This is a genomic window from Candidatus Dormiibacterota bacterium (genome assembly GCA_035635555.1).
GTDB lineage: Bacteria > Acidobacteriota > Polarisedimenticolia > Gp22-AA2 > Gp22-AA2 > Gp22-AA3.
Window position 1 is genome coordinate 1 of the sequence record DASQAT010000009.1, and the last position, 41548, is coordinate 41548.

General features: G+C 68.9%; 45 protein-coding genes and 1 tRNA gene. 23 read left to right on the forward strand and 23 right to left on the reverse strand.

Annotated features, from left to right (window positions below):
- The 4 genes from VEW47_02485 to dxs form a co-directional block, all read right to left on the reverse strand.
- On the reverse strand, positions 1–564 hold a 564-nt coding region (locus tag VEW47_02485), incomplete at its 3' end, for an FAD-binding oxidoreductase (protein HYS04036.1).
- On the reverse strand, positions 548–1084 hold the full coding sequence (locus VEW47_02490; GenBank protein ID HYS04037.1) for a molybdenum cofactor biosynthesis protein B: 537 nt from the start codon (positions 1082–1084) through the stop codon (positions 548–550). The genes VEW47_02490 and VEW47_02485, both read right to left, overlap by 17 nt.
- 34 nt (positions 1085–1118) lie before the next feature.
- A complete protein-coding gene (locus VEW47_02495) occupies positions 1119–2633 on the reverse strand; it encodes a leucyl aminopeptidase (GenBank protein HYS04038.1) in 1515 nt (504 codons plus the stop codon).
- Positions 2630–4585, reverse strand: a complete 1956-nt coding sequence (gene dxs / locus VEW47_02500) for a 1-deoxy-D-xylulose-5-phosphate synthase (protein HYS04039.1) — start codon at positions 4583–4585, stop codon at positions 2630–2632. Before dxs ends, VEW47_02495 begins: the two co-directional genes overlap by 4 nt.
- A 182-nt stretch (positions 4586–4767) precedes the next feature.
- Between dxs and VEW47_02505 the strand changes: the two genes are divergently transcribed.
- The gene (locus tag VEW47_02505; GenBank protein HYS04040.1) at positions 4768–5448 is read left to right on the forward strand and encodes a rhomboid family intramembrane serine protease; all 681 of its coding nucleotides are present in this window, start codon (positions 4768–4770) and stop codon (positions 5446–5448) included.
- Here the strand turns inward: VEW47_02505 and VEW47_02510 are convergent.
- The 4 genes from VEW47_02510 to VEW47_02525 form a co-directional block, all read right to left on the reverse strand.
- Positions 5445–6098 (reverse strand): AAA family ATPase, encoded by a 654-nt coding sequence (locus tag VEW47_02510; protein HYS04041.1) that lies wholly within the window; start codon positions 6096–6098, stop codon positions 5445–5447. The two genes, VEW47_02505 and VEW47_02510, sit on opposite strands and share 4 nt — an antisense overlap.
- On the reverse strand, positions 6016–6834 hold the full coding sequence (locus tag VEW47_02515) for a hypothetical protein (protein ID HYS04042.1): 819 nt from the start codon (positions 6832–6834) through the stop codon (positions 6016–6018). Before VEW47_02515 ends, VEW47_02510 begins: the two co-directional genes overlap by 83 nt.
- A gap of 154 nt (positions 6835–6988) precedes the next feature.
- Positions 6989–8023, reverse strand: coding sequence for a hypothetical protein (locus VEW47_02520; protein ID HYS04043.1), 1035 nt, complete (start codon positions 8021–8023; stop codon positions 6989–6991).
- Complete coding sequence (locus VEW47_02525; GenBank protein HYS04044.1) at positions 8016–8261, reverse strand: hypothetical protein; 246 nt, start codon at positions 8259–8261, stop codon at positions 8016–8018. Before VEW47_02525 ends, VEW47_02520 begins: the two co-directional genes overlap by 8 nt.
- 183 nt (positions 8262–8444) lie before the next feature.
- Here VEW47_02525 and VEW47_02530 point away from each other — a divergent pair, with 183 nt between their 5' ends.
- On the forward strand, positions 8445–10715 hold the full coding sequence (locus tag VEW47_02530) for a tetratricopeptide repeat protein (GenBank protein ID HYS04045.1): 2271 nt from the start codon (positions 8445–8447) through the stop codon (positions 10713–10715).
- Between the two features lie 15 nt (positions 10716–10730).
- Here the strand turns inward: VEW47_02530 and VEW47_02535 are convergent, their stop codons facing one another.
- From VEW47_02535 to VEW47_02555, 5 genes are read right to left on the reverse strand one after another with little or no spacing between them, the layout of a single operon-like run.
- The gene (locus VEW47_02535; protein ID HYS04046.1) at positions 10731–11588 is read right to left on the reverse strand and encodes a hypothetical protein; all 858 of its coding nucleotides are present in this window, start codon (positions 11586–11588) and stop codon (positions 10731–10733) included.
- On the reverse strand, positions 11578–12423 hold the full coding sequence (locus VEW47_02540) for a hypothetical protein (protein ID HYS04047.1): 846 nt from the start codon (positions 12421–12423) through the stop codon (positions 11578–11580). The genes VEW47_02535 and VEW47_02540 overlap by 11 nt, the downstream gene beginning before the upstream one ends.
- On the reverse strand, positions 12420–13022 hold the full coding sequence (locus VEW47_02545; GenBank protein HYS04048.1) for an RNA polymerase sigma factor: 603 nt from the start codon (positions 13020–13022) through the stop codon (positions 12420–12422). The genes VEW47_02540 and VEW47_02545 overlap by 4 nt, the downstream gene beginning before the upstream one ends.
- A gap of 44 nt (positions 13023–13066) precedes the next feature.
- Entirely contained in the window at positions 13067–13789 is a 723-nt protein-coding gene (locus VEW47_02550; protein ID HYS04049.1) for a response regulator, read from the reverse strand.
- Positions 13786–13965 carry a hypothetical protein gene (locus VEW47_02555; protein HYS04050.1) on the reverse strand — a complete coding sequence of 60 codons (180 nt, stop codon included), beginning with the start codon at positions 13963–13965 and terminating at the stop codon, positions 13786–13788. The genes VEW47_02550 and VEW47_02555 overlap by 4 nt, the downstream gene beginning before the upstream one ends.
- 30 nt (positions 13966–13995) lie before the next feature.
- On the opposite strand from VEW47_02555, the gene VEW47_02560 reads away from it, so the two are divergent.
- Positions 13996–15237, forward strand: coding sequence for an NAD(P)/FAD-dependent oxidoreductase (locus tag VEW47_02560; GenBank protein HYS04051.1), 1242 nt, complete (start codon positions 13996–13998; stop codon positions 15235–15237).
- Here the strand turns inward: VEW47_02560 and VEW47_02565 are convergent.
- From VEW47_02565 to VEW47_02580, 4 genes are all read right to left on the reverse strand, one after another.
- Positions 15218–15463, reverse strand: coding sequence for a hypothetical protein (locus VEW47_02565; protein HYS04052.1), 246 nt, complete (start codon positions 15461–15463; stop codon positions 15218–15220). The genes VEW47_02560 and VEW47_02565 overlap by 20 nt on opposite strands.
- A gap of 16 nt (positions 15464–15479) precedes the next feature.
- Positions 15480–15884, reverse strand: coding sequence for a polymer-forming cytoskeletal protein (locus tag VEW47_02570; protein ID HYS04053.1), 405 nt, complete (start codon positions 15882–15884; stop codon positions 15480–15482).
- Between the two features lie 52 nt (positions 15885–15936).
- Positions 15937–16530, reverse strand: coding sequence for a YigZ family protein (locus VEW47_02575; protein HYS04054.1), 594 nt, complete (start codon positions 16528–16530; stop codon positions 15937–15939).
- A gap of 125 nt (positions 16531–16655) precedes the next feature.
- Positions 16656–17126 carry a prepilin-type N-terminal cleavage/methylation domain-containing protein gene (locus tag VEW47_02580; protein HYS04055.1) on the reverse strand — a complete coding sequence of 157 codons (471 nt, stop codon included), beginning with the start codon at positions 17124–17126 and terminating at the stop codon, positions 16656–16658.
- A 282-nt stretch (positions 17127–17408) separates the two neighbouring features.
- Here VEW47_02580 and VEW47_02585 point away from each other — a divergent pair.
- The 8 genes from VEW47_02585 to VEW47_02620 all read left to right on the forward strand — a co-directional run bounded on the left by VEW47_02585 (position 17409) and on the right by VEW47_02620 (position 23428).
- Positions 17409–17483, forward strand: a tRNA-Thr gene (locus VEW47_02585).
- Positions 17484–17536: 53 nt separating this feature from the next.
- Positions 17537–19492 (forward strand): bifunctional homocysteine S-methyltransferase/methylenetetrahydrofolate reductase, encoded by a 1956-nt coding sequence (locus VEW47_02590; protein ID HYS04056.1) that lies wholly within the window; start codon positions 17537–17539, stop codon positions 19490–19492.
- Positions 19489–20649: a protein kinase gene (locus tag VEW47_02595; protein ID HYS04057.1), complete on the forward strand. Its 1161-nt coding sequence runs from the start codon at positions 19489–19491 to the stop codon at positions 20647–20649. The genes VEW47_02590 and VEW47_02595 overlap by 4 nt, the downstream gene beginning before the upstream one ends.
- Before the next feature lie 125 nt (positions 20650–20774).
- Positions 20775–21230: an SRPBCC family protein gene (locus VEW47_02600; GenBank protein HYS04058.1), complete on the forward strand. Its 456-nt coding sequence runs from the start codon at positions 20775–20777 to the stop codon at positions 21228–21230.
- The gene (locus VEW47_02605; GenBank protein ID HYS04059.1) at positions 21217–21561 is read left to right on the forward strand and encodes a metalloregulator ArsR/SmtB family transcription factor; all 345 of its coding nucleotides are present in this window, start codon (positions 21217–21219) and stop codon (positions 21559–21561) included. The genes VEW47_02600 and VEW47_02605 overlap by 14 nt, the downstream gene beginning before the upstream one ends.
- A 207-nt stretch (positions 21562–21768) precedes the next feature.
- Positions 21769–22521 (forward strand): SDR family oxidoreductase, encoded by a 753-nt coding sequence (locus VEW47_02610; protein HYS04060.1) that lies wholly within the window; start codon positions 21769–21771, stop codon positions 22519–22521.
- Positions 22522–22531: 10 nt separating this feature from the next.
- Positions 22532–23050, forward strand: coding sequence for a glycine/sarcosine/betaine reductase selenoprotein B family protein (locus VEW47_02615; GenBank protein ID HYS04061.1), 519 nt, complete (start codon positions 22532–22534; stop codon positions 23048–23050).
- A gap of 54 nt (positions 23051–23104) precedes the next feature.
- Positions 23105–23428 carry a hypothetical protein gene (locus VEW47_02620; GenBank protein ID HYS04062.1) on the forward strand — a complete coding sequence of 108 codons (324 nt, stop codon included), beginning with the start codon at positions 23105–23107 and terminating at the stop codon, positions 23426–23428.
- Here VEW47_02620 and VEW47_02625 read toward each other — a convergent pair.
- Positions 23410–24336, reverse strand: coding sequence for a hypothetical protein (locus VEW47_02625; protein HYS04063.1), 927 nt, complete (start codon positions 24334–24336; stop codon positions 23410–23412). The genes VEW47_02620 and VEW47_02625 overlap by 19 nt on opposite strands.
- 101 nt (positions 24337–24437) lie before the next feature.
- Here VEW47_02625 and VEW47_02630 point away from each other — a divergent pair, with 101 nt between their 5' ends.
- Positions 24438–24854: a GFA family protein gene (locus VEW47_02630; protein HYS04064.1), complete on the forward strand. Its 417-nt coding sequence runs from the start codon at positions 24438–24440 to the stop codon at positions 24852–24854.
- A 22-nt stretch (positions 24855–24876) separates the two neighbouring features.
- Here VEW47_02630 and VEW47_02635 read toward each other — a convergent pair whose 3' ends face one another.
- The 5 genes from VEW47_02635 to VEW47_02655 all read right to left on the reverse strand — a co-directional run bounded on the left by VEW47_02635 (position 24877) and on the right by VEW47_02655 (position 31089).
- The gene (locus VEW47_02635; protein ID HYS04065.1) at positions 24877–25110 is read right to left on the reverse strand and encodes a hypothetical protein; all 234 of its coding nucleotides are present in this window, start codon (positions 25108–25110) and stop codon (positions 24877–24879) included.
- A gap of 159 nt (positions 25111–25269) precedes the next feature.
- Positions 25270–26286: an alcohol dehydrogenase gene (locus VEW47_02640; protein ID HYS04066.1), complete on the reverse strand. Its 1017-nt coding sequence runs from the start codon at positions 26284–26286 to the stop codon at positions 25270–25272.
- A gap of 76 nt (positions 26287–26362) precedes the next feature.
- Positions 26363–27241, reverse strand: coding sequence for a 2Fe-2S iron-sulfur cluster-binding protein (locus tag VEW47_02645; protein ID HYS04067.1), 879 nt, complete (start codon positions 27239–27241; stop codon positions 26363–26365).
- Complete coding sequence (locus tag VEW47_02650; protein ID HYS04068.1) at positions 27238–29118, reverse strand: NAD(P)H-dependent oxidoreductase subunit E; 1881 nt, start codon at positions 29116–29118, stop codon at positions 27238–27240. The genes VEW47_02645 and VEW47_02650 overlap by 4 nt, the downstream gene beginning before the upstream one ends.
- Positions 29119–31089 (reverse strand): molybdopterin-dependent oxidoreductase, encoded by a 1971-nt coding sequence (locus tag VEW47_02655; protein ID HYS04069.1) that lies wholly within the window; start codon positions 31087–31089, stop codon positions 29119–29121.
- Positions 31090–31186: 97 nt separating this feature from the next.
- Between VEW47_02655 and VEW47_02660 the strand changes: the two genes are divergently transcribed.
- From VEW47_02660 to VEW47_02710, 11 genes are all read left to right on the forward strand, one after another.
- Complete coding sequence (locus tag VEW47_02660) at positions 31187–31957, forward strand: hypothetical protein (protein ID HYS04070.1); 771 nt, start codon at positions 31187–31189, stop codon at positions 31955–31957.
- 151 nt (positions 31958–32108) lie between these two features.
- Entirely contained in the window at positions 32109–33392 is a 1284-nt protein-coding gene (locus VEW47_02665) for a helix-turn-helix domain-containing protein (protein ID HYS04071.1), read from the forward strand.
- A complete protein-coding gene (locus VEW47_02670) occupies positions 33379–34500 on the forward strand; it encodes a hypothetical protein (GenBank protein HYS04072.1) in 1122 nt (373 codons plus the stop codon). Before VEW47_02665 ends, VEW47_02670 begins: the two co-directional genes overlap by 14 nt.
- Entirely contained in the window at positions 34500–35450 is a 951-nt protein-coding gene (locus tag VEW47_02675; GenBank protein HYS04073.1) for a tetratricopeptide repeat protein, read from the forward strand. Before VEW47_02670 ends, VEW47_02675 begins: the two co-directional genes overlap by 1 nt.
- Positions 35451–35478: 28 nt before the next feature.
- Positions 35479–36261, forward strand: a complete 783-nt coding sequence (locus tag VEW47_02680) for a Stp1/IreP family PP2C-type Ser/Thr phosphatase (GenBank protein HYS04074.1) — start codon at positions 35479–35481, stop codon at positions 36259–36261.
- 7 nt (positions 36262–36268) lie between these two features.
- Positions 36269–37411: a glycosyltransferase family 4 protein gene (locus VEW47_02685; protein ID HYS04075.1), complete on the forward strand. Its 1143-nt coding sequence runs from the start codon at positions 36269–36271 to the stop codon at positions 37409–37411.
- Positions 37408–38322, forward strand: a complete 915-nt coding sequence (locus VEW47_02690) for a DUF1259 domain-containing protein (protein HYS04076.1) — start codon at positions 37408–37410, stop codon at positions 38320–38322. The genes VEW47_02685 and VEW47_02690 overlap by 4 nt, the downstream gene beginning before the upstream one ends.
- 118 nt (positions 38323–38440) lie before the next feature.
- Positions 38441–38887 (forward strand): peroxiredoxin, encoded by a 447-nt coding sequence (locus VEW47_02695; protein HYS04077.1) that lies wholly within the window; start codon positions 38441–38443, stop codon positions 38885–38887.
- Positions 38888–38903: 16 nt separating this feature from the next.
- Positions 38904–40058, forward strand: coding sequence for an efflux RND transporter periplasmic adaptor subunit (locus VEW47_02700; GenBank protein ID HYS04078.1), 1155 nt, complete (start codon positions 38904–38906; stop codon positions 40056–40058).
- Positions 40059–40084: 26 nt separating this feature from the next.
- On the forward strand, positions 40085–40801 hold the full coding sequence (locus VEW47_02705) for an ABC transporter ATP-binding protein (GenBank protein ID HYS04079.1): 717 nt from the start codon (positions 40085–40087) through the stop codon (positions 40799–40801).
- A gap of 4 nt (positions 40802–40805) precedes the next feature.
- A partial coding sequence (locus VEW47_02710; GenBank protein HYS04080.1) for an ABC transporter permease occupies positions 40806–41548 on the forward strand: 743 nt, incomplete at its 3' end.

The following is a 41548-nucleotide window of genomic DNA, read 5'->3' on the forward strand; positions in this document are numbered from 1 at the left end:
GTCGATCACCGCGCCGTCGGCAATCGCCGCGCGCACCGACACGGTGTTCTCCCTGGTGGCGCCGTGCCTGATCGTGTGCGAGCCGCCCGCGTTGTTCGCCAGCATCCCGCCGAGAGTGCACCAGGCGGACGAGGAGGGGTCCGGGGCGAAGCGCATCCCGTGGCGTCTCAGCGTCCGGTTGAGGCGCGCCTGGACGACTCCGGGCTGGACGCGCACCGTGCCGCGCGCCGCATCGATGTCCGTGATCCGCTGGAAGTGCTTCGAGAAGTCGAGGACGATGCCCCGGCCCAGCGTCTGGCCGGCCAGACCCGAGCCTCCCCCGCGCGCCGTCACGGAAATGCGGTTCCGGCGGGCGTACTCCAGGACGGCCAGGACGTCGTCCTCGTGTCGGGGCACGACGGCGCCGAGAGGCATCACCTGGTAGATGCACGCCGCCGTGCTGTACAGGGTGCGGTGCACGGAGTCGAAGAGGACCTCGCCTTCGACCCTGCGGCGCAGGTCCTCCGCGACCCCGGCGGCCTCGAGCGCCGGCCGCGGCCGTTCCGCATCAACGAGCGTGGACATTTCGAGACCGGCGCGTTTCCTTCCCGACCAGGCCGGCGACGTGCGGGAGCTCCGGCAGGATCAGCTTCGTCATCGCCAGGCGCACGGCGGCTTCCGATCCCGGCATCGAGAACAGCACCATTCCGCGATAGGTGCCGGCCACCGCGCGGCTCAGCATCGCCGCCGACCCGATCTCGCGATAGCTCAGGGCCCTGAAGATCTCGCCGAAGCCGTCGAGCCGCTTGTCGAGAAGACCCGAGACCGCCTCGAAGGTCGAGTCCCGGACGCCGACGCCGGTGCCGCCGGTCAGGAGGACGACCCGCGCCCGCGCACGTTTCGCCAGCGCCCGGAGGTGCGAGACGATGCGGCGCGGATCGTCTTTCAGAATCCGGTAATCGACGACCGCGTGGCCCGCACCGCGCAGCGTCCGGAGGATGAGCGCGCCGCTCGCATCGGTCGATTCATGGCGCGTGTCGCTGACGGTAAGAACGGCGCAGGGCACGGAGGCCGGGCCTTGCAGGCGGTGCTCGCGGTGGCCCATCGTCTCCTCGAAGGCATCGCACCGGGAAGAGCGGTCAGTCCGCGAGCCCCAGGAGATAGCGGGTCAAGGTGCGCACGCCGACACCCGACCCGCCCTTCTTCATGTACGAGTACTCCTTGTCCCCGAAGGCCGGGCCGGCGATGTCCAGGTGCGCCCAGCGCAGCCCGCGTCGCACGAATTGACTCAGGAAGAGCCCCGCCGTGATGGCGCCGCCCCAGCGGATCCCCGTGTTCTTGATATCGGCGATGTCGCTCTTGATGTGCTCCAGGTACTCCTCGTAGAGCGGCAGCGGCCACATCGGCTCGCCGGCCCTGGAGGCGGCGGCCAGGATGTCGTCGACCATGCCCCGATCGTTCCCGAGGACCCCGGCCGCCATCGGACCGAGCGCCACGACGCAGGCCCCCGTCAGGGTGGCCAGGTCGATCGCCTCCTCGAGGTCGGGCAGGGTCGATGCGTACGACAGGGCGTCGGCAAGGACCAGCCGTCCCTCGGCGTCTGTGTTGCGCACCTCGACCGTCTTGCCGTTCATGATCTTGAGGATGTCGCCCGGCCGGAGGGCGCCTCCCCCCGGCATGTTCTCCGCCATCCCCATGAGGCCGATCACCTCGGTCCGCGGCGCCAGCTCGGGCAGGATCTTGAGCGTCGCGAGCACCGTCGCGGAGCCGGCCATGTCGCACTTCATCGTTTCCATCCCTTCCGAGGTCTTGAGGGACAGCCCGCCCGAATCGAACGTCAGGCCCTTGCCGATGAGGGCGATCTTGCGGACCGCCCTCTCTTCCGGTTTGTACTCGAGCTGGATCAGGCGCGGCGCCCTCTTCGAGCCCTGCCCGACGCCGAGGATCCCTCCCATCCCCAGGCGGCGCATCTCCTCCGGTTCGAAGACCTTGATGCCGATCTTCGACTCGTCGGCCACCTGTCTGGCGATCTCCGCCATTTTTTCGGGGAACAGCTCGCCGGCCGGCTCGTTCACCAGATCGCGGGCGAAGTTGGTGGCGCTCGACGTCGTCTCGCCGAACGAGATCCCGTCGGACACCTCCCGGAGCGGCCCGTCCCCCGCGGCCACCTGCACCTCGCGCAGGTATTTGTGCCCGGTGCGCGCCTCGGACCGGTACCGATCGAACCGGTAGGTCCCCAGCAGGATCCCTTCGCACAGGGCCACCGCCGCCTCGCGCGCCGGGAACGGCGAGGCGCCGGCCTGCAAAAGGGGAAGCGCGACGCTCGCGGCGCCCAGCCGGTCGCACTCCAGGAACGCGTCCCCGAGGTAGCGCCGGTAGCGCAGCAGGGTCAGATCGTCCTTCGCCCCGAGGCCGAGCAGGACGTATCTCCTGCACCTCAGTCCATCTCCCGGTGGGGCGTGCCAGAGGAGGTGGCGGCCGGCCGCGCCTTCGAAGTGATCCTCCTTGGCGACTTCCAGGAGACGCTGCGCCAGGGAGCGATCGACCGGGCCCGGGAGAACCGCGTCCCCCTTGAACTTGTAGACGATGCCGATGTCGGCGGTGAGGCCCGCGAGATCGCCCTTCCTGGATTCGATGCGCGGCGGGCCGCTCACGCCCGTCCCTTCACGAAGGCCCGGACACGCGGGACCAGCGCCTGGGCGGAGAGACCCACTTCGTCGAGGAGCTGGGGCATCGAACCGTGCATGACGAACCGATCGGGCAGGCCGACGTGGTGCAGCGCCCCCGGGGTCACGCCCGACTCGTGGAGCTGCTCGTGCACTCCGTCGCCGAAGCCGCCGCGAAGCGTATTCTCTTCGAGGGTCACCAGGACCGGGTAGCGCGCCGCGACGTCTCTCAGGAGCGCGCCGTCGAGCGGCTTGACGAACCGGCAGTTCACGACCGCGACGTCGAGATCCTCCTCCAAAAGCTTCTGCCGCACGGTCTCGGCCGTCTCCACCATCGAGCCGACCGCCAGGAGACAGGCGTCGCGACCTTCGTGCAGCACCTCCCAGGTCCCGATCGGGATGGTCCTGAAGGGACGCTCGGGCGTAAACCGGCGGCTGGGGCGCTTGGGGTAGCGGATGGCGAACGGGTACACCTCCTGGTCGACAGCCGTCTTCAGGAGATCGCACAGCTCGTCGCCGTCCTTGGGAGCGGCGATCACGAAGTTCGGCACGGCGCGCAGGTAGGTCAGGTCGAACACGCCGTGGTGCGTCGGGCCGTCGGCCCCGACCAGGCCGGCGCGATCCAGGCAGAACGTGACCGGGAGGGACTGCACCCCGACGTCGTGGATGATCTGGTCGTAGGCGCGCTGCAGGAAGGTGGAGTAGATCGCCGCGACCGGCCGCATCCCCGAGATCGCCAGACCCGCGGCGAAGGTCACGCCGTACGCCTCCGCGATGCCGACGTCGAAGAAGCGCGACGGGTGCTTCTCTCCGAATTTCACCAGACCGGTGCCGTCGGCCATCGCCGCCGTGATCGCGACGACCCTGTCGTTGTCCGTGGCCAGCCGCGACATCGCCTCGCCGAACACCTTGCCGTAATCGGGGGCGGCCGCCTTGCCCGAGGCGGCCAGCGTCCCGGATGCCGGATCGAAGGCGGTGACGCCGTGGTAGACGCACGAGTTGGCCTCGGCGTAAGGCAGCCCCTTGCCTTTCTTCGTGATGACGTGCAGGAGACGCGGCCCCTTGACCGCCTTCAGGTTCGTCAGCACCGAGATCAACTCTTGAAGATTGTGCCCGTCCATCGGCCCGTAATACTGGAACCCCAGCGCCTGGAACAATCCTCCGGGCACCACCACTTCCTTGAGCGATCGCTCCATGCGCTTCGCCAGCTCACCGGCGGGGACGCCGAGCGGCACTTTCTTGAGGATGTCGCGCACTTCCTCTTTGAGCCGGTTGTAGTACTTGCTCGAGGTGATGCTCGTCAGGTAGGTGGAGATCGCCCCGACGTTCGGCGAGATCGACATCTCGTTGTCGTTCAGGATCACGAGGATGTCCCGCTTCGAGTGTCCGGCGTTGTTGAGCCCCTCGTAGGCCAGACCTCCCGTCATGGCGCCGTCCCCGGTCACCGTGACGACGTGGTGATCCTCGCCGGCGCTGTCGCGTGCCACGACCATTCCCATGGCCGCCGCGATCGACGTGCTGGCGTGCGCCACGCCGAACGCGTCGTACGGCGACTCGGTCGGGCTGACGAAGCCGGACAGCCCCTTGTACTGCCTGATGGTCGGAAGCCTGTCCCGACGGCCGGTGAGGACCTTGTGACCGTACGCCTGATGACCGACGTCCCAGACTATCTTGTCGCGCGGGGCCTCGAAACAGTAGTGCAGGGCGATGGTGAGCTCGATCGCTCCCAGGCTGGGGGCGAGATGCCCGCCGGTCTTGGAGACGACCTCCACGACGTACTCCCGCAGCTCGGCGGCGAGCCGCTCGAGCTCCGGGAGGCTCAGCTTCTTGAGGTCGGCGGGCGAATTGACGAAGGGCAGGATCGCCCCCGACCTGGCCTCTTCCTTCTGCACGCCGCGCACGGCCGGAACGCTCATCTTGTCTGTCAGGGCTTCAGACATCGCGCTCCTCGCTCTCGGGTAGGTCGGCAAATCTCAGGGAAGTCGCTGTCACTGCAGTCACATGGCCGGTAATCATAGACCCCGGGACCGGGCCGGTCAAGAACCGGCTCCCCGGGAGGCCGGAGCGGTCGTGGGCGTCCCGCGGCCCTGTGCTATAGTGCGCGGCCCGGCGGAGCCTCCGCGTGATCCCCCTCAAGGACGACAACCCGACACGCAGCGTTCCCTTCGTGACGGTCGTCCTCATTCTCGCAAACACCGCCGTGTTCGTCTACCAGCTGCTGCTCCCGCCGGAGGCTTCCAAGAGCCTGATCGCCGGGCTGGGACTCACACCCGCCCTGCTGACCGAGGCGCTCCTGCACGATCCGGGGCGGCTCGGCCGCGCCGGCGTGACGCTGCTGACGGCGATGTTCCTGCACGGCGGTATCCTGCACGTCGCGCTGAACATGCTGTATCTGTGGATCTTCGGGAACAACATCGAGGACGTCATGGGTCACGGCCGCTTCGTTCTCTTCTATCTAGGGTGCGGCCTGATCGCCTCACTCACGCAGGTGGCGGCGGCGCCGCACTCGAAGATCCCGATGATCGGCGCGAGCGGGGCCATCTCGGGCGTCCTGGGGGCCTACCTCGTGATGTTCCCGGTGGCGCGCGTCCTGACGCTCGTCTTCCTCGTCTTCTTCGTTCGTGTCGTCTCGTTCCCTGCGGTCATCGTGCTGGGCTTCTGGTTTCTCCTGCAGCTCGTCAATGCCGGACAGATGAGCGCGGGCGGCGGCGTGGCGGTGCTGGCGCACATCGGAGGATTCGTGACCGGGCTCGTCCTCATCCCGGCGTTCCGTCGCAGACGCCCGCGGCAGAGCCTCTTCTAGACCGAAGCAGTCTCGAGCCCGTGGGCGCGCAGCGCCCGCCGCACCTTCCGCCGCAGGTCGGCGATCGTGCCGTCGTTGTCGATCAGGACGTCGGCCAGGGCCAGCGTCGCCAGGAGCTGCTGTCCGGCCGGCGTGGTGGAGTTCTCGCGTTCTTCCTTGCGCGCGAACTCGTCCAGGGTCGCGCCGTCCCCCAGCCGGCCGCGCAGGAGAGAGCGCTCGAAACGCAGCGCCTGGGGCGCGTCGATTCCCAGGAGAAGGAAGCGCGGAAGCCGCCTCAGGACCTCGACCTCCCCCGGGTTGCGGATCGAGTCGACCACAGCGCGCCCCTTCAGGCGCGGGAGCACGCCCAGCGCCAGAGCACCGGGACCGTGCTCCGACCGCAGGTCGACACCGACGCGGATGAGGTTATCGCGGCTGTGATCCAGTCCGCGGCGGGTCGCTTCCTCGCGCACGGCATCGGACAAGGAATGGACATCGAACCCTGACGCGGCGAGGAATGTCGCGACCTCTCCCTTGCCCGAGGCATTGGGACCGGTGAGGCCCACGACCAGAATGGGGAGCGGCTGCTTAGCGCGCGCTGCCGGGTGTGTTGCCCGATGAGTCGCCCTCTTCGGGCGCAGGGGCGTCCGACGGCTCTTCATTGGAATCATCGGGCGGGGCGGGCGCCGCCTCGGGATCGACCGCGGGGGCGGGAGGCGGATCGGCTGGCGGCGGCTGCGTCACCTGCGGCTGCGGAGCGACCGGAGGAGTCTGTGGAGCCGGTGTGGTCCGTCCCGCGTCGACCATCCCCGGTCTTCCGCCGCGACCACCCCCCCCGTTGATGCCGCGGCCGAACCTGCGTCCCGCGGCCAGACTCTGACGCGCTGCCATTCCGAGCATGGGACCACCCGGTCTGCCGCCGGGGCCCGCGGTGGCCTGGGGATAGGGGCGCTGAATCGGGCCGGCGCCGCTGTTCCCGCCGATGTCGAGGGGCTTGATGTGCGCAAGGTTGTCATTCGGACCGCCCGCAGGCCGGCCGCCGATTCCCGGTCCCGCCGCCATCGAGGGATCGGTTGGAAGCCCCGACGCGACCGCGGGCGGAGCGGCGGCGGGGGCGGGCCCGGCCGCCACGATCGGAGCGACGGCAGCCGGCGCGGGCGCACTCTGCGCCGGAATGGCCTGGGGTGCCGTGATCGCGAAATCCTCTATCTTGGAGATCTGGTCGGTCGGGACCCCGACCTTGCCGCCACCCTCCATCTCCAGGATGGTGAACTTCTCCCCCTTCTCGACGCTCTTGACCATGATCGCCTTGCCGTTGACGAAGTAGACGACCTGGTCGGCGAACGACAGGGGGACTGTGGCGCACAGAAGCACGATCGCGAAGGGAAGGAGTCTACGGGATGACATAATCGACTCTCCGTAACGGCCCACCCAGAACCCGGTTTTTAGAGACCCCATCATTGTCCTCCGGATCCCGCGCGAAGTAAACCCCCGGTGGGAAGAAACTTCGGCCCACGGAAGTCTACGGTGAGGGTACGCCCGGCGCAATGAAAATCGTCGCCTACGATGCGGTGACCGAGACGCCTTCGGGCACAAAATGACACTCGAGGATCGTGGCCCCCCGCTCCCGGGCGCTCTGGGCGACCCTCTCCCGCATGCCATCCCTCGCCCAGAGGACCACGCACCCTCCCCCGCCGGCCCCGCACACCTTCCCGGCTATCGCCCCGGCGGAGCGCGCCGCCTCGATCAGACGATCGATCGACTCGTTCGTCACAGTCGGCGACATCCGCTTGCGCGCTTCCCACTCCCGCCCCAGCGCCTCCCCCGCGGCGTCCCAGTCGGCCGCCAGGAGGGCCCGGCGCATGGCGTGGGTGGCTTCGATGATCCGATCGAGCGCCAGCCGCGCATCCGCGTCGCCGTCGAGGTGCCTCTTCAGCATGTCCCAGTTCGAGACGCCGGAGGCCCTCGACACGCCGGTGAACACCAGGACGGTCCTCTGCCCCAGTGCCGCGCCGTCCACGGCCAGGCGCTCCACCCGGGTCCCCTCGACGGTGTAGTGGAGGGCGAGCGTGCCGCCGTGGCGGGCCGGGTGGTAGTCCTGCTCCCCCGTCGGGATCCTCAGCACCTGCGTCTCGATGGAGCGGGTGAGCTGCAGCAGCGCGTCGCCGCCGAGACCGCGGGAGGTATGGCGATCGAGGGCGGCGGCCAGGGCGATGCCGAGCGTCGACGAGCCTCCGAGGCCGGACCCGGCGGGGGCCCGGCAGTCGGTCGTGATCCGGCATGACGCCTCGCGCGCCTGCGCCTGCTCGAGGAAATGGGAGGCGAGACGCATCGGGAACTCGAGCTCGGATGGCGCCTCTTTCAGCGCCGCGCGCAGGTGCGCCACGGAGGCGAACCGCGCCCTCCGGTCACGGTCGATGGAGACCAGCTCGACCGACCCGTCGCGGGTGGATTCGACCGTGGCGCGGGCATAGAGATCGATGGCGGTATTGACGGTGAGCGGATCGTCGTGCAGCAGGTACAGCGGCCACAGATCGACGGTGCCGCCCCCGAGGTCGATGCGAGTCGGGGCGCGCGCCTCGACCCGCTCAGGCATCGAGACGCCCCGTCTTCGACCGGTGACCGGCCAGGATGGTCTGCGCCTCGCTCTCCGCTTCGAGAGGCACGAGGACGCGCGTCTCACCGAGGCCGTCCACCGTGAACGGATACAGGAGATGGCTGATGTCGGTCGCGAGGCCGACGGGGATGCCGTAGAGCTCCAGGATGCCCTTGACGAGCTGGGCTTCGAGGTCGCTCCAGGTTCGGTACACGACGACGGACACGGTTTCGTCCACGGCTCGGACCATCATAGACGCGCCCGTGGAAAACGGTCAACGGGAGAGGCGCCAATCCCGCTCCTCCCTCCCGCGGTTGATGATCCGGAAACGCTGTGTTAGCATGCGACGTTCTGCGCCCGCCGCTCTCGGCTCGTCCTTGCCCAGAGCGGCTTTCGATTGGATCCCCGGCGTCATGTCCGCATGCTGAAGTCCTTGGACAGGCCATTCTTCGAGCGCGCCGGGGTGTGGCTCCTGGCGGCCGCTCTCTTGCTGGTCCCCCTCGCGTACAGCTCCAGCCTCGCCGACCCGTTCGCCTTCGTGAAGCGGTCGCTGATGCTGCTGGTCGCACTTCTGCTCTGGGGGCTGGCCTTCCTCGCGCCGGCCCCCGAAGATCGGCCGCGGCTGGTCGCGCCGGTGCGGACCCTTCTCCTCGTCTTCCTCGTCTCGGCCGCGGCGGCCTGTGTCGTCGCCGCCAACCGTGGTCTGGCCCTCTGGGGCCTGCTCGACCTGACGGTAGGGCTCGGCCTCTTCCTCGGGACGGTGCGCTTCGTGCGCGACGTCCGGAGCGTGTCTCTTCTTCTGCGCACCACGCTGCTCGCCGCGTCCATCGTGGCGCTTGCGTCGCTGCTTCAAGTATTCATACCCGCCTCGGCCGGCGGGTGGCTGAACGACATCCTCCCGCCGAATCGTGGCGGATCGACGCTGGGCGATCCGGGTCTGGCGTGCCAGTTCCTGATCCTGGCTCTGCCGCTCGGGATCGGCGCGGCGGCGCTGTCCGCGAGCGCCTGGCGCCAGGCCTGCGGCGGCCTGCTCGGGCTCGTCGCTTCGGCGCTCCTGTTCATCGGCAGGCCCGAGGGCTGGTGGCTGGCGGCCGCCGCCCTGCTGCTCGTCGTCGTGGGCCGCATCGTCCAGGCCGCGGGACACGGCGGCCGCTGGACAGATCTGGCCCCCGATCTGGGCGGGGCCGGTTTGCGCGCCCTCCTGATCGCGGGGATCGTCGTTCTGGTCGTTGTCTCGGTATCCCGCCTGGCCTTCCTGTATCCGTCGGCGAAGCCGCTCGAGCCGCTCCAGGGCACGTCCCTTCTGTCCCCGACGACCGGCAACCCGGCCGCCGACAGGGCCGCGGCCGTCCGCGACACCTTCGTACTCATCCTGCATCATCCTCTCGGGGCAGGGCCGGGCGGATTCCGGCATGCCTTCCTGGAGGTCGCCTGGACGGCCTCGCCGAACTCTCCCTTTTCTCTCAGCCACCAGGCGATCCATCCGGGGAACGCATTCCTGGAGATGACGGCCGAGACCGGTCTCCTGGGCGGTCTGGCGTTCGCGCTCCTCGTCCTCGTGCTGCTTCTCCAGGCCCTCCTCGCCGCGGCCCGGGCGGAGCCACCCTGGGACAACGTCGGCGTGGCGGCCCTCGCCGGGCTCGGGGCACTGGCGGGGATCGCCTTCCTGGGGGCGCCTTACCAGGAGGCCACCCCGTCGATTCTCTTCTGGGTGCTCGCCGGGATCGTGCAGGTCTCACTCCGAAGCGCCGGCGCCGTGCCGCGTCCTCTCGGTCTGCTGGTTCCGCGCGAGCGTGCGGCCGGCGCGGGGCGCGGCAGGCGTCTCGCCGCCGCGGCCGGTCTCGCCTGGATCGCGGCCGCCGCGGTGCTCGGATTCTTCGTGGTCGATCGCGCCCGCGCCTCGATGGCGACGCTGGAGGGGCAGGGGGCGTTCTACGCGGGACGGTACGCGGCGGCGCTGCAGGCCTTCGGGCGCGCTCCCGTCCTGCGCTCGCCCGACCACCTGCCGCGCGTGCTGGCGGGCAGCGCCAGCCTGCGTCTGGGTCTCTACGATCAGTCCGTGCGCGAGTTCGGCGAGACCCTCAGGCGCTCACCTCATTTCATCGCGGCGTACCTCGGAAGGGCGGCGGCCGAGGAGGCCCAGGGACACTGGGACCTCGCGGACTCGGACTACCGGGCGGCCCTCAAGATCTGGCCGGACAACGCCGACATCTACCTGGCGCTCGCGAACCTCGACACCACGCGCGGACGCGTGGACGCCGCGCTCGACGACTACCGCCAGGTCATGGAGCTCAATCCGAACCAGGCGGACACTTATTTCCGGATGGGAGAGCTGTTCCTGCGTCGGGACCAGATCGACGAGGCGATCGAGGCGTTTCGCGTCTGCGCAATGAAGAACCCGAAGTATCCCCGCGTGCTCCTGAGGCTCGGCGACGCCTTCTTCCAGAAGGGGCTGCAGGAGATGGCGCTGCGCTACTTCCAGGCGGCGGCCAACGCCGACGGCAAGGACATCCAGGCGCGGCTGCGCATCGCCAACACGCAGCACGCCCTCGGCAAGATGTGCGAGGCCCAGGACGCCCTCGAGGCGGCCCGCGACCTCGAAACCGACACGGCGCGGCGCGACGGGATCCTCGACCTGATCAAGAAGATCGAGCCCGAGTGCAGGAAGGAGCGCGGGCCGCAGAAGCGGTGATCGCCGGCCTCCGCCTCATTCGATCCAGATCTCGATGTGGCAGCTGTCGTCGTCCACTTCCAGCAGCTTGCCCGCGCCCGCCGTCTCGATCGCTTCGAAAATGTGGTCGAGATTGATCCCCTTCTGCCGCGCCACGTTCTGCATCTCCTTCTTCTGGTCCTCGTTGACGGCGTCGATGAGCATGCGCGCGAAGGCGACCGGCAGATTGACCTTGAGCTCGTAACGCTTCTCCTCCTTGTTGTAGACGGTCATCCGGATGAGGCTCGGGGTCGCACCCCTCGCGCCCGGTCGCTCCGTCTCCGTCGAGGGCACCTGCTTCGGATCGATCTTCAGGATGGCGATCAGGATTTCGTTGCGGATGTCGGTGTCGGTCTGGGTGTCGTACGCCTTTTTCAGGACCGGGAGCGACCGGCGGCGGAGGTCCTCGTCGGACGTGTCTCCGGCCTGGATCGCGGCGAGCGTCGAGACGTAGCGCGAGCCGTTCCCGAGTCCCTCTTTCAGCACGGCGGAACAGTCACGTCTCGAGGGTGAGCGCGGCTCGCAGGCGGCGGAGAAAAGGGCCGCCCAGGCCTGCTCCACCATCACCTTCTCGCCGGTGTGCCCCGCGATGAACTCCCTGAAGGCCTTGACGCCGTCGGCCTCGCGCCCCGGGATCCGGCTCAGGGCGCGCGCCCGGTAGAAGCCCGCCTGGGTCGTCGAGTGTCCCGACGGATACCTCGCGAGGATCTCCTCGCAGCCGCGCAGCACCGCCGTCCAGTCCTGATCGAACACGTCCACCTTCACCTGACGGAACAGCTCGTCCTCGCCGGCGGCCGCCCCCAGGAACGTGAGCGCCAGCACGAGCGCGAGACCGCGGGCGACGTCAGACGACATCCGCCCTCCCCTCCATCTCGCGCGTGACCAGGTCGATGCGCAGAAGGATCTGCCGCGTCTCGATCTGCTCGCGCAGGTCGTGGATCTGGCGCGCCGAGGCGCAGTCGTCGAGCGCCGCCACCTGCATCAGGACCGACTCGAGCTGGCGCACCAGCGTGGACAGCCGCTGGTCCTCGAGCGACCCGAGACCGCCTTCGTAGAGGTTCATCCTCCTGAGCAGCTGCCGCGACTTCTCCTTCTCGAGAGTGATGTCATATTGGCCGCCGGCCTTGCGGCACGGGGCGGCCGGCCCGACCAGGTTGACCAGAACGGCGCGGCTGTCCGTCAGATAGCGGGCAGCCCCCCGGCGCGCCAGCCGGTCCTGCATCGCGTGGGCCGACTCCAGCAGGGAAACGAGCGGCGGCCCTCCGACGCCGGAGTCGGGCGATGCCGGCGCTCCCCCAGGCACGCCTCCCGGCCGCAGCCCCGTGTTCCACAGGAGGACCGCGACGAGGGCGGCCGCCGCCAAGAGCGCGAAGCGAGCCGGGACGGGGACTGCCACCCACCCCGCAGCCACGGCGGTTGCGGGCCGGGCGGCCTCGGCGGCGCGCGCCCGGGCGACGGCGGCACGCGCGAACTCGCGCCAGTCGACCTCGGTCTCGCGGGGAAAGACCGTCTCCGGGGTCGCCGCGTCCAGACACCCGCGGAACTCGTCCCACTCCAGCCCGCAGAATCGGCAGGAGTCGAGATGGCGCAGGAGGCCGGCCTCGTCCGCAGGGACGAGCGCCCCGTAGTAGAGGAGGCTCATCCGGACGCGGGCGGCGCGGCAGGCGCGCGGGGGCCGGCGCGGGCTCACGACGACTCACCTTTCGGCGACCGGAACGCCGGATCGGTGCGCGCCAGGTGGTCGCGGATCGCCGCGGCGGCGCGGTGCAGGGACGACTTGACGGTCCCCAGGGCGCAGCCGAGAGCCTTGGCTATCTCCTCGAGACGCATCTCTCCGAAGTGGCGCAGCATGAAGATCTCCCGCTGTCTCGGCGGCAGCGTGTCGATCGCCCCCTGCAGCACGCTCCGGAGCTCGCGACGCTCCTGGCGCGTCTGGGCGGATTCCTCCGACGAGGACAGAGGGAGCGGTCCCCGTCCCGGCCGCGTTTCCTGCGCCTCGTCGAGGGACTGCTCCGGGCGGACCCGCCGGTGCCGGATCTGGTCGATGCACCGGTTGGCGAGGATGCGCGACGCCCAGGTGAACGGATGGGCGCTGGGACGATAGCTCTGGCGGGCCAGGTAGATTTTCACGAACGCCTCCTGCACCGCGTCGAGGGCCTCCTCGTGGTTGTGGAGGTAACCGCAGGCCAGCCGATACAGACGTCTCTGATAGCGCTCGACGAGAGTCTCGAAGGCGCCGGGTGATCCACGCCGCACCTGTTCCATGAGGGTGAAGTCATCAGCCTCCACACCCCCCTCCGCACAGGATCAAACGGCCGCGGGCGTCCCGGGGTTTACCGCTTCCGGCGCGCCGCGATGAAGTTTTCGATGACCCGGAGGACCTCCGCGGGTGGGTCCACGAAGCGGATGCCGATCCCGGGCAGGAGATGGCTCCCCGGTTGCGGCCGCAGAGACCGCCGGACCTCCCCCTCGGCCGCGACGGGCGCCGGTTTCTCCAGGCGTCCCTCGAGCCGGCGTGACGGCAGGTGGATCACCATCTGCAGCCGGGTCCCGCGGACGAACGGCCGCGGGCTCTTGAGGAACAGGCCGTGCGTGCTCAGATCGCGAGTGTAGGCGGTGTAGGAGGCCGATCTCACCTTGAATTCGACCCGGCAGGACACCGGGATGCGTCCCTCGCGGCGCTCCAGGAGCGGCACGAAGCGTCGCACCTTCTCGAGGAAGGAGGCCGACTCGAGCGGCTTGATCAGGACATCATCGCAGCCGGCGCGCACGCACTCCTCGCGGCGGGACTCGGAGGCGACGAGCACGATCGGAATCCGCCCGAGGAGCGGGTCGGCCTTGAGGAACCGGCAGGCCGCGATGCCGTCCATCTCCGGCATCTCCGCGTCCAGGAAGACGAGGTCGGGTGGATCCTGACGGCACAGGTTCAGCGCCTCGACACCGGTGCGCGCAGTCTGGATCCTGCAGGTGGTCCGCTTCAGGTAGTTCCTCTGCAGGTCGATGAACGGCAGGACGTCGTCCACCAGGAGGATGCGGACGATGCGCTCGTCACTCACCGCCCCCTCGCCGAGCAGCGCTCCAGCACGTACCCGGCGAGGAACATCAGACTGCCGAGGAGCAGCCAGGCGAGCTCGGAGTTCATGTTGTCCTCCCCGAAGCCGTAGACCAGCAATGCCACGCCCAGGGTCAGCATCGCCGCGATCTCGAGGATCTTGCCGACTACGTACGTCACGCCCGCCACTATAGCGGAAGGTGCGTTCCGGTGCTGCCATCCGTTACCATGAGCGCGGGGACTCCGGGGGAGGCTGAAGTGGGGGACCACAAGGGGAAGCGAGTCGCCGTGATCGGAGGCGGCCCCGGCGGCGCGCAGTGCGCCCGGCGTCTGGCGGAGGCCGGCGTCGATGTGACCGTGTTCGAGCCGCGGGTGCGTTTCGAGAAGGCCTGCGGCGGCGGCATCCCGGCCCGGGGCCTGGAGCGCTACCCGTTTCTCCTCGACACCGGACTGGCCGGGAAGGCGGTTCGCGAATGCCTGGTCGTCGCGCCGTCCGGGCGCGAGGCACGGTTCCCCCTGGAGCACCCTCTTTACGTCTTCAGCCGCGGTGCCCTGCACTCCTTCATGCTGTCGCGCGCCGCCACCGCCGGCGCGCGCGTCGTCCGGGCGCGTGTCGTGTCGTTTCGGAACGACCGGGGTGCGTGGGACGTGCGCGCGGCCGCGGCGGGCGGAGGCGAGGCGGACCCCTTCGGCCCGTTTGATTTCATCGTCGCGGCGGACGGCGCCGCGGGGGCGGCCCGCCGGCGCCTCCTCCTCTCCACCTCCGGCGCCGACGTGTCGCAGGGGATCGGCTATTACCTGCCGGACGTCTCCGAGGAATTCGTCACCCTCAAGTTCTACGATCGTCTGCACGGCTACCTCTGGGTCTTCCCGCGGCCGGATCACTCGTCGGCGGGGATCTGCGCCACGCTCGGCGCGCTGCCTGTTTCCGGGCTCAGGGGACTGATGGACGATTTCCTGAAGAGTCGCTATCCGGCCGCGGCCGTCGAGGCCGCCGAGCGCTACGCCGCCCTCATCCCCGGGGCGCCGCAGGACCCGGGCAGCGAGCGGCTGCAGGGGGATGGATGGGCGCTGATCGGCGACGCCGCGCGTCTGGTCGACCCGCTCACGCGCGAGGGAATCTATTACGCGATGATCTCGGGCGATCTCCTGGCGGAGGCGCTGTGCCGCGGACAGCCGGAGCAGTACACAGACGCCTGGGCCGATCAGGGGGCCCGGGAGCTGTCCTGGGCGGCGGCGCACGGAAACGGCTTCTTCGACGCGCGCTTCATCGAGCGACTGGTGTTCCTCGCCGCCGCCAGCCCCGCCATCGCGCGCGTCCTGTCCGACGTCATCTCCGGGCGGCAGACGTACAGGACCCTGAAACGCCGCCTGTTGCTCAACGTCCCCCTGGTCGCGGCGCAACTCGTCCGCCGCGCGGTGACGGCGCCCCTCAGGCGTCGTGACAGTTGAAGCACTGGTTCTGGGCCGGCGGGTGGTTCGGTCCGCGCGGGCTCTTCTTGCCCGGACCGTGGCATTCGAGGCAGTCGGCCGGCTGCCGGGATGTCCGGTGATCGGCGTCGGCCGGGAGCCGGGGCGGATGGTGCAGGATGGTGTAGACGACGAGGAGGACGGCCAGCGTCCCGCCAACTACAAGAAAGATGATGAGAGGCGCCCGCCGGGATGTCGTGGACGTCACTGCGGACGGTCCGCCCTCATCCGCGGTCGACCCGCCGCGCGCGCGTGTTGGTCGAGATCTTCTCGGTGGCCATGACCTTCCCCTGCAGGAACGCCTCCTCGGCGATGGCCACGATCGAGGCGCGGATGTCGCCCCGCATCCGGCCCGTCGGCCGGAGCTCGAACTTCCGCGCCACCACGACCCGCCCGTCGATCGACCCTTCCACGATCAGGTTCTCCGCGGTGATGTCGCCGCGCACGGAGCCGTGCGGCTCGATGACGACCGACCCCGAGGTCACGACGTTCCCCTCGATGTGGCCGCGCAGCCGGATGTTCTCCTCGGAGACGATTTCACCGACGAGCGTGACGTCCCGATCGATCAGCGTGAGACCGTCGGTCTCCGGCAGTTCCTGCTCTGTCCTTGTGTCCTTGAAGAGGGGCAATCGCTTCCCCCGCGGGAGTGCGATGATATCAGCCGGTGCCGCCTGGATCAAATCAGCCTTGCGGCCGGTCGATCTCCTCCAGGCGGGCCTGGCCGCGGGCGATCTCCTGCAGGTCTTCCGTGAGACGGTCGCGCGCCCCGGCCGGCACGCTGGCGCGCAGCACACTTCTCTCCGCGTCGTCGTAGGATGACGAGTCCACGCGCCCCCCATGCCGGGCCAGAACGTGCCGCGCCTCGCCATCGAGACGGAGCGGCACGCTGATGAGCAGACGGCTCATCGGCACCGCCTCGACCCTCGGGGCGTCCTGGAGGACCCGGGTCGCGGCGGCGCGATAGGCGCGCGCCAGGCCGCCCTTGCCGAGCCTGGTGCCGCCGAAGTAACGGGTCACGACGACCACCAGGTTGCCGAGCCCGGCGCTGTGGATCGCCTGCAGGACGGGGGGTCCCGCGGTCCCTTTCGGCTCGCCCGCGTCGTGGGATCGCTCCAACCGCTCGCCCGGACGCCCCGCCACCGACATGCCCCAGCAGTGATGGGTCGCATCCGGGAACTCCGACCGCACCGTTTCGATCGCCAGGTCCGCCTCCTCCTCGTCGCGCGCCGGCACCGCCGTGGCGATGAAGCGCGAGCCCTTCTCACGCGTCTCCACGCGCAGCGTCCGCGCCAGGGTGGGGAAGGAAGCGGCCAGCCGGACCTCCCGCGAGAACGGATTCGTTGGAAGCGCGAGTCTAACGAGGCGGGTTGCTTCGGGTCAACGCGGCGGGCCCGGATTGGCTACGACTGCGTCCCCTCGGGCCACTGGTAGAACTGTCCGTGCGAGAAGACCATGTCGCAGTTGAAGTCGGTGGTCTGCCCGCCCGGACGCGAGCTGAGGAGGCCATCCTTGCCATAGCTTGCGAGCGTGTAGTCCGACCCGGTCGAAGTCGTGGATGCGTCCCAGCCGTTGCTCCACCCGTCGGCATCCGGCGGCATCCTGATGAAGTACGGATCGACGATCAGCTTCAGCGCGGCCCAGCTCGGTATCGCCTGCGGGTAGACGGCGGTGTCGGTCGCATACGCCTCGACGGCGGTGCCGATCGTCCGGAGGTCCGACATGGACTTCTTCTGCTTGCTCTTGTCGATCGCGTTGAGAAGATTCGGAAGCGCGACCGCGGAGATGATCCCGATGATCGCGACGACGATCAGGAGCTCGATCAGCGTGAAGCCCTTTCCTCCTGAGTGCCTGGATCCGCGAAGCGTCATCATCGGCGCGCTCCCCCTTCGCGCTCTCAAAGGGCAAGGACGGTGCCAGATCGGCCGGTCCCGGCCCCCCTGGATGCAACTGTCGACATAACATAACGTTGGCCGCGCCGGTCGCAAGCGGCGGCCTCAATTTCGTTGTGCCAAAAAGTGGCGATTCCGCCCCCCGCCTGCCGTTCAGCGTCAGCGCGGCCCTCGCGATCGCGTCACTTGCATCGAAACCGCCGCCCGCTTAAACTACGGACTCTTCACGCGATCGTGAGATTGTCATGCGTCGATCTCCCGGGCGCCGACGTAGCTCAGTGGTAGAGCAACTGATTCGTAATCAGTAGGTCGCCGGTTCAACCCCGGCCGTCGGCTCCATCCCCTTCCGCGGCGACCCGCCGGCCGGCGGCCGAAGGACAGGCTTTCAGCCGATGCCTCTCACCGACACCTCCTTCTCCGAGATGCTGGCGCGCGGCCCCCTCGTCTTCGACGGGGCCATGGGGACGCAGCTCTACGAGCGCGGATACTTCATTACTCGATCGTTCGACGAGGCCAACCTGGCGCGCCCCGACCTGGTGCTCGGAATCCACCGGGAGTACGTGGCGGCCGGCGCGCAGATCATCGAGTCGAACACGTTCGGGGCGAACCGCGAGCTGCTGCGGCGCTACGGTGCGCAGGACCGGCTGCGAGACATCAACCGGGCGGGCGTGCGGCTGGCGCGCCAGGCAGCGGGACGGGCCGCCTACGTCGCCGGCTCCGTGGGGCCGACCGGGACTCTGGCCGCGAAGCTCACCGCCGAAAGACGCGCCATCCTCGACTCGGTCTTCAAGGAGCAGATCGAGGCTCTCGTGGACGAGGGGGTCGATCTGCTGGTCCTGGAGACCTTCATCGGGGCGGCCGAGATGGAAGCGGCCCTCCAGGCGGCCCGCTCTTTGTTTCCCGGCCCGATCGTGGCGCAGATGTCGTTCAGCGAGGACCGGCCTTCGGTCGACGGGCTGCCGCCGGCCCTCATCGCCGATTTCCTGCGCGATCGCGGCGCCGACGTGGTGGGGGTGAACTGCGCCGAGGGACCGGCCTTCGTGTTCGAGGTGGCGCGCGAGATGCTGGGTCACGGCCGGCCGGTGAGCGCGCAGCCGAACGCCGGCCGTCCCCGCCGCCTGGACGAGAGGACGATCTACATGACCACCCCGGAGTACTTCGGGGTGTACGCGCGGCGGCTGTTCCAGAGCGGCGTGTCGCTCGTCGGCGGCTGCTGCGGCACGGGGCCCGAGCACGTCAGGCGCGTCGCGGACGCGGCCGCCATGATGTCGGGTGGAAGGGTCAAGGTCGAGGCGGCTAAGCCGGGAATCGCGATCCCCGAGGTGGGCCGCCCCCCGTCGGCGCCGATGGCGGAGAAGTCGACGCTCGGCGCGAAAATCGCGCGCGTCCATCGCGACCGGATCGACCCGGGCGGGCCGCGCCTCCCGCTCGCCGGTCCGGAGTCGTTCGTCGTCAGCGTCGAGGTCAACCCCGAGCCCGGCCTCGACCCCGGGCACAGTCTCGAGGCCGCGGCGATGCTGAAGCGCGCCGGTGTCGACGCGGTGAACACGGCGGACGGGCCCCGCGCCGTGGCGCGCATGAGCAACCTGGCGCTGGCCCTGCTGATCCGCGAGCGGCTCGGTCTCGACGTCCTGCTGCACGTCTGCTGCCGCGACCGCAACCTGCTCGGGCTGCACTCCGATCTCCTGGGCGCCTGGGTCCTCGGTGTCAGGAACCTGGTCATCATCACCGGCGACCCGCCGAAGATGGGGGACTACCCGGCCGCCACCGCGGTGTTCGATCTCGACTCGATCGGCCTGCTGCGGCTGGTCGACTCGCTCAATCACGGGGTCGATCCGGCGGGCAAGTCGATGCACGACCGCACCTCGTTCCTGCTCGCCTGCGGCGCCGAGCCGGCGGCCCACGATTACGACCGCGAGCTGAGACGCCTGGAGGAGAAGAAGCGCGCCGGCGCCGAGTTCGTGATGACTCAGCCGGTGTACGACCCGGTGGTGCTGAGGCGCTTCCTTCTCGACATCCGATCGCTGGGTCTTCCCGTGCTCGTCGGGCTGTGCCCTCTCGCGAGTGCCAGGAACGCCGAGTTCCTGCACAACGAAGTCCCCGGCATGCAGATTCCCGCGGCGATCCGGGCGCGCATGGCGAAGGCCGCGTCCGCCGAGGAGGGCCGGCGGGAAGGGATGCTGGTCGCACGCGACATGCTCCTCGAGGTGAAGGACGACGTGGCCGGCGCGTATCTCATGCCGCAGTTCGGCCGCTTCCGCACCGCCGTCGAAGTCCTGCAGCCGCTCGGATACGACTTCGACCCGGAGGACCGCCAGGACGCTCCACATCCTCGAGGTCGCCCGTGAAGGACGTCTCCACCGCCACGACACGCAGCGGAGGCCGGGCGCGCGTCCCGCACGATCCCACGCGCCGCCTGCTGTCTCCCGGGCAGACGATCCGGAGTCCGGAGACGCTCCTGTCGTATCGGATCGAACAGTTTCTCGGCGAGGGGGGGTTCGGGCAGGTCTTTCTCGCACGGCGCCTGGAGCACTCCACCATTGTCGCGGAGCTGGTCTGCATCAAGGTCAGCGGGCGCATCGACGGGTGGCTGCGCGAGGCGTACTTCGGCCAGCTCCTGGACGGTCATCCACGAGCGATCCGCGTCTACGACGCCTTTCCGCTGACCACGCCGGAGGGCCGGCCGCTGTATTTCCTGGCGCTCGAGTACGCGCGCCACGGTGACTTGCGGGCGTTCCTGCACCGCGCGGACACGGGGTGGCCCGAGAAGACGGTCCGGCGCGAGATCGCCGGCATCCTCGAGGTGCTCCGCAAGCTGCACCGCGGGCGGCTGCTGCACCGCGACCTCACGCCGATGAACGTGTTCGTGTGCGACGGGCCGAGCCTCAAGCTCGGGGACTTCGGCATCGTGCGCCAGCAGAGCGACCGGGGCGGAGTCGTGTCGCACACCATGAACGCGCTGACGGCCCCGAGCGACATCCTCGCCGGCGCGGTCCCCAAGTGGCAGGCCCGCGACGACGTGTACCAGGTCGGGCAGCTCCTCGGCATGCTGGTGAAGGGGGACGCGAGCGCGCGTCTGCGCACCTCGGAGATCCGCCGCTTCCCCTGCGGCGACCATCTCAAAGAGATCATCCATCGCTGCCTCGGCGAGCGCCGCAAGAGATACGAGAGCGCCGACGACCTGATCGAAGCGCTGCGCAATCCTCCGGCCCCTCTCAAGCCGGGCGTGCTGCGGTCCCTCAATGGGGTGCACCTCGCCTTCACCGGTATTCTGAGCAAGCGCCGCAGCGTGGCCTCCAGGGCCGCGCGGAAGGCCGGCGCCAAGGTGCACGGCGGACCGTCGGCGCTGACCACGGTCATCGTGCGCGGGCGGCCGAATCCTCTGCAGGCGGCGGGCCGCGACGCGGGCCTGAAACTGATGGAGATCAAGCGGCTGCGCGCCAAGGGACACAGAATCACGCTGCTCAACGAACAGCAGTTCTGGCGGCTGGCGCGCAAACGGTAGACTCGCCGCGCCAGGCGGGCGATCTCCGGAAAGAGCAACTCTTGGGTTGCACGTGGCCCGGGTCTGCCGTATAGTGCAACCATACGGTTGCGCATGAGCGCCGCCGGCCACGAGGAGGTTCCCGGATGACATCAACGACCGATCGCATCGAGAAGACGATTCTGCTGCGCGCCCCGAAATCGCGCGTCTGGCGCGCGCTCACGGACTCAGCCGAATTCGGCACCTGGTTCCGCGTGAAGCTGGAATCCGGCTTCGCCGTCGGCAGGACGGTGAAGGGGAAGGTCACGTACCCCGGATACGAGCACCTGACGTTCAGCGTCGAGGTCGAGCGGATGGACGCCGAGCGGCTCTTCTCGTTCCGCTGGCACCCGTACGCGGTCGACCCGAAGGTCGACTACTCCGCTGAACCCGCGACGCTCGTCGAGTTCCGTCTCGAGGAGGCGGCCGCCGGGACGATGCTCACGGTGGTCGAGTCCGGCTTCGATCGCGTTCCGGCCGGACGTCGCGACGAGGCGTTCCGGATGAACTCGCAGGGGTGGGCCATCCAGATGCAGAACATTCAGCGCCATGTCGCCGGCTGACGCTATCGACGTCGCGCAGGTCCGGGACGCCGCGCCCCTGTTCGCTGCTCTCGGGGACGAGACGCGTCTCAAACTCTTCGTCCGGCTCTCCTCCAGCGGGCCGGAATCGATCTCGCGCCTGAGCGCGAAGACCCCGGTGTCGCGCCAGGCGGTCACGAAACACCTGAACGTCCTTTCCAGGGCCGGTCTGATCCGGGGAAGCCGGCGCGGACGCGAGCGCATCTGGCAGGTCGAGCCGAAGCGGCTTGCCGACGCGCGGTTGCATCTCGAGCGGATCTCGCGCCTGTGGGACGACGCCCTGGGCCGGCTGCAGCGACACGTCGAAAGGTAGACGCGCGGTCGACGGGCGAAACCTGACCGCATTTCGGCAGGTGTTCGAATTCAGGCAGCCGTCTCCCCTGCCGGGCATTCCGGTGCGTCGCGGGGGAACCGAAGCCCGGTCAGCGTGTTCCACGGTGGATCGTCATCGGCCGCAGTGTTGGCACGCCGCTTGAAGTAGAGAACATCGGGCCACGGTGGCCACGAGGAGGAGCACACCATGAGCGAGAGGTTCAAGAACAAGGTCGCGGTGGTCACGGGTGGGAACAGCGGCATCGGTCTCGCCACGGCGAGGGCGTTTGTCCGCGAGGGGGCCAAGGTGGCCATCACGGGACGGAGCGACGTCACCCTGAAGGCGGCCCAGAGGGAGCTCGGGCCCGATGTCCTGGTGCTCAAGGCCGACTCCTCGCGAGTCCCGGAGATTTCGACTGCGATGGACCGGATCAAGGAGAGATTCGGCCGGATCGACGCCCTGTTCGTCAACGCCGGCATCGGCAAGTTCGTCCCCTTCGAGGACGTGACCGAAGCGCTTTTCGACGAAACCATGGCGACCAACCTCAAGGGCGCCTTCTTCACCGTCCAGAAGGCGCTTCCGCTTCTCCCGCGCGGCGCCGCCGTCGTCCTGAACGCATCGATCAACGCGCACATGGGCATGCCGGGCTCCACCGTCTACGGGGCCTCCAAGGCCGCCGTCGTCAACCTGGCCAAGACCCTGTCGGCCGACCTTCTGAAACGGGGAATACGAGTGAACGTCGTCAGCCCGGGACCCGTGGCGACCCCGATCCTCGACCGCATGGGACTGCCGGAAGAGGCGACCCGGCAGCTCAAGGAGCAGATCACCGAGCGGGTCCCGCTCAAGCGATTCGGCCAGCCGGAGGAGATCGCCACCGCGGTGCTTTACCTCTCGTCCAGCGAATCCGCGTTCATCGTGGGGACGGAGCTGGTAGTCGACGGCGGCATGATCCAGCTCTGAGGAGGCGGACATGAAAATCAACGAGATGAAGGCCGGCGGCAGCGCCGTCCTGTTCGGCGTCATCCCCGTGGGGACGGCGTTCGGCCACTGGGTCAGCAAGCTCATCGCACTGCCCCAGCTGAGACGCCTCGCAACCGGAGAGATTCCCTGGACGCCGCTGCGAAGACCGCTGGCGCAGAGCACCGTGGCGCTCGTCTCGAGCGGCGGCGTGCACCTGCGAAGCGATCGCCCGTTCAACCTCAATGGGGATCCGACCTTCCGCGTCATCCCGAATGGAGCACAACAGGCCGATCTCGCCATCTCGCACCAGGCGTACGACAAGACCGATGCACTTCGGGACATCAATCTGGTGTTTCCGATCGAGCGCCTGCGCGAGCTCGAGACCGAGCGGGTCATCGGCCGGCTGTCCGACGTTCATTACGGATTCGGATTGATGGGGAGCGCCAAACGGCTCATGCCGGCAATCAAGGAGGTCGCGCGACGCATCAAGGAGTCGGGTGTCGACCTGGTTCTCCTGGTGCCCGCCTGACCGATCTGCACGCGGTCCGTCGGACTGCTTGCCAGAGAAATCGAGGCCAGGGGCGTGACGACGGTGGCCCTGGGTCTCGTCAAGGAGGTCGCGGAGGCGGCCCGCGCGCCGCGCTTCCTGTACCTGCACTGGCCCTTCGGCCACGCCCTGGGCGAACCGGGCCATGTCGCCCAGCAGCGAACCGTGCTCCACGACATGCTCACGATGGCGACACGCGCGCCGCGCCCGGGGCTGGTCGTCGAGCTCCCCTATCGCTGGCGACGCCATGCGTACACGGCCGTCCGTGACTGGAAGGCGCCAAGCCCGGCCGTCTCCGCCGAATTGTCCTCACTCACGGGTCATGGCGTGACGGGGGAAGCTCAACGGAAGAGCGCATGAGCGTCCGGGGCCGGTCGAACCGCGAGGTTCGCCGGCAGGGCGCAGAGGATCAACGCCACCATCACCGGCACGAACGCGTCGAACTGCCTGACCTCGTGGAACTGGCCGTATAGGAAGGTGGTCGTCGCCAGCAGCGGCAGGAGAATGACCGTTCGACGCAGCGCCGGCGACGCGTGGCGATACCCTAGAATTGCGACTCCCATCCAGATGGCCGGAGCCAGATAACGGGTCAGAAGTCCCGCCGTCGGGTGAAGGAGCTGCTGAGTATTGGTCTCGATGCGAAGCTCGGGAGCCACCGCCGAGGGGAGCAGCCAGAACATCAGGAGTCGAACGCCTCCCCATACAGCCAGCTGCAGGGCCACTCTTCCCCAGGTTGCAAGCCGCCTGACTCCCTGAGGAAATTGAAGCACTAGGTAGACGGGAATCAGAAGAAGAACGATCTCATGGTTGACCGTGCCCAAGGCTAAGAGACCCAGGTAGAGGAAGAACCGCTCCTTGAAGAGACAGAGGAGTGACGCGCTGAAGAAGAAGACGACTCCGAAGTCATAGAAGTTGTAATAGCGCAGGGTGGGGATCAGGATCACAGCTAGGAGTAATTGAGCCAGGAAGGCGAACTCCGCCCGGACGAACAGCGCGGCCCACCTTCGGATCGCTTCGAAGGCCGCGAGGGTGGCAACCAGCTGTGACAGGAGAAAGCACTTCACGTAGCTGAACGAGGGGAACGTCGCCTGGATCGCATCGGCGAGGAGGGCAAAAAGGACCCGATGGCCGACGGGCGGAGGAAAGGCAAAGTTCATGATCTGCTGAAGCGGCATCCATTCCCCCTCGTATCCATGCTCCTTCAGCACATGAAAGCAGGCCCAGCTGGTCCCGAGGAGGACCAAAATTGAAAAGACTCTCTGACGCATCCGGATCCCCTCCGCTCGCGCCAACACTGACCGCGCCGGGATCCTACTTGAGTTTCCGGGCGTAAGATGCGCATCGCAACGCTCGACAGGAGGACAGGACCATGCCCAAGCTTCCGCTGACCGGGGGCTGCCTCTGCGGCAGCGTCCGCTACGAGATCGCCCAGCCGCTCGTGTTCGCCGGCTACTGCCACTGCACCCGCTGCCAGCGGCGCACGGGGACGGCGGCGGCGGCATCGGCGCGCATCGCGCCCGGATCGCTTCGGGTTCTCTCCGGACAGGAGCTGATCAAGGCCTGGCGCCCGCCGGACGGATTCGCAAAGGTCTTCTGCTCGAGCTGCGGGGGCGCCCTGTGGAGCCAGAGCCAGCACGACCCCGACGTGATCAGCGTTCGCATGGGCACGTTCGACACCGATCCGGGCATCCGCCCGTCGTATCGAGCGTACGTCGCCTACGCCGCACCGTGGGAGCCGATTCCGGAGGACGGACTGCCGCGTTTTCTCGAGGCGCGCAAAGGCTGAGAGGGTGTATGAGCGCGAGTTGCTAGGCGCTCCGACGTTCAAAGCTGGAATGAGGCGAGCGCCAGCCCGATTGCGCCTGGTCCAACCGCGCGGCCTGGGACAGGATGAGGGCGGCGAACCGGCGCGCCTCCTCGCGGCTCAGATGGACTATCCGGACGTCGTCCTCCGCCGTCCCGGCAATCTTCAGCTCGACGGAAGAGCTCGCCGGATCGGCCCCCACCTGAATCTCCATCGTGAGTTCGTCTATCAGTCTCATGCGGTGGCCCTCGCTCGACCTCCCTTTCACGAATCGTGCCAATCCTCGATGCGTGCCGAAGCCAGGGGTTGGGCCGTGAATTGCGCCGAACGCGCGGCCGGATCGTGGGCAGGAGTGTCCGAAGTCGAACAGTTGCGTTTGAAAATGGGATGGTCGAGCCTACCGTCCGATGGTCAGGACCACGCGAAAACGCGCCTTGCCGCTCATCATGCGCTCGTAGGCCTCGGAGGCGCGCTCGAACGGGAAGGTCTCGTTCATCGACCGCACGCCCGTGCTCGCGCTGAAGGTCAGCGTCTCCTGCGTGTCGATCGACGTCCCCGAGTACCACCCCTTGATCGAGCGGCGTCCGGAGAGAAGCAGGACAGGTGAGACTTGCAGCGACGGCGCCGCCCCGACGATCATGAGCGTGCCGTTGATCGCCAGCCCGCCCTGCACGGCGCCGATCGCCTCGCCGCTGGTCGCCGTCGCCAGGATGACCGCGGCACCGCCCATCTTCTGGAGCTCCGCCGCCGGATCCTGGGCCTGGCTGTCGATGTACCCCGCCGCGCCGAGCCGGCGGGCATGCGGCTCCTTGTCCTTGCCGCGAGCGATGCCGATCGTGTGGAAGCCCATCCTGGCGGCATACTGCACCGCGAGATGCCCCAGCCCGCCGAGGCCGAGCACGGCGACGACGTCCCCCGGCCGCGCACCGCTGTTGCGCAGCGCGTTGAATGTCGTCAGGCCGGCGCACATCAGGGGAGCCGCCTCGACCGGGTCGAGACCCGCCGGCATCCGCGCCACGGCGCTGGCGGGGGCGATCAGGTACTCCGCGTAACCACCGTCGTAGGTGATGCCGGTCACCTGACCGGTCACGCACGCGAAGAAGTCTCCGCGCCGGCAGTGGTCGCAGCGTCCGTCGTACCCGCCGTTCCACCCCACGCCGGCCGGCTGTCCCTCCTCCCATCCGACCACGCCGGGGCCGACCGCGTCGATCGTCCCCGCCACCTCGTGTCCCGGCACGCGCGGATACTGCATCCCGGGCCAGCCCCCCTCCTTGGTGAGCGAATCGCTGTGGCAGATGCCGCAGGCGCGCACCTTGATCCGTAGCGTTCCGGCCCCCGGCTCCGGGATCGGTCTCTCCACCATCTCGAGCGGCCCGCCGGGCCGGGACACCTGTACCGCGCGCATCGTCGCCATGGGTTCACCAGTCTAACAGCACGATCACCGGAGGGACAAGCCTCGTCCGGTAGGGTTTGGAGTCCGTCTTGTCGGCTTACTTGACCTCCTGCGGTGTCCGGTTCTGCACGAACTGCCACCCGAACCGCCCCTTGATGCACAGGTGCCCGTTCGTGACGTCGTGGTCCAGCGGTGAGGTGACCTTGACGATCCTGTTCTCCTGCACGCGCAGCTGGAGCGTGCAGCCGACGCCGCAGTAGGGGCAGATGGTGTCGGTCTGGGTCTGCTTCGACTCGTCCCAGGTGCCGGCGCGGCGCATGTCGTATTCGCTCTTGAACATCAGAGCGCCGGTGGGGCAGACGCCGATGCAGTTGCCGCAATAGACGCAGGCGGAGTCGGTGAGCGGGCGGCCGGACTCGGTCGAGATGCGGGCGTCGAATCCGCGGCCGGCGACGGCGATGGCGAACGTGTTCTGGGCGTCCTTGCCGCAGGCCTCGACGCACTTGTAGCAGAGGATGCACTTCGAGTAGTCGCGGATGTACAGGTCGTTGTCGATCTTCGGCGGCTGCGCTACGGTGGCGGCCTTGGGGCCGAAGCGCTCGGGACGGGCGGCGTAGCGCTTCATGTGCCCCTTGACCTCGTCCGAGACGAGCGACAGGTCGACGGAGGACGCCAGGAGCTCAAGCACGAGCTTGCGGCTCAGGCGGACGCGCTCGCTGTCGGTGCGCACCACCATCTTCGGCTCGACCGGGCGCGAGCAGGCGGGGACCAGGACGCGCGAGCCCTCCACTTCGACGACGCAGACGCGGCAGACGTTGACCGGGGTCAGGGTCTCGAGGTAGCAGAGGGTCGGCGTGTCGATCTTCAGGCCGCGGCAGGCCTGCAGGATCGTCGTCCCTTCCGACACGCGCACGGCGGCACCGTCGATCGTCAGCTCCACGTCGCGCCGGGGGGCACCGCCCGGGCGGTCGCTCATGCGCTCCCCTTTCCGTCGAACAGGTGCAGCTTGCGAAGCGCCGACTGCACGGCGCCGGCGGCAGTCTGGCCGAGGCCGCATATCGAGGCGTCGCGCATCGCCTGGGCGACCTCGTCGATGAGGAGGGCTTCCTGGGCGGCCGAGCCGAGCGGTCGCTTCGCGGCCAGTCGGTGCAGCGCCTCCTCCTGCCGGACCGTTCCGACGCGGCACGGGACGCATTGGCCGCACGACTCGTCGCGGAAGAAGGTTGCGATGCGCAGGACGGTGTCCTGAAGATCGACCGTGTCGTCGAACAGCATGACGACGCCCGAGCCGAGCGTGGCGCCGATCGCCCGCGTCCCCTCGAAGGTGAGCGGGACTTCTATCTCGGCGGGAGTGACGAAGACGCCGGCCGCGCCGCCGAGCAGGATCGCCTGCAAGGGACGGCCGCCGCGCACGCCGCCGGCGAGGTCGATGAGCTGATGGAGCGTCGCCCCGAACGGGACTTCATAGAGGCCCGGGCGGGTCGCGCAGCCGGAGACGCAGAACAGTTTCGGACCGGTCGACTGGTCGGAGCCGACGGCGGCGAACGCCGGGCCCCCCTCCAGGACGATGTCGAGCACGTTGACCAGTGTTTCAACATTGTTGATCGCGGTCGGCTTGCCGAAGAGACCGACCTGCACGGGGAACGGCGGCTTGTTGCGCGGCTCGCCGCGGTGGCCTTCGATCGAGTTGAACAGGGCCGTCTCCTCGCCGCAGATGTAGGCTCCGGCGCCGCGGCGGATCTCGACGTCGAAGCGGAGCCCCTCGCCGAGGATGTCGTCGCCGAGGAAGCCGCGCGTGCGGGCCTGCTCGATGGCCCCCTGGAGACGCTCGATCGCCAGCGGGTACTCGCCGCGCACGTAGATGAAACCGCGCTCGCAGGCGGTGGCGTGGGCGGCGACAGTCATCGACTCGAGAACGGCGAACGGGTCCTCCTCCATCAGGACGCGGTCCTTGAAGGTGCCCGGCTCGGATTCGTCCGCGTTGCAGACGAGATAGTGCGGGCGCACCGGCTGGCGCGCCACCGCTTCCCATTTGCGCCCGGTCGGGAAGGCGGCGCCGCCTCGGCCGACGAGCTTCGAGTCGAGGACTTCGCGCAGGATCCCCTCGGGGCCGATGGCGAGGGCGCGGCGCAGCGCGGCGTACCCGCCGTGGGCGCGGTAGTCGTCGAGACTCTCGGGGTCGGCGACGCCGACGCGCCTGAGGAGGCGGAGGCCGGGGGCGCGCGGCGCGAGGGTCTGCGGGGCGGAGGGGACGCCGGAATGTGCGGAGGCGGCGCGGGGCGTGTCGATCCCCGCCGTCACGTCCGCCGCCGTCGCCGGCGCGAGGCTCCAATCCCCTCGCCCCTCCCCCGCCGACTGGAACATCACGGCCGGGGCGCGTTCGCACTGGCCGAGGCACGGGCTCCTCAGCCATGTGGCCGACGCCCCCTTCTTCGCTTCGCCCGGCGGGCCGAGACGCTTCTCCATCTCGCGGCAGAGGTCGAGCGCGCCGCTCACACGGCAGGCGATGTCGTCGCAGACGTGCACCACCGTCTTCGGCCGCGGCTCGAGGGAGAACATCGCGTAGAACGCGGCGACGCCGTACGCCTCGGCGGGAGGAACCGACAACCGCTGGCAGACGTAATTGAGGGAGCCTTCGCTGATCCAGCCGACGCGCCCCTGGATGGCGTGCAGCGCCGGCAGCAGGAGGTCGCGCCGCCGCGCGGCATCCATGCCGCCGCGGGCGACCTGGGCCTCGCGGCCGGAGCGACGCGTCCCACCGTCCCAGCCGGACTCAGGAGGGCCGAGGGCCGCGTCTACGGCGGCCCGCTCTTCCGCCGTGGGGGTCGCTCCGGGGATGAGGTGCAGGTCCACTCAGGAGCTCCGGGCGCCGGCCCGCGCCCCGGCCGCGGCCGCGGCGCGCCCGCGCGGCGCGCCCTTGGAGAGCAGCCGCTCGATGCGGATGGCCGTCGCCTTGAATTCCGCCGTGCCGGACTTGGGGTCGGTCGCGTCGATGGTCAGCAGGTTCGTCGCAACGTCATCCTGGAAGTGCAGCGTCATGAAGGCGAGGCCCGGGCGCAGGCCGGTGTCGCCACGCACCGGCGCCTCGACCGAGCCGCGCCGCGACACGACGCGCACGCGCTCTCCTTCCTCCAGGCCGTAGCGCTCGAGGTCCTCCGGCGCGAGGTCGAGCGATTCACCGCGGCGCAGCGGGGACGCGTACCCGGCGGTCTGCACGCCGGTGTTGAACGAGTCGAGCCGGCGGCCGGTCGTCAGGCGGATCGGGTACTCCTCGGTCAGCCGGTCCACCGGCGGATCGTGCTCCACGACGCTGAACGGCGCGAGCCTCCCCTCGACCGGGTCCTTCCAGAGTCGATCGTGGAGAAACGGGCTCCCGGGGTGCGACTCGTCCGGGCAGGGCCAGTGCAGGCCTCCTGCCGATTCGAGACGCGCGTAGGACATTCCCTTGTGCCACGACGACAGAGAGCGCAATTCGTCCCAGATTTCTTCGGCGGTCGGCTGACCCCAGTCGCGCCCGAGAGCCCGCGCCAAGTCGCACACGATTCGCAGATCGTCGCGCGCCTGCCCCGGCGGTTCGAGCGCCTTGCGCACGCGCTGGACGCGACGTTCGCTGCTCGTCACGGTTCCTTCGGCCTCGCACCACGAGGCCGACGCCGGCAGCACCACGTGGGCCATCTGGGCCGTGCGCGTCATGAAGATGTCCTGCACGACCAGGTGGTCGAGCCCTTCCATCAGCCGCATCGCCCGCGTCATGTCGGCCTCCGACTGCGCGGGGTTCTCGCCGAGGACGTACACCGTCCGCAGCGTGCCGTGCTCCATGGCTTCGAACATCTGCGACAGGTGCATGCCGATCTTCGGCGGGATCGTGGCGCCATAGACCTTCTCGAACTTCGCGCGCAGCACCGCATCCTCGACGTCCTGCCCGCCCGGGAGCTTGTTCGGGATCGCCCCCATGTCGCCGCCCCCCTGCACGTTGTTCTGCCCGCGCAGCGGGTTCAGACCGGAGCCGTAGCGCCCCACGTGGCCGGTCAGAAGCGCCAGGTTGATCAGCGCGAGAACATTGTCCACCGCGTTGTGGTGCTCGGTGATCCCGAGCGTCCAGCAGAGCTGCGCCCGATCGGCGCGCGCGTAGGCGTGCGCCAGGTCGCGGATCGCCGCCGCCGGGACGCCGGTCTCCTTCTCCGCGTAATCCAGCGTGTACGTCCCGACTCCCGCGCGGTACGCCTCGAACCCCTGGGTGGCGCGCTCGACGAACGCCCGGTTCACGAGGTCCGCCGAGATGATCTCGCGTCCCATCGCGTTCGCCAGGGCGACGTCCGAGCCGACGTCGAGACCGAGCCACACGTCGGCCCATTGCGCCGAGCCGGTCCGGCGCGGATCGATGGCGTACAGCCGCGCGCCGTTCCGCACTCCCTTCAGGACGTGATGGAAGAAGATCGGGTGCGTCTCGCGCGCGTTCGAGCCCCACAGGAGGATCAGATCGGTCTCCTCGATCTCCCTGTAGGACGAGGTCCCGCCCCCGGCGCCGAAGACCGTCGTCAGACCGACGACGGAGGGCGCGTGTCAGGTCCGGTTGCAGGAATCGATGTTGTTCGATCCGATGACCGACCGCGTGAACTTCTGCGCCAGATAGTTGACCTCGTTGGTCGCCTTCGAGCAGGAGAACATGCCGAAGGACTGAGGCCCGTGGCTATCGGTCGCCGCGCGGAATCCCCGGGCGGCGGCTTCGAGCGCCTCCTCCCAGGTCGCGGGCGCCAGGATCCCGTTCTTGCGCAGAAGCGGCTCGGTCAGCCGGGTGTAGCCGCCCTTCATCGTCACTCCCATCGCGATTCGTGAAACGCGAACGTCGCTGAAGGTCCGAGCTTACCGCCGTTCATCGCATGTGTCCAGGAGTGGCCGGGCCGCCGTGAGGCGCGGTACATTGAGCGGCATGGAATCGCCGCTCGAGACCGGACGGAGCGCGCCGGCGAGGACCCTGGCCGCGGAGCTGGCCACCGCTCCCCTGCCGTACCTCGAGGGTGCGCTCGAGAACCCGGCGCTCGTCCCGGAGCTCCTGCTGGTCGCGCTGAAGAATCGCGCCGTCACGGCTCCGTTCATCCAGCGCGTCGCGCGCAATCCATCCTTGCTGAAGGTCTACGAGGTCAAATCGGCCCTCGTGCTGCACCCGAAGACACCGCGCGCCATCGCCATGAACCTGCTGCAGTACCTGTGGTGGCGGGACCTGGTCAGGGTCGCGGATCACGCGCCCCTGCCGCCGCCGCTGCGCCGCGTGGCGGAGCGGCTTCTGACCATCAGGCTGCAGGAGATGGCGCTGGGAGAGAAGATCGCCCTGGCCCGCATCGCCAGCCGCGGCGTGATCGCCTTCCTGCGCAGGCAGGATCATCCGATGGTGATACGGGCCCTGCTGCACAATCCTCGTCTTCTGGAGGAGGACGCCCTGACGATCGCCAGTGCCACGGTCACGCCGGGCCCCGTCCTGCAGGCGCTGGCGGATGACGGAAGGTTTTCGGCGCGGCCGGCCGTCCGGAAGGCGCTCGTTCAGAACCCCGAGACCCCTCCGTCCATCGCGCTGAGAATCCTCCAGAGTCTGAGCACCCGCGTCCTCAAGGAGTTGACCCATGCTCCCCACGTGCCGCAGCTGGTCAAAGTGGCCGCCGTGCGGCTCATCGAGGCGAGAGAGGGCCCGGAATAGATCGGGCGGGCGCTCCCCCCTCGATTTGATTAACTGATTGACGCATATTGACTTAGGGTGGTTTGACAAACCGTAACCCCATCCTTATTATTAGGCCACGGTCGAAAGTCATTCTGGCCCAACGAGTTGTAGTGCTGCGGGCGCGGTGTCGATGGCGAGCTTCGGCGAGTCCCTCAAACGTGAGCGCGAGCTGCGCGAAATTTCCCTGCGACAGATCTCCGAGGCCACAAAGATCAATCTCCGCTACCTCGAGGCTCTGGAGGAGAACCGTTTCGACGCCCTTCCCGGAGGGCTGTTCAACAAGGGATTCATCCGCGCCTACGCCACGTACATCGGCATCGACGGCGAGGCGATGGTCAACTCGTACCTGCAGGAAATCAACGTCCACCGTCCCGGCGGCGAGGCGTCCTCCCGCGGTCCTTCGAACCTGCACCGGCCGCAGGAGGTGCCGCAGCGTCGCGCGCCGGCGGGGGACAGGACGGAACGCCCCTCGGGCTCCGCGATGTCGACGGCTCAGCGCCGGGCGCAGGAGACCCGCGCTTCGGCGATTCCAGAGCCGAGCCGCCCCGCGCACGCGCCGTCCCAGGGGGAGACGAGGGCCACGATCGCGGCCCTGGAGCGCGTGCTGGATCAGACGCCCCGTCCCGCGGTCAGCGGCATCGACGTCGCCGACACGCAGGCGACGGCCTCGTCCCGCGTGCTCGTGTGGGTGCTGTCCCTGGTCGCCGCGGCAGGCGTGCTGTTCCTGATCGTCAGCCTGGTGCGTGGAACGATGCCCGGGGCGCGGCGCGTGCCGGAGCAACCGGGGACGAGCGAAGAGAAGGTCCCCGGAACGCCCGCCGGCGAGGCGGTCCAACCGCCCGCGGAGACCGACAGCGCGCGCGGCGAGCCGGACGGATCGACCGTGGTTCCCGAAATAGCCGCGCAATCGCCTCTCATCCTGGGCACGGCCGGCACGCCGCCGGCGAAGAGTGCCGCGCCGGGCAAACCGGCCGCGACACCGTCCCGGACGCCGCCGCCGAAGCAGGCTTCGCTTCCTCCTCCCGAGCCTTCGCCCGGCGACGCACGCCCCTCGAACGACAGGCCCTCGGACGACCGGCCCACGGAGCAGGCGCGCCAGGACGACGCTCGTTCCGCACGCGGACCGATGAAGACCGTGATCGAAGCCCGCAGCAAGACATACGTGGTCCTCGCATGCGACGGGCGCGAGGTGGTCAACCGGTTCCTGGAAGCCGGCGAGACGGAGCGGACCAAGTGCGACACGGTGATCCGTGTCAGCGCCTCGGACGCCGGCGCCGTGGTCCTGTCGGTGAACGGCGAAACCTGTCTGCCGCTCGGCGATCCGGGGACGCGCGCCTACGGTTACACCATCCGCGTCGACGATTACGCCCGCATCTGCCCGGCGCCGGGCGGAGGATCCGATGGCCGCCCCTGAGCCGCAGGCCGCCCCGAAGCCCCCCCGTCATCCGCTGGTCGAGAAGATACTCGCCGGCTCCGCCGCCGAATCGATCCGTCTGACGGCGGCGCGCGGCGCGTTGCCCCTCCCTCTGCAGGATCTCGTGTACACGCAGATCTGCCTGCTGCAGGACGAGCAGCCGGCGGTCGTGGAGGCGGCGTCGGAGAGCCTCGGGAAGATGACCGGCGAGACGCTCGCCCCGCTCCTGCGCGACCCCGGCTGCGATCCGATCGTCCTCGATTACTTCGCTCGCTCCGGCCGGCTCGCGGGGGACGCGCTGGAGGCGGCGATCGCCCACCCGGCCGTCCTGGACGCCACCCTCGAGGCCGTCGCGGCGAGCGCTCCCGGGGAGACCCTGAATCTCATCGTCACCAACGAGGTCCGGCTCATCAGGAACCCGCGACTGCTCGAGGTGCTGCGCTCGAACGCTCAGCTGTCGCCGGACAACCGTCGCCGGCTGGCGGAGCTGGAGCGCGACTTCATCGGCAAGGAGGAGATCAAGATCCGTCCGGCCGCCCCGCAGGCGCCGGCCGGCGAAGCGCCCCTCGAAGCCGCCCCGCCCGAAGGAGAGGCGCCCCCGCCCGAGGGCGAGGCCGCGCCTCCGCTCATGACCGAGGAGGAGGAGAAGAACTTCGAGGAGGAACTGAGACGGACCCCGGCGTTCCAGAAGATCATGAAATTGAACGTGGCGGAGCGTCTGCAGCTCGCCATGAAAGGGGAAGCCGAGGAGCGGGCCATCCTGATCCGCGACACCGCCAGGATTGTCGCGGGGGCTGTCCTGAAGAGCCCGAAGTTGTCGAACAACGAGATCACCGTCTTCGCCTCCATGCGCAGCGTGACCGAGGATATCCTGCGCACCATCGCCTCGAAGAAGGAGTGGACCAAGAGCTACACCACGGTGCACGCCCTGGTGCGCAACCCCAAGACCCCTCCCGGCCTCACCGTGCAGTTTCTTCCGAGGCTGGGCACGCGGGACCTGAGGATCGTCGCGGGCGACAAGAACATTCCCGAGCTGGTCCGCCGCAACGCGCGCAACCTGTTCCTGGCCAGGACCCAGCCCTCGAAGAGGATGAAGAAGGCCCACTGATGCGGCTGCTCAGGTCGATCAGAAACCTGCTCGGCAACTACCAGCTCAAGTCGGGGCTGTACCACTACTACCGCGGCGAGGCGAAGCAGGCGATCGAGTTTCTCACGCGCGTGCTGCAGGCCCCCGAGACGCCTGAGTCGGACCGTCGCATGGCGATCTACTACCTGACGCAGACCCACATCGCCGCCGCGGAGAAGTTCGAGGAGGCGAAGAACGTCGAGGCGGCGGTGGAAGGATATCGCGAGGCCCTGGCTCTGACCCCCGACTACCCCGACATCCACTTCCGCATGGGGGGGCTGTACGCGCGCTTCGACCTGAGCCTGGAGGCGATCGAGTGCTACCGGCGCGCCGTCTCGCTGCACCCCGGTTACCTCGAGGCGCGGGTGCAGCTCGCCTTCCTCCTGCTCGAGACCGGCCAGAAGGAAGAGGCGCACAAGGAATTCGCGGCCGCGCGCGACCTGGCCGTGCGCGCCATCGACGAGCCGTTCCAGAGGGCTCAGGACGCCCTGGCCCGGGGCGACGGCCGCGAAGGCGAGGAGTGGATGCGCGAGGCCTTCCTGCGCCGCCCGGAGAGCTTCGCGTTCCACTACGGGCGTGCCCTGCGTTTCCTGACCGAGGGACAGCACGAGAGGGCGGCCGAGGATTTCCGCCTGGCCAGCGAGTTGAATCCGAATTTCGCCGATGTCCACAACTACATCGGCGTCGCCCTGGGGGAGCTCGACCGATGGGACGAGTCGGTCGCGGCGTTTCGCAGGGCGCTGGAGGCGAATCCGGAGTATCCTTTCGCCCGGCTCAACCTGGCCTTCGCCCTGGCGGAGGGCGGCCACGACAAAGAGGCCGTCGAGGAGCTGCGCGAGATCCTGGCGCGCGAGCCGAACAACGAGCCGGCGCTCGTCAAGCTCCAGGAGCTGTCGGCTCCGAAAAAAGAGAGGACCCGTGTCCAGGGGTAAGACTCCGGGTCATGGCGGATCCAGCCACGTGAAGATCGAAAGCGCCGGGCTCAGCGATGTCGGCCGCAAGCGGAAGTCGAACGAGGACTCGTTCGCCATCTCCGAGGACGGCGCCCTGTTCGTCGTGGCCGACGGGATGGGGGGGCACGCCGCGGGCGAGGTGGCGTCGCGCCTGGCGGTCGAGTCGATCGAGAGGCATATCTCCGGCTCCGACCCCCGCAAGGAGCCGACCATTCCCGCCTCGTTCCGTTCACCGAGCGAAGACGAGGCCGGCCTGCCCGCCCCGGCACGGCGCGTGCTGAACGCCATCCGTCTCGCCAACCAGGAGATCGTGCGCTCGGTCCGGCACGACAGCAGCAAGCGCGGCATGGGGACGACGGTGGTGATCGCCCACATCCATGGATCGCGCGCCTACATCGGCTCGGTCGGCGACAGCCGGGCGTACCTGGTCCGCGACGGCGCCTTGAGCCAGCTGACGTCGGACCACACCCTGGTGAACGAGCAGGTTCGCGCCGGCGCTTTGAGCACCCAGGAGGCGCGCCGGCACCCGGCGCGCAACATCCTGACCCGTGCGGTCGGCAGCCAGGAGGACGTCGAGCCGGATCTCGTCGAGCAGGATCTCCGTCCCGGTGACCTTCTTCTTCTGTGCTCCGACGGCCTGACGACCATGGTCGAGGACGCCGATATCTTGAAGACCGTCCTCGCCCATCAGGAGGACCCGGCCTCCGGATGCAGGGCGCTCGTCGATCAGGCCAACGATCACGGCGGCGACGACAACGTCACGGTCATCCTGGCGCGCGCCGGCCGGTAGACCCGGATTGAAGATTCTCCACACCAACTTCCACCGCGGCTGGGGCGGCCAGCCGTCCCGCATCCTGATGCTGTCCCAGGTCCTGAAAGAGCGCGGCCACCTTGTGACGCTGGCCGTGCCGCGCGGCTCCGAGCTGGCGATCCGCGCGCGCGAGGCGGGGATCGAGGTCTTCGACCGGCTCGAGTTCCGCAAGCCGAAGTTCCTCTTCAAGGCGCTGCGCGACGTGGCGGTCCTCGCGAGGCACCTGCTCGGGGCCCGCTACGACCTGATCGACGCGCACGGCTCGCAGGATGTCTGGACCACCGTCCTGGCCCGGAGGATCGCCGGTGCGACGGCCCCCCTGGTGTTCACGCGCCACAACACCAAGCGCGTCCGGGACCACCTGTTCAACCGCCGGCTGTACGCCCAGCACGTCGACCACCTCATCGTCGTCAGCCGGTCGGTCCTGGAGCGCTACGAGCCGTTTTTCCGGAAGGGCGTCCTCGCTCCGGAGCGTGTCTCGGTCGTGCCGTCGGCCTACCGTCCGGACCGTTTCAACCCGGGAGTCAGCGGCGGCCGCGTGCGGACCGATCTCGGATTCGCACCCGAGGTTCCCCTGGTCGGCGTGGTCGGCCGGCTGGTGGCGGACAAGGGGCAGGACGATCTGCTGAAGGCCGCGCCGATGATCTTGAAGGCGCGTCCCGCGACGCGCTTTCTCCTGGTGGGGACCGGCTCGCGCGAGCGCGATCTCAAGGAGCTCGCAGCGTCTCTCGGCGTGGCCCCGGCCGTGCGCTTTCTCGGTTTCCGCGACGACGTGCCGGAGGTCACCGCGGCGCTGAACATCTCCGTCCTTCCCTCGATCGACTGCGACGCCTCGTCCGCCGTCCTCAAGGAGGCCCTGGCGTGCGGTGTCCCGGCGGTCGCCACCTCGATCGGCGGAGCGGCCGAGATCCTGGAGGACGGCGTCACAGGCCTGATCGTCCCGCCGCGCGACCCGGCTCGTCTCGCCACGGCCATCCTGACGCTCCTCGACGACCCCGAGAAAGCGCGCGCCATGGGCCGGCGCGGCAGCCGCGAGGTCGCCGCCCGTTTCAGCCCCGATCGGCTGGCCGACGAGACGCTGGCGGTGTACAAAAGGGTGGTGGAGAGTGTCCGGAGGGATCGTCCATGAAAACCGCACGCGACTTCGCCTCGAGCTCGGCCCTGATGGTCCTCGCCCTCGTCGGTCTCGCGGAGGCGCCGCCCACCCCACCCAGACCGGCGGCCGCCGCCGACGTCGATCGTCTCCTCGAGGCGAGCGGGACCTGGAACGCCACGGAGCAGGTGTACAGGGTCGCCCTGCCGAGGAGCGACGTCCCGGTGCACGTGGACGGCATCCCCCTCCCACCGTTCCTGGGATTGACGTCCTGGGTCGCCTTCAAGTGGACCGGCACCGGGACATCGATGATGATGGGCGATCTGGTCGTCTTTCAGGACGAGGTCAACCCGGCGATGGACGCGCTCCTGGCGCGCGGCGCCGAGGTGACCGCCCTGCACAATCACTTCTTCTACGACGACCCGCGTGTTTTCTTCATGCACGTCGGCGGGACGGGGGCGAGCCTCGATCTGGCCGGCGCCGTGCGGGGCGCGCTGGACGCGGTTCGCAAGGCACGGCAGGCGCGCCCGGTCCCGTCCGCGACCAGCGGCCGTCCCTCCCCGCCGAAGAGCGCGCTCGACGCCGCGGCGCTGAGTGCTGTGCTCGGGGTGCAGGGACAATCCAAGGACGGAATGTTCAAGGCGGTCTTCGGCCGCAAGGCCCGGCACGGCGATATGGAGATCGGCGCCGACATGGGGATCAACACCTGGGCGGCCTTCGCAGGCGGAGCCGACGACGCGATCGTGGACGGTGATTTCGCCGTTCGGGAGGGGGAGCTGCAGCAGGTCCTCAGGACGCTCCGCAAGGGGGGCGTCGACATCGTCGCCATCCACCAGCACATGACGCTCGAGGAGCCGCGCCTGATCTTCCTCCATTACTGGGGACGCGGAGAAGCCAGGCGCCTGGCCGGGACCGTGAGGCAGGCGCTCGACGGCCTCGCGCCCTGACGTCCCCCCATTCGGGGGCGTCCGCGCGGCTCCGGGAATCGCACGCCTTGCGGGGCCCGCCCGCCGGATGGTACTCTCAATGGCCCTGTCCATCCGAGACCCGGAAAGGAGGCCCGCCATGCTGCAAGTCGGATCCAAAGCGCCCGATTTCACGGTGAAAGACCACCGGGGACAGGATGTCTCCCTCGGTGATTTCAAAGGAAAGACGGTCGTCCTCTGGTTTTTTCCGAAGGCCGATACACCCGGTTGAACCATCGAGGGTTGCGGGTACCGCGACCTGGCGTCCGAGTACGAGAAGAAGAACGCCGTGATCCTGGGAGCCTCGTTCGACACCGTGCAGGAGAACGCCGATTTCGCGAAGAAATTCGATTTTCCGTACCGCCTGCTGTGCGACACCCGGCGGGAGATCGGGATGGCCTACGGGGCCTGCGCAGATCTTCAGGACCGGTCGGCGAAGCGAATCTCCTACGTGATCGGTCCGGACGGCATCATCCGCCACGCCTTTCCGAAGGTGGACACAAAGAATCATCCGCGGGACGTGCTGGAGCTTATCGGGCGGGACTAGGAACATGAGCACTCCGATGCCGATCGAAACTCCGCGCCAGGCGCCCGACCTCGCCTCCCTGCGCATCCGCCGCGAGCCGGAGCGCCCGAGGCGCCCCGTCCTGCTCCTCCTGGGCGGGGCCGTCCTGGTGTTCGCCATCGGCGCGGGTGCGTTCGCCTGGATGTCCTCCTCGCTGCGCGCCCCGCTAGTCGAGAAGACGAATGCGGCCCTGATCACGGAGGGACAGGCGCTCACGGTGCTGTCGGCTTCGGGGTACGTCGAGGCGGAGACCAAGGCCGATCTCTCCCCGAAGATCACCTCGCGGATCACCGAGCTGCGCGTGACCGAGGGGACACGCGTCAACAAGGGCGACATCATCGCCCGTCTCGACCATCAGGACCTCGACGCCCAGCTCGCCGAGGCGCAGGCCTCCTTCGCCCAGGCCGCGGCCGATCTCGTCCGGCAGCAGAACCTGTTCCAGCAGCAGCTCGCCCCGAAATCGACGCTCGACGCGGCGGTCGCGACCGAGGCCGCGACACGGGCTCGCGTCGACTACATCAAGGCGCTGCAGGACTACACCGTCCTGCGGGCGCCGTTCGACGGCGTCGTGGTGGCGAAGCGGGCCCACGTGGGAGAGGCGGTGTCCCCGTTCGGCTCGCCGGGGCAGGGCTCGACGAACGGCGGCGCCATCGTCACCCTGGTCGATTTCTCGACCCTCTACGTCGGCACCGACGTCAACGAGTCGAACCTGGCCCGGCTCGGCTCCAAGCAGCCGGCGGAGATCATCCTGGAGGCGTACCCCGACAGGGTCTACAAGGGGTATCTCAAGCAGGTCATCCCGTCCGCCGACCGACAGAAGGGAACGGTCAAGGTCAAGGTCGCCTTCCTCGATCCGGACGAGCGGATCCTTCCCGATCTGTCGGCGCGCGTCAGCTTCACCTCCGCCCCGACGGCGGGACAGTCGGCGCGGACCCGGGTCGAGGTGCCGAAGAGCGCCCTGGCGCTGAATGACGGCCGCACCGGCGTCTTCCTGATCAAGGAGGACCGGGTGGTGTTCCAGCCTGTCGTCGTCGGCCGCCAGAGCGAGGCGACAGCCGAGATCAAAGAGGGGCTGCTCGGCGGCGAGGCCCTCGTCGCCAACGCCGCGGGCCAGCCCCTGGCGAGCGGCATGAAGGTGAAGGTCGGCAGGTAGGTCACCCCCGTCACACAGGAGGGAACGTGGCGCATTCTCTGATCTCCGTCGAGCATGTCTCCAAGGTCTACCGCCGGGACGCCCTCCAGATCCCCGTCCTGGAGGACATCAATCTCGAGATCGACAAGGGGGAGTTCGTCGCGCTGATGGGGCCCTCCGGCTCGGGGAAGACGACCCTGCTCAACCTGATCGCCGGCATCGACGTCCCGACGAAGGGGCGCCTCAGCATCGACGGCCGCGACATCTCGTCGATGCGCGAGACCGAACTGGCGCGGTGGCGGGCCGACACGATCGGGTTCATCTTCCAGCTCTACAACCTGATCCCGGTCCTCACCGGCTTCGAGAACGTCGAGCTGCCGCTCCTGCTCACGAAACTGTCGCGCCGGGAGCGCAACGAGCACGTGCGCTCGGCGCTCACGATCGTCGGCCTGGCCGACCGGATGGACCATTACCCCCGCCAGCTCTCGGGCGGGCAGGAGCAGCGCGTAGCCATCGCGCGGGCCATCGTCACCGATCCGCTCATCCTGGTGGCCGACGAACCGACCGGGGACCTGGACGCGAAGAGCGCCGAGGAGATCCTCGTCCTGCTCAACCGCCTGAACGAGGAGTACCACAAGACGATCGTCATGGTGACGCACGACCCTCGGGCCGCGGGACGCGCCCACCGGCAGCTCCACCTGGACAAGGGGGTGCTGTCGCCGGAGACGCCGGCGGTCGTCGAGCGATCGCGGGACTCGAGGTGACGCCGTGAAATACTTCCGCTTCATCTGGAAGAACGTCTTCCGCAAGAAGATCCGGGCCTTCTTGACGATGGCCTCGATCGTTCTCGTGCTCGTCCTGATCGTGGTTCTGTCGTCGTTCCTGGAGGGGATGGAAGGGACGACCGGGACCGGCAAGGGGGCGACCCACATCGTCGTGCAGCACGCCACCGGCCTGGCGAATTTCATGCCGCTCGCCTACCGGCAGCGGATCGAGCAGATTCCAGGTGTCGTCGCGGTCGCGCCGGAAGTCTGGTTCGGCGGCATGTACAAGGACGACCGTCCGGAAAACTTCTTCGGCCAGCTCTCGACCGACCCCGAGACCTGGGCCGTGATCCACGACGATTACACTCTTCCCCAGGACCAGCTCAAGACGTGGCAGGCCGAGCGCGACTCGTTCGTCGCCGGCAAGCAGCTCATCGACAAGTATCACTGGGGGATCGGCGACCGGATCCAGATCAAGGGGACCTACATCACCGGGATGCTCGACCTGGTGCTGCGCGGCGTCTACACCGGGCCGGACGAGTCGAACATCTTCTTCCACAACAAGTACCTGGAGAATTCCTCGATCGGCCGGCTGAGCCGGACCGGCATCTTCTTCCTGCGCACCAAGACGCCCGAGCAGGTGCCGGTCGTCTGCGACGCCATCAACCGGATGTTCGAGAACAGCGAGGCGCCGGTCAAGGCGATGCCCGAGAAGCAGTTCATGCTGCAGTTCGCCGAGATGATGGG

Coding starts and splice junctions, on each gene's coding strand:
- VEW47_02490 (HYS04037.1), bottom strand. CDS start 1,084: ATGGGCCACCGCGAGCACCGCCTGCAAGGCCCGGCCTCCGTGCCCTGC.
- dxs (HYS04039.1), bottom strand. CDS start 4,585: ATGTCTGAAGCCCTGACAGACAAGATGAGCGTTCCGGCCGTGCGCGGC.
- VEW47_02510 (HYS04041.1), bottom strand. CDS start 6,098: ATGATTCCAATGAAGAGCCGTCGGACGCCCCTGCGCCCGAAGAGGGCG.
- VEW47_02515 (HYS04042.1), bottom strand. CDS start 6,834: ATGTCATCCCGTAGACTCCTTCCCTTCGCGATCGTGCTTCTGTGCGCC.
- VEW47_02520 (HYS04043.1), bottom strand. CDS start 8,023: ATGCCTGAGCGGGTCGAGGCGCGCGCCCCGACTCGCATCGACCTCGGG.
- VEW47_02530 (HYS04045.1), top strand. CDS start 8,445: ATGCTGAAGTCCTTGGACAGGCCATTCTTCGAGCGCGCCGGGGTGTGG.
- VEW47_02535 (HYS04046.1), bottom strand. CDS start 11,588: ATGTCGTCTGACGTCGCCCGCGGTCTCGCGCTCGTGCTGGCGCTCACG.
- VEW47_02580 (HYS04055.1), bottom strand. CDS start 17,126: ATGATGACGCTTCGCGGATCCAGGCACTCAGGAGGAAAGGGCTTCACG.
- VEW47_02590 (HYS04056.1), top strand. CDS start 17,537: ATGCCTCTCACCGACACCTCCTTCTCCGAGATGCTGGCGCGCGGCCCC.
- VEW47_02600 (HYS04058.1), top strand. CDS start 20,775: ATGACATCAACGACCGATCGCATCGAGAAGACGATTCTGCTGCGCGCC.
- VEW47_02605 (HYS04059.1), top strand. CDS start 21,217: ATGTCGCCGGCTGACGCTATCGACGTCGCGCAGGTCCGGGACGCCGCG.
- VEW47_02610 (HYS04060.1), top strand. CDS start 21,769: ATGAGCGAGAGGTTCAAGAACAAGGTCGCGGTGGTCACGGGTGGGAAC.
- VEW47_02615 (HYS04061.1), top strand. CDS start 22,532: ATGAAAATCAACGAGATGAAGGCCGGCGGCAGCGCCGTCCTGTTCGGC.
- VEW47_02625 (HYS04063.1), bottom strand. CDS start 24,336: ATGCGTCAGAGAGTCTTTTCAATTTTGGTCCTCCTCGGGACCAGCTGG.
- VEW47_02630 (HYS04064.1), top strand. CDS start 24,438: ATGCCCAAGCTTCCGCTGACCGGGGGCTGCCTCTGCGGCAGCGTCCGC.
- VEW47_02635 (HYS04065.1), bottom strand. CDS start 25,110: ATGAGACTGATAGACGAACTCACGATGGAGATTCAGGTGGGGGCCGAT.
- VEW47_02640 (HYS04066.1), bottom strand. CDS start 26,286: ATGGCGACGATGCGCGCGGTACAGGTGTCCCGGCCCGGCGGGCCGCTC.
- VEW47_02645 (HYS04067.1), bottom strand. CDS start 27,241: ATGAGCGACCGCCCGGGCGGTGCCCCCCGGCGCGACGTGGAGCTGACG.
- VEW47_02665 (HYS04071.1), top strand. CDS start 32,109: ATGGCGAGCTTCGGCGAGTCCCTCAAACGTGAGCGCGAGCTGCGCGAA.
- VEW47_02670 (HYS04072.1), top strand. CDS start 33,379: ATGGCCGCCCCTGAGCCGCAGGCCGCCCCGAAGCCCCCCCGTCATCCG.
- VEW47_02675 (HYS04073.1), top strand. CDS start 34,500: ATGCGGCTGCTCAGGTCGATCAGAAACCTGCTCGGCAACTACCAGCTC.
- VEW47_02690 (HYS04076.1), top strand. CDS start 37,408: ATGAAAACCGCACGCGACTTCGCCTCGAGCTCGGCCCTGATGGTCCTC.
- VEW47_02700 (HYS04078.1), top strand. CDS start 38,904: ATGCCGATCGAAACTCCGCGCCAGGCGCCCGACCTCGCCTCCCTGCGC.